The organism is Candidatus Kaelpia imicola (genome assembly GCA_030765505.1).
Taxonomy (GTDB): domain Bacteria; phylum Omnitrophota; class Gorgyraeia; order Kaelpiales; family Kaelpiaceae; genus Kaelpia; species Kaelpia imicola.
In genome coordinates this window covers 1-57,671 of the sequence record JAVCCL010000001.1, presented here as the reverse complement: position 1 = coordinate 57,671, position 57,671 = coordinate 1, and the positions used below count along the sequence as shown (strand labels likewise).

General features: G+C 35.5%; 57 protein-coding genes (1 of these 57 running past the window's edge). 8 read left to right on the top strand and 49 right to left on the bottom strand.

Translation table 11 applies throughout. From position 1 onward, the window contains the following. The 5 genes in view from amrS to P9L98_00265 are tightly spaced (at most 44 nt apart) and all read left to right on the top strand, a layout consistent with a single transcriptional unit that may run on beyond the window. Nucleotides 1–643 carry the 3' portion of an AmmeMemoRadiSam system radical SAM enzyme gene (gene amrS, locus P9L98_00285; GenBank protein MDP8215752.1) on the top strand. It extends 341 nt beyond the left edge of the window, so 643 of the gene's 984 nt are visible here — the last part of the coding sequence; the start codon falls outside the window, past its left edge; it ends in the stop codon at nt 641–643. After that, nucleotides 636–860, top strand: coding sequence for a hypothetical protein (locus tag P9L98_00280; protein ID MDP8215751.1), 225 nt, complete (start codon nt 636–638; stop codon nt 858–860). Before amrS ends, P9L98_00280 begins: the two co-directional genes overlap by 8 nt. A gap of 44 nt (nt 861–904) precedes the next feature. Further along, nucleotides 905–2,341: an AmmeMemoRadiSam system protein B gene (amrB, locus tag P9L98_00275; GenBank protein ID MDP8215750.1), complete on the top strand. Its 1,437-nt coding sequence runs from the start codon at nt 905–907 to the stop codon at nt 2,339–2,341. Then, nucleotides 2,338–5,823 (top strand): 4Fe-4S binding protein, encoded by a 3,486-nt coding sequence (locus P9L98_00270; GenBank protein ID MDP8215749.1) that lies wholly within the window; start codon nt 2,338–2,340, stop codon nt 5,821–5,823. Before amrB ends, P9L98_00270 begins: the two co-directional genes overlap by 4 nt. Beyond that, complete coding sequence (locus P9L98_00265) at nt 5,810–6,010, top strand: hypothetical protein (protein MDP8215748.1); 201 nt, start codon at nt 5,810–5,812, stop codon at nt 6,008–6,010. Before P9L98_00270 ends, P9L98_00265 begins: the two co-directional genes overlap by 14 nt. A gap of 3 nt (nt 6,011–6,013) precedes the next feature. On the opposite strand, the gene P9L98_00260 is transcribed toward P9L98_00265, so the two are convergent. From P9L98_00260 to P9L98_00235, 6 genes are read right to left on the bottom strand one after another with little or no spacing between them, the layout of a single operon-like run. After that, nucleotides 6,014–6,775 (bottom strand): response regulator, encoded by a 762-nt coding sequence (locus P9L98_00260; GenBank protein ID MDP8215747.1) that lies wholly within the window; start codon nt 6,773–6,775, stop codon nt 6,014–6,016. A gap of 15 nt (nt 6,776–6,790) precedes the next feature. Next, entirely contained in the window at nt 6,791–7,159 is a 369-nt protein-coding gene (locus P9L98_00255; GenBank protein ID MDP8215746.1) for a response regulator, read from the bottom strand. A 3-nt stretch (nt 7,160–7,162) separates the two neighbouring features. Then, nucleotides 7,163–7,528 (bottom strand): response regulator, encoded by a 366-nt coding sequence (locus P9L98_00250; protein MDP8215745.1) that lies wholly within the window; start codon nt 7,526–7,528, stop codon nt 7,163–7,165. Between the two features lie 11 nt (nt 7,529–7,539). Beyond that, complete coding sequence (locus P9L98_00245; GenBank protein ID MDP8215744.1) at nt 7,540–8,676, bottom strand: PAS domain-containing sensor histidine kinase; 1,137 nt, start codon at nt 8,674–8,676, stop codon at nt 7,540–7,542. Then, on the bottom strand, nt 8,673–9,053 hold the full coding sequence (locus P9L98_00240) for a hypothetical protein (GenBank protein MDP8215743.1): 381 nt from the start codon (nt 9,051–9,053) through the stop codon (nt 8,673–8,675). The genes P9L98_00245 and P9L98_00240 overlap by 4 nt, the downstream gene beginning before the upstream one ends. Further along, nucleotides 9,050–10,756 carry an ATP-binding protein gene (locus tag P9L98_00235; GenBank protein ID MDP8215742.1) on the bottom strand — a complete coding sequence of 569 codons (1,707 nt, stop codon included), beginning with the start codon at nt 10,754–10,756 and terminating at the stop codon, nt 9,050–9,052. The genes P9L98_00240 and P9L98_00235 overlap by 4 nt, the downstream gene beginning before the upstream one ends. A 108-nt stretch (nt 10,757–10,864) precedes the next feature. On the opposite strand from P9L98_00235, the gene P9L98_00230 reads away from it, so the two are divergent. Continuing rightward, complete coding sequence (locus tag P9L98_00230; protein MDP8215741.1) at nt 10,865–11,218, top strand: PilZ domain-containing protein; 354 nt, start codon at nt 10,865–10,867, stop codon at nt 11,216–11,218. 1 nt (nt 11,219) lies between these two features. On the opposite strand, the gene P9L98_00225 is transcribed toward P9L98_00230, so the two are convergent. Genes P9L98_00225 through P9L98_00125 form a run of 21 tightly spaced genes read right to left on the bottom strand, consistent with a single transcriptional unit; the run spans nt 11,220 to nt 29,254 of the window. After that, nucleotides 11,220–12,617: a mannose-1-phosphate guanylyltransferase/mannose-6-phosphate isomerase gene (locus P9L98_00225; GenBank protein ID MDP8215740.1), complete on the bottom strand. Its 1,398-nt coding sequence runs from the start codon at nt 12,615–12,617 to the stop codon at nt 11,220–11,222. Next, entirely contained in the window at nt 12,614–13,102 is a 489-nt protein-coding gene (locus tag P9L98_00220) for a hypothetical protein (GenBank protein ID MDP8215739.1), read from the bottom strand. Before P9L98_00220 ends, P9L98_00225 begins: the two co-directional genes overlap by 4 nt. Then, entirely contained in the window at nt 13,099–13,710 is a 612-nt protein-coding gene (locus P9L98_00215) for a PHP domain-containing protein (protein ID MDP8215738.1), read from the bottom strand. The genes P9L98_00220 and P9L98_00215 overlap by 4 nt, the downstream gene beginning before the upstream one ends. Next, nucleotides 13,703–14,236 carry an HAD-IIIA family hydrolase gene (locus P9L98_00210; GenBank protein MDP8215737.1) on the bottom strand — a complete coding sequence of 178 codons (534 nt, stop codon included), beginning with the start codon at nt 14,234–14,236 and terminating at the stop codon, nt 13,703–13,705. Before P9L98_00210 ends, P9L98_00215 begins: the two co-directional genes overlap by 8 nt. 3 nt (nt 14,237–14,239) lie before the next feature. Beyond that, the gene (locus P9L98_00205; GenBank protein ID MDP8215736.1) at nt 14,240–15,205 is read right to left on the bottom strand and encodes a KpsF/GutQ family sugar-phosphate isomerase; all 966 of its coding nucleotides are present in this window, start codon (nt 15,203–15,205) and stop codon (nt 14,240–14,242) included. After that, a complete protein-coding gene (gene kdsA / locus P9L98_00200; protein ID MDP8215735.1) occupies nt 15,198–16,019 on the bottom strand; it encodes a 3-deoxy-8-phosphooctulonate synthase in 822 nt (273 codons plus the stop codon). The genes P9L98_00205 and kdsA overlap by 8 nt, the downstream gene beginning before the upstream one ends. Before the next feature lie 3 nt (nt 16,020–16,022). Then, nucleotides 16,023–17,537, bottom strand: a complete 1,515-nt coding sequence (locus tag P9L98_00195) for a DUF1846 domain-containing protein (GenBank protein ID MDP8215734.1) — start codon at nt 17,535–17,537, stop codon at nt 16,023–16,025. Next, the gene (gene kdsB / locus P9L98_00190; GenBank protein MDP8215733.1) at nt 17,534–18,241 is read right to left on the bottom strand and encodes a 3-deoxy-manno-octulosonate cytidylyltransferase; all 708 of its coding nucleotides are present in this window, start codon (nt 18,239–18,241) and stop codon (nt 17,534–17,536) included. The genes P9L98_00195 and kdsB overlap by 4 nt, the downstream gene beginning before the upstream one ends. Beyond that, nucleotides 18,232–19,248, bottom strand: coding sequence for a D-glycero-beta-D-manno-heptose-7-phosphate kinase (gene rfaE1 / locus P9L98_00185; GenBank protein ID MDP8215732.1), 1,017 nt, complete (start codon nt 19,246–19,248; stop codon nt 18,232–18,234). Before rfaE1 ends, kdsB begins: the two co-directional genes overlap by 10 nt. A 57-nt stretch (nt 19,249–19,305) precedes the next feature. Then, entirely contained in the window at nt 19,306–20,103 is a 798-nt protein-coding gene (locus P9L98_00180; GenBank protein ID MDP8215731.1) for a DUF3108 domain-containing protein, read from the bottom strand. Next, a complete protein-coding gene (locus P9L98_00175; protein MDP8215730.1) occupies nt 20,100–22,067 on the bottom strand; it encodes a glycosyltransferase family 9 protein in 1,968 nt (655 codons plus the stop codon). Before P9L98_00175 ends, P9L98_00180 begins: the two co-directional genes overlap by 4 nt. Before the next feature lie 29 nt (nt 22,068–22,096). Further along, nucleotides 22,097–22,888 (bottom strand): tRNA (adenine-N1)-methyltransferase, encoded by a 792-nt coding sequence (locus tag P9L98_00170; GenBank protein MDP8215729.1) that lies wholly within the window; start codon nt 22,886–22,888, stop codon nt 22,097–22,099. After that, the gene (locus tag P9L98_00165) at nt 22,869–23,780 is read right to left on the bottom strand and encodes an ATP-binding protein (GenBank protein ID MDP8215728.1); all 912 of its coding nucleotides are present in this window, start codon (nt 23,778–23,780) and stop codon (nt 22,869–22,871) included. The genes P9L98_00170 and P9L98_00165 overlap by 20 nt, the downstream gene beginning before the upstream one ends. Nucleotides 23,781–23,784: 4 nt before the next feature. Further along, nucleotides 23,785–24,888, bottom strand: a complete 1,104-nt coding sequence (locus P9L98_00160; protein MDP8215727.1) for an ATP-binding protein — start codon at nt 24,886–24,888, stop codon at nt 23,785–23,787. A gap of 36 nt (nt 24,889–24,924) precedes the next feature. Next, nucleotides 24,925–26,412 carry a glycosyltransferase family 39 protein gene (locus tag P9L98_00155; GenBank protein ID MDP8215726.1) on the bottom strand — a complete coding sequence of 496 codons (1,488 nt, stop codon included), beginning with the start codon at nt 26,410–26,412 and terminating at the stop codon, nt 24,925–24,927. Continuing rightward, nucleotides 26,413–26,679, bottom strand: a complete 267-nt coding sequence (locus P9L98_00150; GenBank protein MDP8215725.1) for a lipid-A-disaccharide synthase N-terminal domain-containing protein — start codon at nt 26,677–26,679, stop codon at nt 26,413–26,415. After that, on the bottom strand, nt 26,676–27,386 hold the full coding sequence (locus P9L98_00145) for a glycosyltransferase family 2 protein (protein MDP8215724.1): 711 nt from the start codon (nt 27,384–27,386) through the stop codon (nt 26,676–26,678). Before P9L98_00145 ends, P9L98_00150 begins: the two co-directional genes overlap by 4 nt. A gap of 51 nt (nt 27,387–27,437) precedes the next feature. Next, entirely contained in the window at nt 27,438–27,770 is a 333-nt protein-coding gene (locus tag P9L98_00140; protein MDP8215723.1) for a hypothetical protein, read from the bottom strand. Further along, nucleotides 27,767–28,297, bottom strand: a complete 531-nt coding sequence (locus P9L98_00135; GenBank protein ID MDP8215722.1) for a hypothetical protein — start codon at nt 28,295–28,297, stop codon at nt 27,767–27,769. The genes P9L98_00140 and P9L98_00135 overlap by 4 nt, the downstream gene beginning before the upstream one ends. Continuing rightward, on the bottom strand, nt 28,275–28,760 hold the full coding sequence (locus P9L98_00130) for a hypothetical protein (protein ID MDP8215721.1): 486 nt from the start codon (nt 28,758–28,760) through the stop codon (nt 28,275–28,277). Before P9L98_00130 ends, P9L98_00135 begins: the two co-directional genes overlap by 23 nt. Continuing rightward, on the bottom strand, nt 28,757–29,254 hold the full coding sequence (locus P9L98_00125) for a prepilin-type N-terminal cleavage/methylation domain-containing protein (GenBank protein MDP8215720.1): 498 nt from the start codon (nt 29,252–29,254) through the stop codon (nt 28,757–28,759). Before P9L98_00125 ends, P9L98_00130 begins: the two co-directional genes overlap by 4 nt. Nucleotides 29,255–29,867: 613 nt before the next feature. Here P9L98_00125 and P9L98_00120 point away from each other — a divergent pair. Beyond that, nucleotides 29,868–31,022 carry a radical SAM protein gene (locus P9L98_00120; GenBank protein MDP8215719.1) on the top strand — a complete coding sequence of 385 codons (1,155 nt, stop codon included), beginning with the start codon at nt 29,868–29,870 and terminating at the stop codon, nt 31,020–31,022. Nucleotides 31,023–31,479: 457 nt separating this feature from the next. Here P9L98_00120 and P9L98_00115 read toward each other — a convergent pair whose 3' ends face one another. From P9L98_00115 to P9L98_00065, 11 genes are all read right to left on the bottom strand, one after another. Then, nucleotides 31,480–32,613 (bottom strand): radical SAM protein, encoded by a 1,134-nt coding sequence (locus P9L98_00115; GenBank protein MDP8215718.1) that lies wholly within the window; start codon nt 32,611–32,613, stop codon nt 31,480–31,482. A 4-nt stretch (nt 32,614–32,617) separates the two neighbouring features. Continuing rightward, a complete protein-coding gene (locus P9L98_00110; GenBank protein ID MDP8215717.1) occupies nt 32,618–33,430 on the bottom strand; it encodes a hypothetical protein in 813 nt (270 codons plus the stop codon). 7 nt (nt 33,431–33,437) lie between these two features. Next, nucleotides 33,438–34,076 carry a class I SAM-dependent methyltransferase gene (locus tag P9L98_00105; protein MDP8215716.1) on the bottom strand — a complete coding sequence of 213 codons (639 nt, stop codon included), beginning with the start codon at nt 34,074–34,076 and terminating at the stop codon, nt 33,438–33,440. 1 nt (nt 34,077) lies between these two features. Next, nucleotides 34,078–35,151, bottom strand: coding sequence for a glycosyltransferase family 9 protein (locus tag P9L98_00100; protein ID MDP8215715.1), 1,074 nt, complete (start codon nt 35,149–35,151; stop codon nt 34,078–34,080). A gap of 49 nt (nt 35,152–35,200) precedes the next feature. Beyond that, complete coding sequence (locus P9L98_00095) at nt 35,201–36,625, bottom strand: glycosyltransferase family 39 protein (protein MDP8215714.1); 1,425 nt, start codon at nt 36,623–36,625, stop codon at nt 35,201–35,203. Further along, nucleotides 36,625–38,136 (bottom strand): glycosyltransferase family 39 protein, encoded by a 1,512-nt coding sequence (locus P9L98_00090; protein MDP8215713.1) that lies wholly within the window; start codon nt 38,134–38,136, stop codon nt 36,625–36,627. The genes P9L98_00095 and P9L98_00090 overlap by 1 nt, the downstream gene beginning before the upstream one ends. Nucleotides 38,137–38,227: 91 nt before the next feature. Then, nucleotides 38,228–40,168 (bottom strand): tetratricopeptide repeat protein, encoded by a 1,941-nt coding sequence (locus tag P9L98_00085; GenBank protein MDP8215712.1) that lies wholly within the window; start codon nt 40,166–40,168, stop codon nt 38,228–38,230. After that, complete coding sequence (locus P9L98_00080) at nt 40,155–41,615, bottom strand: tetratricopeptide repeat protein (protein MDP8215711.1); 1,461 nt, start codon at nt 41,613–41,615, stop codon at nt 40,155–40,157. The genes P9L98_00085 and P9L98_00080 overlap by 14 nt, the downstream gene beginning before the upstream one ends. Beyond that, the gene (locus tag P9L98_00075) at nt 41,605–43,083 is read right to left on the bottom strand and encodes a tetratricopeptide repeat protein (protein MDP8215710.1); all 1,479 of its coding nucleotides are present in this window, start codon (nt 43,081–43,083) and stop codon (nt 41,605–41,607) included. Before P9L98_00075 ends, P9L98_00080 begins: the two co-directional genes overlap by 11 nt. Nucleotides 43,084–43,103: 20 nt before the next feature. After that, nucleotides 43,104–43,964, bottom strand: coding sequence for a glycosyltransferase family 2 protein (locus P9L98_00070; GenBank protein MDP8215709.1), 861 nt, complete (start codon nt 43,962–43,964; stop codon nt 43,104–43,106). 63 nt (nt 43,965–44,027) lie between these two features. Beyond that, the gene (locus P9L98_00065) at nt 44,028–44,354 is read right to left on the bottom strand and encodes a type II secretion system protein (GenBank protein ID MDP8215708.1); all 327 of its coding nucleotides are present in this window, start codon (nt 44,352–44,354) and stop codon (nt 44,028–44,030) included. Between the two features lie 655 nt (nt 44,355–45,009). Between P9L98_00065 and P9L98_00060 the strand changes: the two genes are divergently transcribed. Further along, nucleotides 45,010–46,410 carry a glycosyltransferase family 39 protein gene (locus P9L98_00060; GenBank protein MDP8215707.1) on the top strand — a complete coding sequence of 467 codons (1,401 nt, stop codon included), beginning with the start codon at nt 45,010–45,012 and terminating at the stop codon, nt 46,408–46,410. Here P9L98_00060 and P9L98_00055 read toward each other — a convergent pair. Genes P9L98_00055 through P9L98_00005 form a run of 11 tightly spaced genes read right to left on the bottom strand, consistent with a single transcriptional unit; the run spans nt 46,388 to nt 57,390 of the window. Further along, complete coding sequence (locus P9L98_00055) at nt 46,388–47,062, bottom strand: glycosyltransferase family 2 protein (GenBank protein ID MDP8215706.1); 675 nt, start codon at nt 47,060–47,062, stop codon at nt 46,388–46,390. The two genes, P9L98_00060 and P9L98_00055, sit on opposite strands and share 23 nt — an antisense overlap. A 16-nt stretch (nt 47,063–47,078) precedes the next feature. Then, nucleotides 47,079–47,744 (bottom strand): PilZ domain-containing protein, encoded by a 666-nt coding sequence (locus P9L98_00050; protein ID MDP8215705.1) that lies wholly within the window; start codon nt 47,742–47,744, stop codon nt 47,079–47,081. Then, complete coding sequence (locus P9L98_00045; protein ID MDP8215704.1) at nt 47,741–48,967, bottom strand: type II secretion system F family protein; 1,227 nt, start codon at nt 48,965–48,967, stop codon at nt 47,741–47,743. Before P9L98_00045 ends, P9L98_00050 begins: the two co-directional genes overlap by 4 nt. A 6-nt stretch (nt 48,968–48,973) precedes the next feature. Then, a complete protein-coding gene (locus P9L98_00040; protein MDP8215703.1) occupies nt 48,974–50,764 on the bottom strand; it encodes a GspE/PulE family protein in 1,791 nt (596 codons plus the stop codon). 3 nt (nt 50,765–50,767) lie between these two features. After that, a complete protein-coding gene (locus P9L98_00035) occupies nt 50,768–51,145 on the bottom strand; it encodes a hypothetical protein (protein ID MDP8215702.1) in 378 nt (125 codons plus the stop codon). Then, on the bottom strand, nt 51,142–52,674 hold the full coding sequence (locus P9L98_00030) for a tetratricopeptide repeat protein (GenBank protein ID MDP8215701.1): 1,533 nt from the start codon (nt 52,672–52,674) through the stop codon (nt 51,142–51,144). The genes P9L98_00035 and P9L98_00030 overlap by 4 nt, the downstream gene beginning before the upstream one ends. Nucleotides 52,675–52,678: 4 nt before the next feature. After that, a complete protein-coding gene (locus tag P9L98_00025) occupies nt 52,679–54,061 on the bottom strand; it encodes a secretin N-terminal domain-containing protein (GenBank protein ID MDP8215700.1) in 1,383 nt (460 codons plus the stop codon). Between the two features lies 1 nt (nt 54,062). Next, the gene (locus P9L98_00020) at nt 54,063–54,479 is read right to left on the bottom strand and encodes a hypothetical protein (GenBank protein ID MDP8215699.1); all 417 of its coding nucleotides are present in this window, start codon (nt 54,477–54,479) and stop codon (nt 54,063–54,065) included. Further along, on the bottom strand, nt 54,476–55,084 hold the full coding sequence (locus P9L98_00015; protein MDP8215698.1) for a hypothetical protein: 609 nt from the start codon (nt 55,082–55,084) through the stop codon (nt 54,476–54,478). The genes P9L98_00020 and P9L98_00015 overlap by 4 nt, the downstream gene beginning before the upstream one ends. After that, nucleotides 55,069–56,763, bottom strand: coding sequence for a hypothetical protein (locus P9L98_00010; protein MDP8215697.1), 1,695 nt, complete (start codon nt 56,761–56,763; stop codon nt 55,069–55,071). The genes P9L98_00015 and P9L98_00010 overlap by 16 nt, the downstream gene beginning before the upstream one ends. Nucleotides 56,764–56,775: 12 nt before the next feature. Then, nucleotides 56,776–57,390 (bottom strand): class II aldolase/adducin family protein, encoded by a 615-nt coding sequence (locus P9L98_00005; GenBank protein MDP8215696.1) that lies wholly within the window; start codon nt 57,388–57,390, stop codon nt 56,776–56,778. Between the last annotated feature and the right edge of the window lie 281 nt (nt 57,391–57,671).

Here is a 57,671-nt window from a genome sequence, read left to right as displayed (position 1 = left end):
TTATACTTATACCGAACCACTATCCTACTATGAGTATACCTTGGACACCTCTATAATAGCTAACTCTTACGGCTTACAGAATGTACTTGTAACTGCAGGATATTGTAATGAGAAACCACTGCGTAAACTATACCGCTATATAGATGCAGCCAACATAGACTTAAAATTCTTTAATGATGAAATGTATCGAAAGATAACAACCGGTACTCTAAAGCCGGTTTTAAATGCACTCTTAATAGCAAAAGAGATCGGCCTCTGGCTTGAGATAACAAATCTGATAATACCCACATTGAATGATGATCCAAAAGAGATAGAGAGAATGGCTCTCTGGATAAAAGAGAACCTCGGAGCAGATACCCCTTTACATTTCTCTAGATTTCAACCTCACTATCTGATGAAAAATATCCCTGTCACACAGTATGAGATGCTCAAAAAAGCCCACTCAATAGCCCGGAATATCGGACTCAAGTATGTATATATAGGCAATGTATATGGAGTAAAAGAAGAGAACACTTATTGTCCAAATTGTAACAATCTATTGGTTGAAAGAGCAGGTTACAAAATAATAAATTATAAGATAGAAGATAATAAATGCCCTAATTGCTTAGAAATAATTGCAGGAGAGTGGAGAGATAATGTATAGAAGCATAGAAACACTGACATCTAAATTAGAAAATTTATTACATTCAGAGATAACGAGAAAGAGATTCTTGGCCTTAAGCACTAAATTTCTTTTTTTGACTATTATTTTAAGCTTTATTCCGATTAAATGGAGTAGAGAGAACTCTTCTATATCTAAAATGAGAAGAAGGGTATTGTCTAAAAAAGATATATATTTAAAACATAATCTGGCAGGATGAAGAAGATATTTATAATCCTAATATTATTACTGGGGGTAAATACCATGTCAAAAGAAACAGATGCAAAGACATTAAATGCCAGCTGTCACGGCTGGTATCCTGAGGAACCAAATGAACTCAAAGATATGGTTTACTCTTTCTTAGATAAAGTAGAGACCACGCCTTGCGAGAGGCCTATTGCATTAATAGAACCTCATGCAGGTCTAGCTTGGTCTGGACAGACAGCTGCTTATGGATACAAAGAACTGTTATCTAGAGAAATTAAATATGTATTTATACTTGGCCCATCTCATAGATTACATACAGATAAACTTATACTGCCTCAAAGCGATTATTTTAAAACACCTCTGGGCAAAATAGAGATAGATAAAAAAATTAAAGAAGAGCTACTTGAAACAGAAATATTCCAAGCAACTGATGAGGCTTTTTATAATGAGAACAGTATAGAGTTACAAATTCCTTTTCTACAGGTCATTCTCTCAGACTTTAAAATAATCCCTATAGTAGTAGGACAGTTAAACATAGAAAGAGTAGAGAAGGCAGCAGAGATATTAAAAAATTATGTCTCTGGAGATTCAATATTTATAATAAGTTCTGATTTCACTCATTACGGCTATCGCTACGATTATGTTCCGTTTAATGACAATATAAAAGAGAATATAAGAAGGTTGGACTATGGAGCTATAGAGAAAATAGAAAACTTAGATCATAATGGCTTTCTAAAATATATCCAGAAGACCCAGGCAACTATATGCGGACGTATCCCGATAGCAATATTACTCTCAATGTTACCTAAAGATACTAAAGCAAGAGTTATACGCTATGACACTTTGGGTGAGATGACCGGTGATTTCTCAACCTCTATAAGCTATGTAACTATAGGGTTTTACAATAACAATTCTGATCTAAATGAAGGCATACCAGAAAACAGATTGACAGAAGAGGAGAAGAAATCTTTACTTAAACTATCCCGCGCAGTCTTGGAGAGTTATATCAGAGAGAAAAAGATTCCAAAGATAGAGGATCTAGGAATTAAACTGACAGAGAACCTCAAAAAGAACCGCGGGGCATTTGTAACCTTGCACAAAAAAGGGCAGCTCAGAGGTTGTATTGGCGAGATACTTCCAAGAAAACATCTATATCAAGTCGTAATTGAAAGAACAATTGATGCAGCAGTCAATGACTTTAGATTTACTCAAGTTACAGCAGGGGAATTGGATAAAATCGAGATAGAGATATCTGCCCTAACACCGCCCCGGAAAATAGATGATTACAAAGATATAGTAATAGGTAGAGATGGGATATTATTAAAGAAAGGTTCAAGAGGCGCAGTCTTCTTGCCTCAAGTTGCACCAGAACAAGGCTGGGACTTAGATACCACCCTCTCTCATCTCTCCTATAAAGCTGGGCTCTCACCCCACGCCTATAAAGAAGGTACAAGCTTTGAAGTATTTCAAGCTGAGGTCTTCTCCGAAGAATGAAAAAAAGTATCTATAAAATCATCTTTTTTGCACTCGGAGCATTCACAATCCTTTTGCAGACAATACTCTTAAGAGAATACCTGGTATCATTTAACGGAAATGAGCTCTCAATAGGAATATTTTACGCTTCCTGGTTTCTATGGATTGCGATTGGAGCAACTTTAACAAGAAAATATCAAAAAATATCAAAACTGTTTCCTAAACTACTGAAGCTCTACCCTTTTCTTGCAATCTTTCAATTCCTGCTCTTTCGTTTCTTTAAACCCCTTGCATCTATAGAAGCTTGGGAGTTATTTCCACTCCAGAAAGCCATACCCTTAAGCATCCTATTTAATGGACCTCTAGCTTTATTCACAGGTATCTTATTTACATCCGGCTGCCAACTATTAAAAAACCATAAAAAATCATCTAAAAACATAATCTCAGATGCCTATATATTTGAATCTCTGGGCAGTGTAATAGCCGGAATCTTAATAACGTTACTTCTGATAAATCTATTCCCCGCAACAATAATTTTAATAACTTGCTGTCTTCTTTTTGCTATTATAACGAGCTTTGAAAGTATCTATAGAAAAACTAAAACAAATAAAATTCTATCTTCTCTATCTTTGATATTATTCTCTCTACTATTTATCTATCAAAAACCTCTTGAAAAGTATCTTAACGATATACGCTTTAAACAGATTATTCCAGATGCAGAATTAATCGAAACAATCGATACTCCCTATCAACAGATAAGCATCGGTAGATACAAAGAGAAAATAATACTCCTGTCAAACGGAGAGGCAATCCAAACCTTACCTGATAAGATATCATCCCAAGAGAGTGTAAGCCTCTTTATTGCAATGTTAGATATGCCTGAAGATATTCTGATACTGGGCGAAGGTTTTGAAAATCAGATAGAGTCTCTCTTAGATTTTAATATTAAAAAGATAGTCAATGTATATAAAGATAGCGACTATTTTGACTTTATAAAAAGACACGCTCCACCTGAGATAGAGAGAATATTTAAAGAAGAAAAAGTTAAGTTTATCTTCAAAGACCCCAGAAACTACATCAAAGAACATAAAGAGAGATATGACCTTATAATAATCAACGAACCTGAACCATCAAGCGCCTATGCAAATAAACTCTATACAGAAGAGTTTTACAGATTGCTTAAAGATAACCTTAAAAATAACGGTGGCGTTGCAGTAAAGATAACTTCTGCTGAGAACTTTCTATCAAAGGAGCTAAAGAATTATGGCTCTTCAATCTACCATACCCTGCAAACGGAATTTAAAAAGATTGTGCTCATCCCAGGAGATAATTTATGGTTTTTTGCAGGCTCAAGAAATTCTAATATCACTCAATCAGCCGATGAACTCTACAGGAGAGGGCTGATATATATTCCAGATGACTATACCTTCTCTCCTGAGAGCTTCTATAGCCTTATAGATAAAGACCGGGTACAATTTATAAAAGATAGCTATCAAAATAGTACTTATAATCTTTTAATCAATTCGGACAAAAAACCTTTATCTTATTTTCTAAATCTATTGGTCTTTACAGAATATAGCGGTTTAAAAATTACTCAAACAATGAAATTACTGTTTATATACGGATTCCCTTTATTCTTTATAGCAATTTTAATATTTTTTATCTTAAGAGTACACTACCTTAAATTTATAGCTAACGAACCTCAAGTAGAAGCCGTATTTAATGCTAAACTCTACCAGCTTTTTTCTGGGTCTTCTGCTTTTATCTATCATATAGTATTGCTATTTCTATTCCAGAACATCTTCGGAACCATATATATCTATATAGGGTTATTAAGCAGCCTCTTTATGTTGGGGCTGGCGATAGGCAGTCTCTCTATTAAAAAAATTGTTGATAAGACAGAGCCATTTAAAATTATAATATTGATACTATCAATACAACTGCTGATATATCTATTTAGTTTTTATCTATTCAAAGAGGTAATAAATAACCTCTCCTATCAACTATCTATACCGATATTTTCATCTCTCTTTCTATTCTCAGGCATACTAACTGGGGCATCCTACCCATTGACAGCCAGGGTTTTAGAAAACAAGCAACTGAGTTTACTTAGTTTAGCAGGTATACTTCAATCGCTAGATCACTGGGGTGCGGCAATCGGTTCAACTATAACAGGAATAATATTGATACCTCTTCTGGGCATATCTAAAACACTGCTCTTCTTAAGCATTTTAACCTTTGTTATCTTATTGCTGATTAAACTGGGAACAAACGCTAGAATATTAAAAAAACGTATATTCAGTTTAGGTAGATTATCTTTCCCTTATATAAAGACATCCTATTTCCTATTTGGAATATCTCTATTAGTGTTAATAGGGTCAAGCTACATCAAAAGCAGACCTTACATTGCAGAAGACAATAGAGTAGCAACCTCTATTAGAATCCAAGAAAAAAGAGAAGAGAAGAGATACCACATATTTAATTCCAGAGAATTAGGTGTATCATCTAAAGGTTTTGCTGGATTGGTTGATATAGAGATCAGAACAGATAGTAATTACAGGATAATAGATTTAAAAATAATTGATCCTAAAGAGACGCCCAGTTATTTAAAAAGAGTAGAACCCTGGCTTAATAGCTTTAAAGGTAGATTATTAACAGAGCTTTATAGAATAAACGATATAGATGCTGTGACCTCTGCAACCTATACATCAAAAGCTATAATTGAAACGGTCAAGAAAACCGCTCAAAAGATATCAAAAGATTTTATTGAAAAAGAGCCTCAAATAGATTTAACACCACCTTTAACTGAAATACTTAAAAGTATTATATTTATACTTTTTATACTGACTGGTCTCTATATCTTCCATAGAAGTCTAAACTCAAAGATAGAGATATTATACCAGTTGCTGGTTGTAATAATATTGGGATTAATATTACAGTTACAGCTATCTCTATTTCATATATTTAATATATTAAATCTAAATTTACCCTCTATCAAAAACCTCTCTCTTTGGACCATAACTTTTATGCCTTTTATATTAGCATTAATATACGGAAGGATATATTGTGGATTTCTTTGCCCTTTTGGAGCTTTGCAGAAGTTGTTAAACATAAAAAAAATAGAAGTCAAACCTTCTAAAGAGCTAGATAATAAGATCAGGTATATAAAATATATTCTACTCTCAATAGTAATAATATTATTCTCTATAACAAAGAATAATTATATTTTTCAACAAGAGCCACTATCTCGATTAACTTCAATATTCTCAAAACCTGGATTTAATAGTTTATTATTATATATAGCGTTGCTCTTCTCGCTATTTATACCGAGATTCTGGTGCAGATATTTCTGTGTTGTTGGAGCATTACTATCAATGTTTAATAAAATCTCGTTATTTAATAAAATATTTAAAAAAAGATTCAGCTATTGTGAATTACAAAATAATAACTCTAAAGACCCAGAATGCATACAGTGTAAGATTGAGTGTTATGAAAAAAGATAGTTTTTTAAAAATATCGGTCTTAATAACATCTCTGTTAATATTTTTATCCATACTCTCTAATTTAAAAACAGCTACGAGAAGCTATTATGAAAATGAAAAAGATACTGTTAGACAAACTTTAATAGATGAGCTAATAGAAAAAGGCAGACTATCCGACAGGGAGACTCTATTCTACGATAATAAATAACTTTTATTTAAAATGGGCTTTAATAACAGCTATAAGCTCTAAGATATCATAAGGGTTTTCAACTATATCTATAATCTGAACAATATTTTTATAATCTTCTAACCTGCCCTTATCTCCAGGCGCTGCAAGCAAGACAAAAGGTGCCTTCTTAATACTTTCTTCATCTTTCATTTCTTCTAAAAACCTTAGAGCATCTATGCTCTTTGCATAAACATCAAATACTATCAGCTGGGGATCAAAAAGATTTAATTTACTTAAAATATCTTCTCTCTTTTGAGCAATCTGATATTGAAAATTCTCCTCTTTTAGTTTTGGCTCAAGCAATTGTAATACATCTATATTATCTGTAATTAAAAATAGTTTCCAGACTTTTGAGTGCTTAATCTCTTCTCTAAGCTGCTGGGGTTTCTTTAAAACTTTATTTATAGTCTCAATCAAATCTTCCGCCTCAAAAGGCTTTTTAAAATAATACTCTGCACCTATACTTAAACCTTTTCTCTCATCTTTATCAAGGGTCTTTGCTGTAAGAAATATAACCGGAATAGATGATGTATCTTCTTCCGACTTAAGCTTCTCACATATCCTAAAACCGTCCCCTGCAGGCATCATAATATCCAATATGATTAAATCCGGACTCTCGCTGTGAGCTTTCTGCAGTGCTTCAATACCATCATAAGCTGTTGCTATCTCAAATCCTACCGATTCAAGGCGCATCTTAAGCAGAAATACTAAATCCTTCTCATCATCAGCTATAAGTATCTTCATCTTAACCTCCTGAGTTTAATCTGGTATTAACTCTTTTATTTTATTTAAAATATTCTCTGTATCAAAAGGCTTGGATATATACCCGTCTGCGTCTAACTCCTGGACTCTCTTTTCGACTTCTTCAGGCGGAAGAGCTGTTAAAAATATTATCGGTATCAGATTAGTACTGACAGCCATCCTCAAATTCTCATAGACAGCATAACCATCCTGAGCAGGCATCTTTATATCAAGAATTATTAGATCCGGTTTCTCTCTATGTGCTATAGAGACAGCCTGAATTCCGTCTTGAGCCGATATAACTTCATAATTGTTTGCCTTAAGCCTCATCCCAAGCACCTTTATTACATCAGGCTCATCATCTACTATCAATATCTTCTTAGCCATATTCTATGCCTCCAATTGTTTTTTAATTTTATCTATTAAATCTTGAGATTCATAAGGCTTACGCAAAAAACCAGATATTCCAGCCTCCTTGCATTGCTCTTCAATATCAAGAGTACCAACTGCAGTAATAGCTATTATAGGGATATCTTTTGTTGTAATATCTGATTTTAGACTCTCTGCAACTTCTAAACCGCTCATATCCGGGAGAAGAATATCTAAAAGTATTAAATCTGGCTTCTCTTCTTCTGCAATTCTCAATCCTTCTTGAGCTGTAGATGCGGATATAATATCATAACCATTAGCTTTAAGCCTTATAGATATTAATTTAATTTGCTCGGGTTCATCTTCAATAATAAGAATCTTGTTCATAAAACCACCTCCTATTTAACGGCTATTTTCGGTAAAGTAAAAATGAATTTAGTACCTTTACCCAGCTTACTCTCAACCCAGACCCGGCCTCCATGTATCTCAACTATACCTTTAGATATAGAGAGCCCAAGACCTGTTCCTTTAGCACCAGGACCAGGGGTTCTACCGAACTGTTGAAATTTATCAAATAATTTTGGAAGGTCTTCTTTTGATATACCTCTACCTGTATCGGAAACACTACACTCAACATCTTTACCGATATCATAAATAGCTATCTCTACCTTACCTTTCTCCGTAAATTTTAAAGCATTATCTATAAGATTTGTAAATACCTGAATTATCTTATCTTCATCTATATAAAGTTTGACATCTTCTTGAAAACTCTTTACTTCTAAATTAATTTCACGTTCACGCGCAGAGTTTTTAAATATACTGGATATTTTACTTAATAATACTGAAATCTCTACCTCTTTTTTTTCTAATTCGACTTTTTTAGCCTCTATCTTTGATATATCCAAAAGACCATTTATAATCTTTGCAAGTCTATTAATATTCTCTTTTGCAGTTTTAAGAATGTCGTCCTGCTCTTTATTTATTTTACCCGGAATCTGATCCAGCACAAGACTTACCCCTTCCTTGATTATTGAAAGCGGAGTGCGCAGCTCATGAGAGACTGTACTGATAAATTCGTCTTTGATTCGTTCTGCCTGCTTACATTCTGAAATATCTCTCGCAATATGGACGCTGGCTATCACATTACCGCTCTCATCAAAGACCGGGGAAATGGTCACTGAAAGAGGAATACCTGTTATGAAGTCATCCACTTCTTCAGTATGGACGGCTTTACTCTCTTGAGTCTTTTTGAAAAGACATCCCGACCAAGGCGTATCTCTATGATGAAATATCTGATAACATTTTTTACCTATAATATCTTCAGGCTTCATCTTAAGCACATCGACAAAAGCTTTGTTAACTTTCGTAATAATAAAATCTTTATCTTGAATAAAAACTAAATCTGAAATAGCATTAAAAGTCCTTTCCCATTCTTCTGTTGCCTGCTGTAGGTTTACTTCCATCTTCTTACGTTCGGCAATCTCTTCATTTAATCTCTTCGCTGATATAGTTGTTTTCTTTAAATCCTCTGTCATCTTATTAAACGCTCTTGAAAGATAGAAGGGCTGATCATATATTTATCTTTGTTTACCAGGTATATCTCTCCTGTCTCACCTAAGCCTGTCCTGTCTAATGTAATTTTAAATAATTCTTCTGCTTTAAGATACACAGCAATAGCTCCTGAAAATTCTTTAAAAATATTTTCTTCTGCTGTTAGCCTAACAGCCTGTTCACGTTCTTCAAGAAATGTCTCTATATGGTGCGCTCTTGAGATGGCAGTTGTTTTTAAATGTTCAAATATTGCTCTCTTTAGATTCTCTTTGGCAGTGTTATAGAAAATAGAGGATGCAATAATCACAAATACTGAAACTATTGCCAAAAAGTATAAACTTATTTTATCTCTTATTTTCATAAGATTTTTTTCAGCTTATTCAAAATTTCATCCACGCTATTTGCTTCACCAGGATAGATAACAACGGCATCTTTTATATTAAAATTTTTACCGGAAACAAGCTTGTTTAAGTTTTCTTTTATTCTGGCTAAAACCGTAAAAGCATTACGTTTATCAGTATCTGGTAATATTACTATAATTTTATTATTAAGTTCATAAACAATATCATTCTTTCTGCGTAATGTATCATCAATTGCTTCTTTTAATTTTTGTATCAAAGACCTGTCTTGATCATTATCGTCAAAACTAATAGATAAAACAGAGAAACAACTCTTCCTGGTTTTTGTAACAGATATCTCTTTACTTAAAATATCCTTAAGAATAGCCTCCTTTGTTAACCTAGGCAGGGTAAAACAGAATCTACTACCCTCACCCGGCTTACTCTCAACCCATACCTTACCCCCATGCATCTGGACTATCCCTTTAACTATTGAGAGGCCTAAACCTGTACCTTTGATATCCTTATCTTTCTTCTTCCCGAACTGGCTATATTTATCAAATAGTTTCGATATATCCTCTTGGGCTATCCCGCAGCCTGTATCTGAGACAGATATTCTTACCTCCTCACTGTTCTTGCTGCATTCAACCTTAATACTACCCCCTGAGTCGGTAAACTTAAGAGCGTTAGATACCAGGTTGGTAAGCACTCTTCTTATCTTTTCTTTATCGCAGAAAGCATAGAGATCTTCTTGAGGCAATTTTTCGATAATAGCAATACCTCTTTTATCTGTAAGATACCCCATCTCAACTACAACATCCAAAATAATCTCTTTTATATTTATTTCTTCTTTATCTATCTCGAGTTTACCCGCCTCTATCTTAGATGCATCCAGCAAAGAGTTTACCATCTTGGCAAGCCTATCTATATTAACTTTGGTCATAGATAATATACTCTTCTGTTCCTCAGCTAAGTCTTTCGACATGTGATCAAGAAATAGACTTACAGACTCTTTGATAATAGCAAGCGGCGCTCTTATCTCATGAGACGCGTTAGCAACAAATCCAGATTTCAATTCACTTAACTCATCCAGTTTTTTATTCTCTTCTTCTAACTCTTTGTAAAGATGCTCTGCGCGGCTATAAGTAGACTTGAGTTCTTTTTCTGCTTTTTTGCGCTCGGTAATATCTCTTATTATTCCAATGCTGCCCACGAATTTACTCTCTCCCTTCTCATTTGCGCCCCACTTCCCGGCTGCATGCAATTCAACTATTCTATAATTTTTGTCGCCTTGGGCATCTTTAGGAGTAATTCTGATTTCTAAATATTTAGTCATCCTATCTCCTGTCCTACGCTCATCAAATAGCTTAGGAGACTTATCATCACCTGTAACTTTGCCTAAATAATGAGGTAGAACTACCTCTCGGCTTACTTTTTCTATATCTTGAGGATGGATTAAAGATTTAAAATGTTTTCCTACTAAATTGTTGGGTTTATAACCGTATCTTTCAATAGAATTACTAATGAAGGTAAAGATACCGCCTAAATCTATCTCATAGACAACATCATATATAGATTGAGTACGCTTTTTGTAGTTCTCTTCACTCGTTTTTAAATTCTCTTCAGCTCTCTTCCACTCTCTCTGCAGCTTTTTAAATTCATCAATCTGCCTCTTAAGGCTCTTAATTTCATTCACTATCTGGTCTGAAGTATTATTATCCTGCATAATATAAAGTAATTATACTATTTTAAAACTGCTGCGTAAACTGAGTTTTATATATTAATCCGGGCAATAATTTTTGGAAAAGAGAACATATTGTGTTATAATTTAACTATGATGAAAGTAAAGAACAATAGAAGAAAATACGGCAGAATGCCTATAGAGTACTCAGTAGAAGTAACAGACCCTAGAAAGATAAAGAATGTCCGGACAAGGGATATATCGATAAGAGGCATCTGTCTTATAACTCCGATGCCGCTTAAAGAGAATTCTATTATCAAAATGAAACTCGCCATAGATGACGAAGAGCCTATCTTGATTCCTATTCAGGGCAAAGTTGTCTGGAAGATGAAAAAGAAAGAGAAAGAGTACCATCATGGTATTCTTATAACTAGCATCAAGGGAGACAAGAAAGATACCTTCAGGAAGTTTCTGGCAACAAAGTTAATCGAGTTTCTTCTTAAATAGACTACCTTAAATCCTTATACTTATCATCAAACCTTACAATATCATCTTCTCCAAGATAAGTTCCGTTTTGAACCTCTATTATCTCTAAAATTTCGTTTTCCGGGTTTTTCAGCCTATGCTTTGTCTTTTTGGGAACGTATATAGATTCATTCTTCTCTATAACCTTCTCTTTATCTCCTATTACCACCCTTGCCCTGCCTTTGACTACAACCCAGTGTTCGCTTCTATTGTCATGGAGTTGCAGACTTAGGCTCTCTTTGGGATTTACAGTCACATGCTTTATCTTATAACTCTCTCCTTCCTCTAATATACTAAAGCTGCCCCAAGGCCTATAGTGAGTCTTATGCTCAGAAGCCTCACTCCTTTTCTTCTCTTTTAATCTCTGGACAATATTTTTAACCTTCTGAGACTCTGATTTTGGAGCAATCAGAACAGCATCTTCAGTTTCAATTACAAGCATATCTTTAAGGCCTATAGCAGATATAAGCCTCTTTTCACTTATCAAAAAGGAGCCTTCGGTATCTTCGGCCACTACATCTCCTAATAATACATTTCTAGACTCATCCTTATCCATAACATCATAAAGGGCTCCGAAAGAGCCGATATCGCTCCAGCTTATACCATTAAGCGGGATCAAAGCTGCACTACCTGTCTTCTCCATTATCGCATTATCTATCGATATATTAGGGAGCTCACTAAACTTATTTATAAAATTGCTCCAACTGAGCTCTAAAAACCTGGCTACATCAGGCATATGTTTTTTGATCTCTGCGACAATCGTAGCTATCTTAAAGCAGAACATACCAGAGTTCCAGAAACAGCTCCCCTCCGCTATCAAAGCCTTAACCTTATCGCTGTCAGGCTTTTCAATAAAACTCTTAACTGCCAAGATATCTTCATTCTCACCTTCAGTCTTTATATAACCATAACCGCTGCTATTGTTGCTGGGTTTTATACCAAATATCACTATCTTATCATCCTGAGCATGTTTTTGAGCAAGTTCTAAAAAACCATAGAACTTATCAGCTGGCGAGATAAGATGGTCTGATGGCAATATTGCAATAACTTCATCTTCCCTAAGCTTCAACTCATTTAAAGAGTAGTTTAAAATACCAAGAAGCGCCGAAAAAGTATTTCTGCTTTGGGGTTCAAATATTAAGTGCGGTAACCCTTGACCTTTAGATGAAATCTTCATGATATCAGATAAAACATGAAACTTATAATTCCTGTGGGCTGAAATTATTAAATCTTGAATTTTTACGTTATTCAAACACCTTAGGATTGTATTTTGAAAAAATGAATATTCTGAGTTTATTCTGAGAAACTGCTTAGGATAACTCGGACGTGACAGAGGCCAGAGCCTGGTTCCGCTACCGCCTGCAAGTATTGCTACCTTCATAATTTAATATTACTAGATAGAACATCCAGCAGATACTCATTATTATCCACTTTTTTATCAGAGATCGTAAATCTCATTACAATAGATTTGGCTTTTTTAGATAATAGACTCTCCATTTTATCCAGACACTTTTTCTTACCCAATCCACTTCCATAAGTTGCAAAAAGGCAGATCTTTTTACCTCTCAATGTCTCACAATCTTGGATAAAACTCCTTAGAGCAGGAGCAGGAGCAAAAGCCCAGACCGGAGTACCTAAAAAGATATAGTCGTAGATAGATAGATCCGGCATATCTTCCCCAGACAGTTTAACTTTCATAGCAAATAAAGACTGGGAAGCCTGCTTGATAAAACTCTTGCTCTCTACTTCTGGCTTAAGTTCTAAAGACTCGACTTCTATGCTCTGTTGAATTAAAAAATCTTTTATAGCAAAAGCAACCTTTCTCGTATTCCCTGTAAAAGAATAGAAAATTATTACAGCTTTCATTTTCTTTTTAATCTTTTTCTATTTGCAAAGATCACATTGAAAAATCCCGTTGTAAAAAACCCTACTATTCCTTTATAAATTGACCTTATGCTAAGATTGCCTATCTCAAATGCAAAATGGGCATCACTTCCACGAATAGGTATTATATCGAATCTCTTTGCAAAACCTAAAATTCTCTTCTGATAAAAATTAAAGAAACTCCTTCCATTAAAAACCTCTATATAGTCTGCAAAGGGCCCAACCTCTTCCAAGCTATAATCTCTCTTTGTGTACCTTATGCCTCCATAGGGATGGGGTATTAAGATCTTAGCACCCTGAGATTTTATCTCTTTAATCACAGAGAAAAGCTCCCTGGACTCTATCTCTCTCTCAAGCCCTACACCTGCAATCTCTCCTTTGTCTGTTTTAATCTCAGCTCCAACTAAAATCTCTATATCTTTACCCCGAGCATGCTCCCTAGCTTCTAGACCGCCTCTTATTGTATTATGATCAAGCACACATATCTTCTTCAAGCCTCTCTTTATAGAAGTATCTACAATCTTAATAGGAGAAGTCTTTGAATCACCGGAATAGATGCTATGGATATGCCAATCTTCTCTGTTAATCACTGATCAAATCTTGAACCAGGTTATCCCATAAGCCTTGCTCTTTAAGAACGAGCTCTACAATCTCTCTTACAGCTCCAGAACCTCCGGGATTCTCTGTAATATAGTTTGAAGCTTCTTTAACCTCAGAGGGCGCACTTGGAACAGTTGCCGCAAATCCAGCCTTCTTTAAAACTCTTATATCTATAAGATCATCTCCAATATAACAGATATTTGAATCGGTTAATTTAAACTTCTTTTTTAACTTCTTATAAATATCTATTTTTCTATACACATTCTGATAGACTTTAAAAATCTTAACATCTTTCGCTCTTCTCTTTAAGAGCGGTGACTTTTTTGCAGTCAATATACAGGATATCTTTCCAGCCCTCTTCCAGAGGCTTAAACCCAGACCATCTTTAACATCAAAAGCCTTAATCTCATCACCATAACTGCCATAATAAATCTTTCCATCTGTTAAAACACCATCTGCATCTAATATTAAAAGTTTAACATCTTTTAATTTTTGTTTTACGTTTTCATCAATCATAATTTAGACTAACCCCGCCTTTAATAAATCTTGAATATCGATAAGCCCGACCGGGCGATTATCTCTGTCTATAACAACAAGTTCATCTATTCTAAACTCTTGCATAATCTTACCTGCTTCAACAGCTAAATTTCCCAGTTTAATCCTTTTTGGGTTCTCGCTCATAATAGAACCAACCTCTCTGTTTAAAATATCACCCTTTTTACCTAACCAACGCCTTAGGTCTCCGTCAGTAAATATACCTTTCAATTTACCCCCCAAATCTACAATCGTGGCTGAACCGGCATGGGACTTAGTAATCTCAATTAAAACATCTTTTACAGAAGCGTCAATTTTAACAATAGGGTGGTTATTACCTTTTCTCATAATATCTTCGACTTTAAGCAACAGTTTTTTACCTAAGATACCTGCCGGGTGGTAGAGCGCATAATCGTCCTGATCAAAACCTTTCAATTCCAGAAGTGTAATAGCTAAAACATCTCCGATAGCAAGCATAGCTGTCGTACTGGCAGTAGGAGCAAGATTAAAAGGGCAAGCCTCTCTATCTACTTTAGCACCTATAACTACATCGCTCATCTGGGCTAAAGTAGATTTAAGATTACCTGTTATTGCAATAAGTTTTGCGCCAATGCGTTTAATAACAGGTAAAAGATTCTTTATCTCATCCGTCTCTCCGCTATTTGAAAGGGCTATTACAACATCTTCGGCTGTAACCCTGCCTAAATCCCCATGGACTGCCTCTGCAGGGTGAAGGCAGAGACTCGGCGTACCTGTCGAAGACATAGTTGCAGAAATCTTTTGAGCAATAATACCGGGCTTACCCATGCCTGTGACTACAACCCTTCCTTTACAATCTAATAACATCTGGGCTGCTTCTATATATTCATTTCCTACGTTTAAATTTTGAATTGCTTCAGTCTCAATCTTTAAAATATCTTTTACTCTTTTTAAGACTCTATCTCTATCCATCTGCCGCACCCTTTATCTTTTTAACCACTCTTATTATCTCCTGGAGCTGTTTAAAATCTATCATAGAAGAAGCATCCGATAGGGCTTCTTCGGGATTCTCATGTACTTCCAAAAAGAATCCGTCTACTCCAACCGCTGCTGCTGCCCGGCTGAGATAGGAAACATATTCCTGCTCTCCGCCGCTCCTGACTCCCTTTGAAGGAAGCTGAACGCTATGGGTTGCATCAAAGATAACTATGAGATCATCTTTCTGCATTCGGGGAATTGCTTTAAAATCATTTATGAGATAGTTGTAACCAAAACAACTTCCCCGCTCTGTTACAATAACATTCTTATTACCTTGCTGATAAACCTTATCAACCGCCTTTAAAACATCCCAGGGGGCCATGAACTGACCTTTCTTTATATTTACAGGTTTTCCTGTCTTTGCGGCTTCGACTATAATATCGGTCTGACGACAGAGCAATGCAGGAATCTGAATCAAGTCCAGCACTGAGGCTGCCTCTTCAGCTTCATAAGGTGAATGGATATCAGAGGTTATGAGAATACCAAGAGTTTTTTTAATCTCAGAGAGTATTGAGAGACCCTCCTTTAAACCCACTCCGCGAAAAGAGTCTAATGATGTTCTGTTAGCTTTGTCATAACTTGCCTTAAATATGAAGCTTATCTGTTCACTCTCAGCTATAGATTTTATCTGTTTTGCATTCTCAAATAGCGAAGCATAGTCTTTAATAACGCAGGGCCCAAGAATAAATAATAAATCAGATCCTTCGCCTACGTTAAAATCAGTTATCTTTATAGTTCTCTTTTTCATATCTTAAGCCAGATAGACATTGTGGGGTGAAAAATTAGGGTCGCTTGTTAAATTCAAAGAGAGAGTCCTCAACCCTGACTCATCTCCGGCTGTAGGCATATACGTCATATGAATCTCAGCACCTTTTAATTTATTCAAGCTCTCCATAGCAGACTGTGCTGCAGGATTAGTTGCCGTAGAAATACTTAAGGCGATTAAAGTCTCTTCAAGATTAAGATTGGCAGACTTTACATCCATAACATCCTTTTTGAAGCTCTTGATAGAATCTATTATATTAGGAGATAGAAGGTGAATATTATCAGGCATAGAGGTAAGTGTCTTCGCTGCATTTAAAACAACGCTGGAAGCTGCATGCATAAGCGGTGAGTTCTTACCTGTAACTATATCACCACTCGGCAATTGAATTGCCGCACCGCAGAAAACACCTTTATGTCCCTTGCCTGTCTCTTCAGCTCCAGCTGCCGCAGCTCTTGCAGCAGAGACCACACTCCTGTCCTCCTCTTTGACTCCGACCTTCTCCATAAGCTTCTCTACTCTAATTACAGTATCTCTGTCGACTAAGCCGAGCATATACTCACATCTATATCTAAAATACCTTCTAATTATCTCCTGTGATGCTGCTTTACTCGCAACCTCATTATCCGTAATCCCAAAACCGCATCTATTAACACCCATATCAGTTGGTGATCTATATATTGAACTCTTCCCGGTTATCTTCTCTAAAATTCTCTCTACAATAGGAAAAGTCTCAACATCTCTATTGTAATTGACAACCTCTTTCCCGTAAACTTTAAGGTGAAAAGGGTCTATTAAATTATAATCCCCTATATCTGCTGTTGCGGCCTCATAAGCAACATTTACAGGATGTTCAAGCGGTATATTCCAAATAGGAAAAGTCTCAAACTTTGCATAACCCGCCTGAATACCTCTTTTATATTCATGGTAAAGCTGAGATAGACAAGTCGCTAACTTACCGCTACCTGGACCGGGAGCCGTAACAATAACAAGTGGTTTTTTAGTCTCAATATAAGGATTCACACCGTAACCTTTATCGCTTACGATAAGATTAATATTATTAGGATAACCCTCTGTATAACTATGCGTGTAGACGGAAACACCTCTTCTCTGAAGCTTATTCTTAAAGATCTTTGCCGCAGGCTGCTCTTTATAGCGCGTAATAACAACACCCGACACATTAAGACCCCATCCTTTTAAATCATCTATTATCTTTAAGACATCAACATCATAGGTAAAACCAAAATCTGCCCTTATCTTTCTCTGCTCAATATGACCCGCATATATACAGAGTATGATCTCTGCTTTCTCTTTCAGTTTCTGGAGTAACCTTATCTTAACATTAGGGTCATAACCGGGCAGAACTCTGGCAGCATGATAGTCGTAGAGTAATTTCCCTCCAAACTCTAAATAGAGCTTATTACCGTAATTCTCTATCCGGCTTAAAATCTCTTTGCTCTGCTGATCCAGATATTTATCATTATCAAAACCTATTTTTTTCAACCCAATATCTCCTCTACTCTTCTTAAATCTTCTTCTGTATCAACACCAATAGTCTCATGCTCTGTAACAAATACAGCTATTCTATAACCATTATACAAAAATCTCAACTGTTCTAATTTCTCAGCTTTATCAATACTGCTCTCTTCTAGCTCAGAATAAGAGAGCAGAAAACTCTTCCTAAAACAGTAGCTGCCTATATGCTTATAATACTCCTCTCCGCCATGAGGTATAGGTAAACGAGAGAAGTACAATGCTTTATTATCTTTATTAAACACAACCTTAACAACGTTCTTATTATCAATCTCATCAAACTCTGTAATCTTTCTAACCGGAGTCAATATCTCTATATCTCTGTTATCCGTCATATATCTTGCCATCTCATCAAGCAACTCATGAGATATTAAAGGTTCATCGGCCTGAACATTTATAATAACAGCTGCATCCAGAGAGGAAGACGCCTCTGAGACCCTCGAAGTTCCGCAGTTGTGAATTTTGGTTGTCTTTATAAATTCTCCCCCAAAAGAGACTACCTCATCTATTATCTCTCTATCCGATGAGGCAACATAGACCTTCTCAATATATTTGGATTCTTTAACACGATAATATACATGCTCAATTAAACTCTTACCTTTTATCTTTCTTAAGACTTTCCTATAGAGCCGCTTTGAATCAAGATGTGCGGGTATAACAGCTGCTACTTCCACTTCCTTATCTCTCCCCAGAGCTCTCTCTTGCTCACCGTTGCTGTTCCTATCTTGCCTACAACTATCCCTGCTGCTTGATTAGCGATATATGCCGCCTGAGCCAAACTTGCACCAGAGGCAACTGTAAGAGTAAAGACTGCAATCACAGTATCTCCTGCACCAGAGACATCATAGACCTGGCGAGCCATAGTAGGAATATGCAGCGGTCTTTTTCTACTCTCAAAGAGATAGATTCCTTTATCTCCCAATGTAATCAGGGCTGACTTAGCATTCAATTTTTTTATCAATTTACCGCCTGCTCTCTTAAGACTCTCCTCGTCTTCTATCTTAAAACCAACAGCCTCTTCTGCTTCTGCTCTGTTGGGAGTGATCGCAGTGATACCTTTATAGTATTTAAAATGCTCTTTCTTGGGATCAACTGTTATAACTTTTTTAAACTTCTTGCCTAACTCAACTACTCTTTTTACAAGCTGAGAGGTTATTAGTCCCTTACCATAATCTTCTATAATGACTGCGTCTGCCTCCTTAACCTCTTCCTCTAGCATATCCAAAATAGAGTTGATTGATTTTCTGCTCACAGCCTCAGGGTTCTCTCTATCTATCCTGACAACCTGCTGAGAGTGAGCAATAACCCTCACCTTATGTGTTGTGGGACGTGAGGAATCTCTGATAATTTTAGCTGTATCTATTCCTATATTATTGAGCTCCGACAAAAGTATACCTCCATTGGCATCATCACCAACTATACCCACAACAGATACCTTAGAACCCAGCTCAGATAGATTATGGGCAACATTACAAGCTCCTCCGGGCATATAAGACTCTCTCTTTACCCAGACAACAGGCACCGGAGCCTCAGGCGAGATACGCGAGACATCACCCCAGATAAACTGATCTAAAATCAAATCACCGATAATAAGAATTCTCTTTTTCCTAAACCGCTCAAGAATAGATTTAACCGAATCCCCGTTCTTTAAAACCCAGTCTGGGATAGCTTTATTAGCCATGCCTAAGATAATAGCATTGTAGAACTCATTATTCAAGAAAAGAGGTCTAAATAAGCGTCAGGGCTCAAGTGCCGCTCTTACAGTCCCTACAACAGGTATATCAATATTAAACTGGCCCAGTAAAGGAACCTTATTTTTATCCCCGGAGAACCAGATCCAGGCCTCTCCTCTTGCCTTCTCCTGTCCACTTGATGCTTTAATATTGACTAAGATAACATCCGGAGTACCATGCCCGCGCAACTCAAGAAGACCTTTCTTCACGACGTTAATATCTACCTGCCATATTTTTGCCCTTTGAACCACTTTAAAACTATAGAGATCTTCATTGAAATCAGAGGTTCTAAATTTATAGAAGCAGCTGAAAAAATCATAATAGTCAGGTTCTAGATCTATCTCTTTTTCAGAATCATCAAGAAGAGAACGGTATATTAACTTATTATTTTCATAATCAAATATTGTCTCTGATTCAGAGCGATACCCACCCTCTCTTCTTTTGACTATATAGGCCAAGGGTTTTAAGCTCTCGCTGTCAATATAAGAATGGAACTCATCTCTAACCTTAAATATAAAACTTAAAACCTTATGTGTCCGTACTTTTATAACTATATGGTAGCATTCAACTTCGTTATACTCTTCTAATCCTAAATTTTTAAATTCAGCCTCGGCAACAGTCAATCCAAACCAGCGAATCTTATAGAAAAACTTCTCATGAATAAAATCGGCCATCTCGCTTTTTGGTATAACAATATCTTTCTCTTGCCACTCTCTATTGTAGATAGCTGGAGGTCTCATAGCCATTCTTCTGGCACAAGAGATATTTAGAATTAAGATAAAAACCAATAGCAATCTTTTCATAGATGAATCTCGCTTACCATCTTTACAAATTGATCATAGACTCTATCGACTCTAATATTCTTAAGACAGATAAAACCTTTTTTACAGTTATGAGCAAGGCACTCTACGCACCCTGAATCTTCATATATTACTTTAGCATTCTCTCCTAAAGGACCCCAGCGTCTATACGAAAGTCCGGCCTGATTCCTCCCGAATATCACAATCAAAGGCTTGCATAGACTATCGGCTATATGCATGGGGCCTGAATCATTGGATATCATAAAAGAGGCCCTTGATATTAAAGCTACCAGTCTCTCTAAAGTAATATCGCAATAAAGATACAAGCCTGAATCTAAACATTGATTCAATCTATCTTTCAACTCTTCATCATCAGGGCCTAATATAAATACAACCTCTAAGTTATTTTCAAGTTTTATTCTTTTTGAAAGTTCTACAAAATTTTCTAAATCCCAGAGTTTTGATTTACAAGACGCTCCGGGATGGATAACAATAAAGCGGGCTATATTTTTACTTTGAAGCTCATTATCTACCCACTCTAAAGCATCTCTATCAGGAGTTACAAATTGATTTAAAGACACCTTATCAATTCCTATTTTTTCAAGAAGATCAAAATTATACTCTGCTTCTGACTCTTTACCTTCCTGCTTCTTGTGTTCAACTCTTATGTTATTAAATAAACCTAATTTACAATCATAGCCCGCTCTTTTCGGAATACCCCCAAAAAAAGAGAGCAGATGATTTCTATTTGTAGGATGAAAATGAATAACCAGATCAAACTTCTTTTTTTTGATCTCTCTAAGCAGCCTTAAAAATCCTAAGATACCTTTATGATTTTTATCTTTATCTAAACCGATTATTTCATCAATATAAGGATTATCTTTTAAAAGCGCCTTCGTCTTAGAGCTAGAGAGAAAACAGATATATGTATTGGGGAATTTATCTCGCACCGCTTCAATAGCCGGAGTAGTAAGCAGGAGATCGCCGATCCTATCTGTGCGGCTAAGAAGAATCCTGTTGTATTCGTCGTTCTTATTTCTTTCTTTTCCTTTTAATATCTTCTCGACAACATTTAAAATATAACCTGGCTTAATAGACTCCAGACATCTCTTATCGGAAAAGATACATTGAGCTCTCTCGCAAGGCGAGCAGGGATAACCTCTTTTGATAAGAGCTGAGTTATCTGCTAACGGCCCGTATTTGACTGCAGACGTAGGGCCGAAGATTGCAGCCGTAGGTGTATTTGAGCTCGAAGCCAGGTGCAAAGATGCACTATCGTTTGTTATAACTACCCCTGCCCCCGCTATTAAACAGGCTAACTGAGGTATCGTAGTCTTAGCTCCAAAGTTCTTAACTCTATCATCTATAACCAACTCTTCTAAAATACTTCTCTCCTCATCGCTGCCTGTTAAAACAATATCTAAGTCGGGATACTTCTTTAAAAGAAGTGTTATCAGAACTTTAAAATGCTCTAAAGGCCAAGACTTAGTGGAGCTCTTTGCAATAGCAGATATTATTAAATACTTATTCAATCCAAACGAATCTATATACTCTCTCTCTTTCTCGCTCCATAAAACCTTAGGCTTAAAGTTACTAAGTTCCTCTCTGTTAAAAAACCTTCTTAAAACCATATTATGTTTAAAATAAGTATGGGCCTTGATTTTTTTGCTTTTTAAAGGTCGGAATGTTATCAAAAAAGATGCGAAGATATTCTTTAAATCCACTACTAAATTATATTTCTCCTCTCTTAAATCTATAAAAAATCTAAACTTATCTAAGAAAGAGAAGCCCTTCTTATATAGATGAATCCGGTTGACCCTCTCATCGCAAGAGAATACACTCTGAGCTCTTTCATCAACCGCAATATCTAAAATAAGGTTAGGAAATTTAGTCTTTAAAGCTTCTAATACTCCTGTCGTTAGGACAGCATCGCCTATATTGCTTAAAGTTATAATAAGTATCTTCACGTCAAAGATTAAAAATTAAATAATCAATCTTATTTTTTAGTATTCAAAGAGCCTTTAAATCTGGCAAAGACCATAAAACCTGTATGGCCTACCATCCTATGCTGCGGCCTAACGCTATAACCCTTTATCTGCCAAGGCCTAATTAATACCTCAACTATCTCTATGTCCAGGAAAGATTCAGTTACTTCTATCTCTTTAACAAACCTCTCAGCCTGAATAATGGTCGGTACATAAGAGGAGAAGCTCCCTCCTCTTCGTAAGGAGTTAACTGCTTCAGGTATAACCTCCCAGGGTTGAGAGAAATCCAGTACTATAGCATCCAAACTATCCTCGTCTATCCCATTGGCAATATCCTGCTGTTTTAAGGTCACATTGCCGGGGAATTTATTATAGAACTTCTCTAAATTTTTCCGTGCAACATCCTGCAACTCAGAACGGTTGTCATATGAATATATATGACCTTCCCTGCCTACATAACGACTCAACGCTAAAAGCAGCGCTCCGGAACCTGTGCCTGCTTCAACTATTCTGTCTCCCGGCTTAATATCCGCCCAGAAAAGTATCACCCCTATATCCTTAGGATGTATTATGGCTGTCTTCCTGCTCATCTTCTGTATAAAATCATTTAAGGTGGGGTAGAATACCGTAACCTCTCTATTTGTAGACGTTAAAAACGCCTCCCCCTCTTCCTTCCCGATTATATCCTTATGATAGACTATGCCCACGTGAGACTGAAACCTGCCCTTAATATCCAGTCTCTGGAGATAGGTTTTATTTTTATCATCCCTCACTATAACAAGTTCATTTTTCTTGAAGCTCATATCTAGCTTTCTCCTTTCCTATCAATTTACAATATGAACAGGTCTCTTGAGTTGTCAACATACCACACTTAGAACATTCATTTAATTGAACACTCTCCTCTTTCTCAAATATATCTTCCTTTTTATCCAAAAACTGAAATAGGAAATTGTTTCTTGTACCTGGAGAATATTCTTCTATTAAAGAGAGGGCTTCTTTATATATATCCTGAGTATTACCTTTTTTGAACGGGCAACTATCACTAAGGTAATCTATGCCTTCTAATCTAGCGTAAGTCCTTATCTCATATTCGCTCATCTTATAGAGCGGCTTTACCCGCCTGATAAGCTTAGAACCAACTGCATCAAGCCTGGGAGACTGCCTTCTGATATAGCCCAACTGCCAGTGCAGTATATTGCCAAGAAGAACTGCACTCTCATCTTCCAAATTATGTCCTGTAGCTATAACACTAAAGCCATTCTCATAAGCATATCTATTCAACCAATATCTTTTAACCATCCCGCATACTGCACAGAACCTTTTCTTTTTCAGCATCATTCTTATATCAAGTCCTGTCAACTCTTCAACTTTTAATACTTTAAACTTAAGCTCTCTCTCTTTTGCAAACTTAAATATTTTATCTTTGCTGGCACTGGAAAAGCCTTCTATGCCTAAGTCTAAAAAAACACCCTCACTCCTGTAGGCCAGCTTGTTAATGAGATGCCAGCAGAGAAGCGAATCTTTACCTCCTGAGACAGCAACAAGAATAGACTCCTGCCTGTTAAACATCTTCATATCTGTTATTGCACGCCTAAACTGTCTGTCCAGAAAAACTTTAAAATCCTCTTCACAGAGTTTTAAATTATGACTCTTTAATTTAAAAGAAGCTTTGTTACCGCAGATTTTACAATTCATCTTCTTATCTAAACCTTAAAATATATTCTGCAAACATCCTATCTAAGATTCTATATTTTTTATCATTCCGCCGTAGAATAAGATCCTTATCTACTAACCTATAGACAAAGTTCTTAATATTGGAGACAGGGTAGTTTTTTATCTTCTTCTCAAATATAATTACATCTCTTAGCTGAGAGAGGCTAAGGTAATCTCTTTTCTCTGCAAATATATAAAGCAGTTCTTTCTCTCTCTCGCTGGCCTTATCATATAGTGAAGAGAAGTATTCAATCCCAAGGTCTTTTAATGTATTGAGCAACGAAACCTCCCAGCACTCTTCACTCACAACCCCTTTTATCTGATTATCATAAAGATGATTCGCCAGAAGCTGCAGCTCATATGGATGGCCTTCAGAGTAATCCCAGCAATTAGCTATAATGCTGCCTTCAAAGATAACCCCTGTACCACTAAGAGTATTCTTTACTGTAGTTGTAAGGCTATCTTTTGAGAGTTTATTTAGTATCTGTTTTTTTCGAAAAAATCTACCTATAGGATCATATCTCTTTAAAAAATTAGCCCAGCCCGAAGGGGTTGAGGCAAGCACAAAAAGAATATTAGTCTCTTTTATCAAATCTTCATTTGAGAGGGCAAGCCTCAAGAGATCTAAAACTTTAGGCATATCAGAGATATTCTGAATATCGTCGACTAGAACTACCAACATCTGGGAGTTTGAACCTTTAAAAATATTCTTCAACACTTCAACAAGCAAGATGGCTATATTTTTTGATCTATTCTGAAAAAGAGAGAGGTCGATATTTAAACCGAGCCCAAAAGATATCTCCTCAACAATTGACGACAGAACATCTCTATAAGAATCTCTAGGACCGCTTTTAGCTAAAGAGGTATACACTGCTTTAGAAGCTTCATTCTGAGAGACTCTCTTGTAACATTTAAGAAGAGAAGTCTTACCTCTTCCCCACTCTCCTAAAAGTAGTAGATGAAAATACTCTCTCTCTCTCCTCCTTTGCAAGAGGCTAGAGAAATCTTTAACCAGCTGCTCTCTCCCGCCTAAGATTTTTGGTTCAAGACCTGATTGCGGAGTAAAAGGATTGGTCAGTATTTCAGCCATAGAGGGATTTTATATCTTTTGGGTTACAGAATCAAACTATTTTTGTAACTTTTGTACCTTAACCAAATAATATTTATCTGTCTCGGATATTATCTCAAAAGAGGGCAATCTCTCCTTCAAAAAAGAGAGCTCTTTCTTAGGGGTTATAATATAGTTACCTTTAAAATCCTCTATTCCTTCTATCTCCTTCACTTTAGACTTGGAATAAAAGAGAATGCTGGGTTTAAAGAATTTCCAAGTATATATAGTCTCAGCATTTAAATCTCTCTCTCTAAAGAGACTCTCAGTCGAGCGGTAATTAGAGAATGCATCTCCGTAAGATAGCAAGAGATAAAAGTATATCAGAACAGGGGATAGAAAAAGGTATAGAAACTGGATCTTAAGCTTTTTTTTATACAGCATCAATAGAGGGACGGCTATGAGAAAGATTATCAAAGCTATGCTGTAGAAAGACAGACTTACCCCGACATCTATAAAATTCGGGGGGATGAATCTAAGAGCCAAGCTAACAGCTGTCAACGTGAAAAAGAAAAACAATCCCGCTTTTGTCCTTTTCTCCCAAGCCCTCTCTATACTATCGCCAAGCACTATGGCTAATAGCGGGAAGATAGATAGAATATAGGTTGGAAGTTTACTTTTGCAGAGACTGAAAAACAGAACTGCTACAAAAACATAACAGATTAAAAATCTATTCAATCTTGTTGATAAATCAGATTTTCTTAACCTGAAAAAAAAGAAAGACCAAGGTATAAAACCTGCAAATATCAAAGGAATATAATAGTAGAAAGGCTCTCTATGCACAAAACCCTCTTGAAACCTCCCTAATGTCTCTTCTCTTATAAGCTCAAAAAAATCGGCTTGGCCTATTTTAAAGAAAAGCATCAAATACCATCCTCCCCCTATCAAAAGCATAATCATAATTCCCCAGGGATTGAAGAGCCTTTTGAAATAAGACCTATCTCTTTCAATAATAGAGAATAGTAAGATAGAGAGAAAAATTAACAGCACCCCTGCCGGACCTTTAGTAGCCAAGGATAGCCCGGCAAAGATAAAAGACAAAAATATAAACTTCTTATTACCCAAGCCAAGCCAAAAAGTGAAGATAGAAAAAATAATAAAAGTCGTAAAAAGCATATCTGTTATAGCGATACGCGAACTTATTAAGAAAGCAGGCGAGCTTAATAATACCAACATCGGGATAAAAGACCTCTTCTCTTTTTTCTCTTCTTTTACAAACAAGTATAGTCCCAAAATGAGACCCAAACCTGACAAAGCCGAGGGAAAACGAGCTGCAAACTCATTAACACCGAATATTTTATAAGATGCTACAATCGTCCAGTAGAAAAGTATCGGCTTATTAATCCGCGGAGCTGAGTTAAGAAGAGGAATAAGATATTGATTGGAATTCATCATCTCTCGGGCAGACTCTGCATAACGGCCCTCGTCGGGATCTATCAAAGAGAGATGACCCAGGAAAAAAAAGAGGATAGATGCAGAGATTAAAACAAGGCCTATTGTTTTCACTTAATCGACTTGATATTTCTTATGTATTAGATACAGGTTACGCGAATATATGATTACACCCATTGACTGTCCTAATATAAAAACAGGGTCTTTGCGGAATATAGCATAACTTAGAAGTAATATTCCTCCTGCTATGCTAAAATACCAGAAAGATATCGGAACTATACTCTTCTTCTTTTTCTCAGATGCAAGCCACTGAATTAAAAAACGCATAGAGAACATTATCTGCCCCAAGAAACCCACCAGAAGCCAGAACTTTATATTCATAACTCCTCCTTAATATGAGGTTCAATGTAATTCTTCTTCATCCAGAGAACAATAAATGTATCTACTAGAGATTTAAATATCCTATTCTTTATTCCATATTTGCTCTTACCGAACTTTCTCTTCCTATGATTGACCTCAACCTCTACAACAGATGCCCCGTGGAGCTTAAGCAAGATAGGAAGAAATCTGTGAAAACCGCGAAACATCTCTATTCTAGTCAAAACATCCCTTCTGTATACTTTAAGCATGCAGCCTGTATCTTTGATACCATCTTTTATAATTTTGTTTCTTATATTGTTTGCTATTTTTGACGCAAATCTCTTTTTAAAAGAGTCCGCTCTATTTTTCCTCCACCCTGAAACAACATCATAACCTTTCTCAAGATAAGAGATCAACTTTAGAATTTCAGCAGGATCATTCTGCAAATCTGAATCCATAGTCGCTATAATATCACCGCTTGCTCTGTCGAAACCTACTTTTAAAGCGCTGGATTGTCCATAATTCTTTTTAAAAGATATGACCTTAACGGTTTGGTCTTCTCTCTTTATACTTTTGATAATATCCAAGCTCTTATCAGTAGAACCATCATCTATGAAGATAATCTCAGGCTCAACGCCAGCAGAATTTATAACATCTTTAAGCTCTCCATAGAGAATCGGTATATTCTCTTCTTCATTATATACCGGGATTACAAATGAGATTTTCATAAGGTTATTGGATTTTAGTGTTTAACCGTAATAAAATCAAGCCTAAATAGACTAATCCAATATTTCACTTTCAACGCTTATCTCAACCGGATCTCCAGAAGCTCCAGCAATTATGATTGTATAACTGCTATTAAGTCCCGCTATATCTACGCTTTCATTTAAGCCTGCCGTCCTATAGCTCCAATCATCATAGAGTTTCTGCTTTGCCCTCTCAATTCCCATATCATTTACAAACATAGTCTGAGCCATGCGGTAAAACCCTTTTGCTACTTCAGTTCTATTAGCAAAAATAGAGGCAAGCATCATTCCAAAAATAGAAAATAGCATCATTACAAAGATTACCAAGAGAAGAGCCAACCCATCTTTTTTAATTAAATTATTCATCTGGATAAAAAGTTTCTCGGAAAAATATAAGAGTTATAAAGACTGCTCTGATCACCCTTGGAAGCGCTGAATCTTAAGTATAGATACCAGATATCTTTAATCTGTGCAGCAGATAGGACCCCAGCAGCAGGAACAAGTTCAACATTGCTCTGATTATAATACTTTATCTCGAAACTACTTATATTCTTCGTTAAGGGTTGAGAGTTTTTATAGATAACGTTACTGCTATATGTATAGACAATGCTTTCTGCACCAGTATTTGTAAAGGTTACAGCATCATCTTTTGCAGAACTTATGGTAGGATTGGATGATGAGTCTATATCTATCTCTTTTAAATCCCGGCTCATAAAATCAAGTGCTAATTTAGAATCCTGCTCCAGTTCATATCTCTGAGTTAAAAATTTCCAAGAATCAACTACTCTAAGTACATAGAGTGAGACACCGTAAGAGAAGACTCCTACAAGAACGATGACCATTACTATCTCTATTATTGTAAATGACTTTTTATTTCGTATTATGCCCTGCATAACTAACTCCGTTAGATAGAGTTACAGTACCAAGTTGAGCATGAGCAGCCGATATATCTATCCTCTTATAATCTGTTGCAGCTGCAGCTGTATTATCCCAATCAGCTGAGGAATCAGGATTATCCACATAATAAACAGATACAGTGGTTGTAATGCCGGGATAGTCTGAATCTGTAAAAGAGTAGTCGTCAAAATCATCCACATCATCATAATCAGTCAATGTAATCTCACCGCTATCTGGCCCGAGGTCAACAGGATTTGTAAATGGAGAGGAAGACTCTTCGTCAAAGGATCTACTTAAGATCAACTCCATACAAGATGCAGCCATGCTAGAAGCGCGATTAATATAGATACCAACATCGGTATCCCGAGAAACAGTAGCAAATATATTCATAAGAGGAATTGCAATAAGGACAAAGACCACTATTGAGATTATTATCTCTATAAGAGTTAGACCTTTCACTGAACCTCCACCCACCCTGTTACAGGATATATCATAATTGTTTTAGACCTGCCCCTATAATTTAAAGCTATCGTGCCTACTGCCGATAAATCATTACCGGATGAATCCAAAGGCTCACCCAAAGATGAAAACCTTAACTCATTTGAAGCATCTATATTTACAGAACTAATGCTAACCCCTTTATACTCCCCTGTTGTATCCAAATCTAATTCCATATTAGCCCGGCTATAAGGATCTGTAGCCGGATTGCCTGTATCAACCTCATAGACTCGATAATAATTAGCCGCAGCATTGAACTCCAAGCCATAGCTCTCATGCTCTGCGATAGAGAGATACTGAGTATATCTTATGTCAGAACTTATCTTCTGAGCACAGGAATATATCCTGGCATCCAAATAAGAATCAATATTAGGCACAGATATCAGTACTACAAAACCTAAGATTGTGATAAGAATTATAAGCTCAATCAAAGTAAAGGCCTTGTTTTGCCGCATATAAAAATATTAGTTAAACTGGTTGTTTTTTACAAGTTTTATATTAAAGTTTTATATTAAAGAATTTTTGCTGCTTCTGGGGCATCCGGTATACAGCCGGTTAATCAAACAGACAGAATACCTCAAAGTGGAAAACCAGATCCTGCACAAGAAAATCAAAGGTCGCATCATTGTTGCTCCAAGTGAAAAACGGAGGTTTATTAAATACGGCCTTTCCCCTTTATAATATTGAAGATACAATTATTAACTTGCATACATTACATCCATAAAGCAAAATACTTTTAGATATGAAAAAACCTGAATTAAAAGTTGTGCTACTAAGTTTATATTCATACAAGTATACTTCAATAGCAATAAGGCAATTTCAACAGATACTTAAAAAACAAAATGTAGACACTACTACCATATTTTTTAAAACATACAGTTATCTTAAAAACAGATTGCCCTCTAAAAAAGAATACGAATTACTTTATAGTTCGATAAGTAAAATACAACCTGATTTACTTTGTATAAGCGTATTTTCAACCATCGCTGATATTGCAAAACAAATTACTATAACAATTAAACAAAAGATGGATATAAAAATTGTTTGGGGGGGGGGATACATCCTACCATGAACCCAGAGGACTGCATAAAATATGCTGATATAATAAACATAGGAGAGGGCTATATTTCATTGCCAAAATTGGTCAAGTCAATAACTGAAGATTGGCATGATGTCACAATACCTAATATTTGGATCAAAGACAAAACGCACATCATCAAAAATAAAACAAATTTTCTAATAAAAGATTTAGATACAATACCTTTTGCTGACTATAGTGATGACAATAAATTATTTATAGACAACAATAAAATCTACTATACAAATTATAATAATCATATAAACAAAAAATATCACATCATGTCATCTTTAGACTGCCCATTTTCTTGCTCTTTCTGTTGTAACAATCAACTTAAATATAAAAATGCCTCTATCAGACGCAGAACCGTAGAAAATATCATTCAAGAATTAGAAATAGCAAAAAAAATATACCAGTTCCAATATGTCGAATTTTGGGATGATGTTTTTACAATAGATCTTAATTGGTTGCAAGCATTTACAGATGAATACAAAAAAAGGGTAAACCTTCCAGCTTTTTGCTACTCTCAAGCATCAACCGTTAATGAGGATATTGTAAATAAACTACATGAAGCAGGAATAAAGAAAGTTACTTTGGGCATACAGAGTGGCTCAGAGAGAATTCGTAAAGAAAGTTACAATAGATATGGAACAAATAAACAAATAATAGAAGCCGCTAATTTATTTAATAAACATAAAATATTTGTAAACTACGATTTCATCATAGGAAATCCCGAAGAAACCAATAATGACATGAAAAAGTCATTTGAGCTTATTTTAAAACTGCCTCATCCGTTAGCGTTGTCTGTTTCATCTTTATTATATTTTCCTAACTGTGAAATAACAGTTAGGCATTTAAAAAATAATCTAATTACCCGAAAAGATGTTGAAGATATTTCAAAAAAAGCCTTAAAAAAATTCGGATTATTAATTAAGTTAAACAGCAATAAAAACTATTGTTATTGGAGTTTTATGTATTTCTTAGCCGGATATATTAAATTAACAAAAACTTTTAAAGAAATACTTATTAGCAAAAGATTTTACAAATTTTCAATACTAATTATTGTCCCTATTTATTACATATTGCAGACAATGGTCTATTTACAAAGAAAATATCCTATATTTAAAAGAAAAGTACATCTATAAATTGTATTTAGAAGAAAACTTTAAGACAAAAAGAATGCCCCCCCCCAAAAATAACTCGAACTATAATCTTAACTCTCGTTAACCCTGCTTGACCTTAATTCCTTGTTTTGAACATCTTCGAAAAAGGCTCATACTTTTCCTCTCTGGTTACAAGAAATTCCTTTTATAAATTATCGCTATTAATCTATTGATTTATTGCTCGTCATTTCCGAGCAAAATAGATGGCTTCCCATGCAAATATCAGATATAATATCCTTTCTGAATCATAGATCTATAAACAGGCGTTATGTAGATAGCCAAAAACCTGGAAAAATATACCAATTCGAGAGGTTGTTTTAGTAGACTTAGCACAGCGCCCTGAAAGGAACGATTATAGCACCTTTACAAGGTGCCATTTCTAATTTGACTAGATGACATTATCATATTGGTGTTACATTTTTATATTAAATACCTACATTCAGATGTAAGCTAACGAACAACACTTTTTGCATATAGGTAATAGATTATTATTTAATATATCTTTACGTAAACTCTGCATGAGTTTGCTATTCCAAAATTCAAATGGGCTATTTTCAGTTACATTGCCAATCTTTTTGTATATAAAAGGGCATACCAGCACATCTCCATTCTCTATAACTGTCAAGGAGCAGAGATTCTTACATATCAAACTCTTCTCTTTCTGCACTCGACCTTGAAAGAATTCAAGTGGATATTTCGCTGCAATCCTTGGGTATATAGCTGTAAATACAGCACTTCTTTTTCTTAAATTCCTTATCTCATAAATAGCAGCGGTATTTTTTTGCAAATATGTTTTTTTATCGCTAAGCTCTTTTTGCTGTATAAAGAACCTGTCACTCTGATTAAAATGCAAAATATCAGACGCCTCTTCAATATCATTTTTTGAATAAAACATTTCAGGCATAAATGTAAGCCTATCGACTTTTAATTTAGAGGCCAAATCAATGAGGTAGCCAATAGAATCAACGCTCTCAGAGACAATAATGGCATATAGTCCAACTATAAACGGAGCATCACATAATAACTCTAATGCTCGACAAGCTCTTTGAAAAGAATCTCCTGATTTTCTTAAGCTATTATGACGCTCTCTATCCGCATCTATTGAGATTGCTATGCTCTCTATAGATTTGTAAGTTTTCAGCCTCTCTACCCTCTCTTGATCCAGAAGATAGCCATTAGTACCTAATTTTACCTTCATACTCCGAATCTCTATAAGATCTAATATTTCAAAGATATCCTCTCTCATAAATATCTCTCCCCCTACCATCTCTATCAAATCTATACCCCAATCTTTTACACAATCTAAAAATTTTTCTATCTCCTGCATATTTAGTTCTTTAAAATTTAAGCTCCTTCTTGAATTCTGATGGCAAAAATCACAACGAAGATTACAGCGCATTGTTGGTTCAAACCAGACTGTTCTAGGTTTATCTATATACCCACTGCTCTTAATTTCTTTCCATAAGGATTTATTATCTCTACTCCAGTAAAGATCGAGAATGGCATCTGTTAGACCCCATCTTATAAATTGTTTTAATAATCCGCTTCGTAACAATTTTAATCTTAAATCCATAATTTCATTTTAACTTCTTAAATCTATAGAATAAAAAAGAATTTAAAGCATCAAATAAATTACCGTAGATAATTTTATTTATATTAATATTTTTAGGTTTTAAGGTTTGGAAGAATTTTTTTACCTTAAAAGATACAAATAGTAAATCAATATCCTTAGCCATAGCAGCTGAAGAATGCATATAGACAGAATCTATTACTATATTAACTTTACTTATCTTCTGAGCAGCAAAGTTCAAATTAATATTATCTCCTATAGTAGGTATAAAAAGAGGAGTATCTTTTAAGCCTGTCATTTTCTTCAATTTTTTAGGTAATATTGATTTAAATCCAGATTCAGAATAGCTATGAAAAAATACTCCTGAACTAATATTGCTCTGCGCCCATCTTATATCTTTATCTTCTACATAGATCTTACCATGAACTCTATCATCAAAAGGTATATCCATACCGATATATTTGCTTAAGCCTTTATTTATTTGTAACCTTCTATCGATATTTTTATTAAATTTAAGATAGAAAACATCTATACCGATAATTTTAATATCTTCTACCATTTTATCTATATTTTTAAAGCTTTTGACGATTTGAAGTCTATCCCATATGCAAGAACATCCAGAGAAAATTCTCTCTTTATAAGGATAGCTTTTAAAGAATCCAGAATCATATATAGCATCTTTTACAATCAAGCCGAAATTAGAATCTCTCCCCATAATATATTCCAAACTAGGCATAGAGAGTATTAAATCTCCCAAACCATGGGGATGCAAATAGACTATTTTCAGATTTTTATCTTTTAAAAAACCTTTACTTATCATGGCAAAGCTATTTTTCACCAACCCAGTATATAGCACGCGATACAGCCGGATGAGCAAAATTTTTGTTTAATAGCGAAAAATAATTGTAAAACACAGGGAATCTTCTTGTGATGCTCATACCTGGAAACTCTCCTTTAAAAACCTGCTCTTTAAAATAATTCTTCATAAACCTTCTCAGTTCTAGCCAATTCATCTCTGATACGTGAGTCGACTCTCTCTTTTCCAGCTTTAAATTGCATATCATGCGATATATATACCTATTAGGAGATGAGACTATTATGATACCTCCTTTAACAAGCAGCCCTCTTATCCTCCTGATATAACCATCAAGCAAAGCAAGAGGTATGTGTTCTATAACTTCAAACATCATGACTAAATCAAACTGCCCAATCTGTCTAGGCATATGTTTTAAATCTGTATTTATAAGCTTTACTCTAGCATCTTTTTTAAATAATTTTTTTGCAGAATCAATTTTTGAAGAATCTGGCTCTAAGGCTACGGCTTTTTTAAATTTAGAACCTTCCAACAGATGGTAAAGCTTAGAGCCGTCTCCAGTTCCTACATCTAAAATGTAACCTTTAATGCGGTCTTTTATAATAGCTGCCAGATCCGAGCTTATTTTATAATCAACTTCAATCCTTATCACTTTATACTAACCCCTTGGTTCTTAACTTATTATAAACATCATCAACGCTTATACTCTTTAAGCAAGCTAAACCCCTAGAGCAGTCTATGCTGCTCCTGCTTGAATAGAAGGGGTATCTTAGGCAAGGTGAACAATCAACTACATTATTCATTATATAAAAGCTCTTCTTGCCACGTGGAGCTGTTCTTGCATGGTTACTAGGTCCAAAAATGCCTAAAGTTGGAATTGATAAAGCAGAACTTAAGTGCATAAGCCCAGTATCATTGGATATAAATAACTTACAACACTCTATGAAGAGTGCTGTTAATTCCAAAGACTGACTATCCATAACGAATACTCTAGCTTTATCTTTTATATAATCTGCTAATCTATTTTTTAAAGAACTTTCCTCATTACCTCCAAAAATAAGAATATATGCATCTTTATCGTCAATTAATCTTTGAGATAGTTCTGCAAATCTTTCTATAGGCCACCTTTTTTTATGACCCTGCCAGCTCTTATTCCAAGAACCTCCTCCTCCAGGATGAATCCCTACTAAAAATTTATTATTTAAACCTCTATTTTCTATATATCGTTTTACAATTTCAAAATTATCATAATTAAGTTTAAGGTTTAAATCATAACTTATTCCCCCATCTCTACCATCTAAGACTTTGAGGAGATTTAAATTCTGTTCTAAATCATGAATCTTCACATCTGACTCTACCTTCTTATTGATTAAAAAATCAAACCTAAATAATCCACCCTTATATCTATGCGAAATTCTATTCTGTGCTGCAATTAAAAACACCAGAATATTTAGCGCTGTTTTATTCGAAGGAAAAACAGTAAACGAATAATCAAACCTCTGCTTGTGTAATTTAAATAACAGGACTAAATTGGCTAATATACTTCTTGTAAAAACAGAATAGCCATCTATTAACCCTGCATCTTTAAGCATCTTTCCAAGACCTGCATTTAATAGGACCAACCTTATATCCGTATCAATAATATGCCGGAGGTTTTTCAAAAAAGGTATTGCTAATATAGTATTGCCTATACCGGAAAGAGAGATAATAACCGTTTTCTTCTTCATAATAAAATTCTATGCCTTTAGATAAAACTTATAAACCTAATACACTCTTTCAAAATTGTAACAAAGTCGATTTAAAATCCAAATAACTATAGAGATTCGCATCTTTAAATGACGTTATATATTTGCTGTTATTTAAAAAACTAGGGAGATTATTTTTCTCCAATAAAGAGCTTAAATCCTGCCCTTTTTTTAAAACAATAAAGACTCTCTCTGTTGTCTTCAAATCTGCCCCCAGATAACTCCAAGAGATACTATAATGGTTAAAATAATAGGCAAGAATAAAGTCTACAGGCATAAAACATAACACATTGTCACCCTCTTTAAGTCGTCCTTTTAAAAATAAAACCAGATCTTCTGCTCCGCTCAAAGTCCCTGTCTCTTCGCTCTTAATAACAGCACCCTCCTTAATAACCGCAAAAGAGAGAAATAAGGTAATCGATATAACTATTATTCTGAACAATACTTTTTTAAAATCACATTTAAAAATATAGACTAAAGCCGAAGAGACAGCTCCAAAATATAACGGAATTAGAAACATAAAGACTCTCTGAGGAGGAATCTTTCTGCTTAAAAATAATATGCTCATTATAGCTAAAACGGACGGTATTAGAATAGAGATATATTTTTTCCTTAACTCTTTTGACCCTACAGTTCCCACAAATAACGCTAGAACTAATGCCAATCTATCCCAGCCAGGAAAATCCCTCATCCAGCTTGACCAAAGATTAGATAAATATCGGGGCAAATCCTCTATAAAACCAAAAGAGCATCCGAGACTAACAAATCTATTTGCAAAAATAGAAGCCAGTCCAGATTGCAGAATAACCGGAAGATATAACCCTAAACTTAGCAACGATACAATTATCATTGAAATAATCAACATTTTAATTTTATGTTTTTTAAATCTATCTTGAATAATCCTGGTCAAAAACCAAAATAATCCTACTATAATAGGGTAAACCATAACCGGAATAGTATATAGACCCAAGGTTGCCGAGAGTATAAAATATACCCAACCCCCTTTCTGCTTTTTAAATATAAGCTCTATAGAATAGAAAAAAACAATAGCCAGCAACAGATAGAGAGTATAGCCTCTGGCATTAGTAGAATACTCTATAAGGAGAGATGAAGTTGCAAGGAGTACGGCAGAGAGCAAGCCAGACTCTTTATTAAACAAAGATGATATCAAATAATAACCTGCAGGAATTAATAGAAGTCCAAAGAGAAAAGAAGGTATACGCATAACCCATTCAGAATCCCCTAGTAAAACATATAGAGGGTGAGCAAAGAGATTATAGAGAAGGTGATTGTTGGGTGCAATATAATGTGACAACGAAAACGACAGCGGCTGAGAGAAAAAGAATAAAAATCCAAATGCCTCATCGTAACGCATAGGCTGACAGATATAATACAACCTCAATCCGAGAGCTATTAATACAACGAGAGCAAGATATCCCCTCTCTCTTCTATCCATCAACGCAGCACCTCAAAGACTCCAGATTCACCTTTCATATAAATAAGTTTTATTTTATCTTTAAACTGATATAGAAACGGCCCTAGATATATACGGGTCTGCGGTGAGAAATTATCTACTACTATATAGCCTATCTCTTCTTCAACAACCCTATTCCAGATATCGTTTGAATCTTTACTATAGGGAAATATTAACGACTTGTGCTTTGTAAGTAAATAACTCACGGTCGGCTTACGTGATAGTATTATCTTATCGTTTACTATATTATCATTTATCCAATCATGAAGAGCTATGAACTCCTTTTTTGCTTCCGATATTTTAGTCAGATCTGGAATTATAAAAAAATCGCTGGTTATATTTATCAGTAAAACCACAACCAATATAAGGCAAAGGATGGAAGAGGTATATTTAATTTTAATAAAAAACAAGGCCTTAGTTACACCTTTTATGAAATAATAATAGAGAAAAGGAATTATCGGCATAAGAAACCTATAAGTCTCTCTATAGGGCCAGACAACTAAAATAACCATATAGATAATAAAATAGTAGTTAAATATAGGCTTTTTCTTATCCTTAAAACTTGAACATAATCCAAATAGAATAAACAATACTACAGATAACCATATAAAATTGAAAATGGAATAATTTTTTAAACCTATGAGAGGAATAATAATAACTGCTATATCCCTACAATATATATTAACTCCTTCTATAATTCTTAAAATAAATGTGCCCGGATCCGTAAATATGCTGCCCAAGAAAGGTTTGTAGGGGTCTATTAGCCAAAACTGCCCTGTAATATAGCTGCTGTTAATATCCAAGCTCGAAGGGATAAATCTCCAGATAAGAAAAAATATAAAAAATAAAACCGAGAGGTTTAATGCTGCTTTATAATCACGTTCTGTTTTAATAAGAAATAGAATGACAGCTAAAAAAAGACTGATACCTATATAGCGTGTAAAATAACTAAGAATAATTGAAATAAAAGATAGTATTAAAACAATATATCTCTTTTTATCGTAAAAACTAAAGTACTTCAAAATTAATAAAAAACTTAAAAGAGATAAAAAAAGATATAGCGCTTCGGTCAATATATGCATAGTTATATAAATAAAAAAGAAGAGGTTTGAAGCTGTTAAAAGGCATATTAGAAGAGAACCTCTCCTGTCTAAATAATTCCTCATCAAATAGTATGTTAAAATGAGGCTAATATACCCCACAATCGCAATAAAAATATAGATAACCTGATAATTAAGACCAAAAATAGCTATAATAAAAGAAAGAAAAGTCGGGAAGACCGGCGGATAGTGATCAAAAAGGGGTTCACCAGGCAGGTTTAAAGCACGATACCCGCAACCGCTCAAAATGCTTTTGGCAAGAATAAGATACTGCGCACTATCGCCACCTGTTTCCGAAAAATCAATACTTATATTACTCAATGCAAAACACCAAAAGAGAATACTGAGAAGAATGATAAGATGATATGTTCTTATTTTTTTAAATTTAAACATAGAGATTCTTTTCGGAATTCAGACCTTATATAATATCTTTCGTATTTAGAGCCGAGCCTCTCTCTGAGAAGCGGATTTAAGAGCAAGGTTTTCATAATATCCCTTTAGCTATAACTGCCTCTACTTCAGGAGGTATACCATACCCCAGAGATTCTGCTCTCTTTATCAACCTAACCGCCCCATCTCTATTACCCCGACTCAGATAATATAACCCTAAATTGTAATAAGAAGCAGCAAATGAAGAGTCAATCTTTAAAGCTCTCTTCAGGTAAATATCGGCTTCTTCTGAATCTTTCTGAGCCAAAAGAGAGCCTAAATAGAAACACCCTTCTCTATGAAAAGGGTAGACTGAAAAAAGCTTCTTATAGTAATCTATAGCCTCATCTCTCTCACCCTCAAACTCGCTTATTCTACCAAAAAGAAAATAATACCCCGGACAATCTAAACCTAAATTATAAGATCTGTTCAAATAGTTGCGGGCCTCATCCAGATTACCCTTCCTAAACATATAGTCTCCGGCATAGAACAGAAGCTTCGCATTGTAAGGGTAGATTTTAATCAACCTCTCAAAGCCAGATTTACCGCTCTTTAAATATAAAAATCCAAGCAAGCTGTAAACGTCATTAATATAAGGAAACTCCTTAAAAGTCTTTATGGCAATCTCCTCTGCTTCTTCGTATCGAGCTTCATCAATTCTTATCTGGGCTAAGCTAAGAAGCGCTTTTGCTTTAAGCTGGGGATTTCTAGCATTTAATATTAATCGATTAAATCGCTCTTCTGCAGCAGAATATCTTTTTTCCGTTTTAAAATATGTTCCGATTTGAAAATTAGCAATCTCAGAATCCGGATAACACTCCATAATATCACAGGATATGATAAGCTCATCTTTATAAAGCGGGTTTCTCAAATATGTAATTAGTCCAAGTCCAATTAAAAACATAACTAGAAGCAGATTTAAAATATATCTTCTAATCTTCACTCTGCTTAAAAATATATAGAGAAGAAATATAATGCCTATCTGGGTTAAATAGAAATGGCGCTCTCTGGCTATTGATTCCAGTTGAATACAAAATCTCCAAAAATAAAAAGATACTCCCCACAGAATTCCAAATTTTATTCTGTTATCGGTTCTTAAAAAGACTATCAAAGAAGCGGTAAGAATAGAGACCGTAATCCAGCCTGCCGCATCGAAGTACGATAGAACCTCTATGTTCTGATGATCAAAAGAAAATCCTGCCGGGACAAAGAAAAGCTTTATAAAGAGAAGCAGAGCTTTAAGTTGGGTCAGAAGATTTAGCCCCCAGGTTCTAAACTGAATATCTACTGCAGCTTCTGCAAAAACAGCCAGTCTCATTATTTTCCAATAGATAAAGACAGAGATTGAGATTAAAAGATAAGAAATCAAACAGGTAAACTTTTTTAACCCTCTCTTATCAAACAACAGAATGTATGAGAATAAAATTGGAATATACAAAACAAAATGCTCTTTGGTTAAAGCAGCAAATAGATAAAATACGATGGAAAGATAGAATAGATGTTTAGCTTTAGACAGACTATACTTTAGATAAGAATGGAAAGAGAGAAGTATAAAGAGACTGAAAAGCAAAGTAGACCTTGCCATAATATGCACTACCGCGTCAAGATTAATGGGATGAACCAAAAAAAAGATAGATAGTAAGAGCGCTATTTTTGAATTAGACTCTCTAAAGAATAGACATAATATTCTATACAGAAAAAACGCAGAGAGAACATGGAGCAGAATATTAAAAGCTCTATACCCTGAAGCATTATAATTCGATAAGCTATAACTCAAATTATAGCTAAGCATAAATAAAGGCCTGAATGCTTTTTTAACATCTTGAGATATATAGCCCAGAAAGTAATAGGGGGTAAAAGAGAAACTTTTTATCAAACAATTCTCTCCTATTAAATAATGATCGCTAAATATAAATCCATTATTCAACGAAGTTGAATAGAGACCAAAACCTAAAATCAAAAAAAGCAAAAGAATGCACCATCTATTTTTTAACATCACCAAGATAGCTCCCTTTTAAAATTTTGAGTCTCTCTCTTCCCAGATCAAATTCCGGAGCTATATCCAAGCTCTTACAATAGCAGCTGATGGCCTCATCCATATCTCCTCTCTCTTCAGCAGTTAAAGCAAGGCCATAATAGGCCAGGTGAAGTTCAGGAAATATCGTAATAGTTTTTTTGAACTCTTCTTCGGCATCCAGATATCTTCCTTCATTAAAATATATTATGCCCAGATTATAATGAGCTTTGTAATTAGACGGGGTATGTTCAATCTCGTTCTTATAAAAATCTTCAGGAGTCCCCCACTCTTTATTGCGCTCTAGAGTTGAAAATCCATAGTATATAAGCATACCTGTTATAAAGATATAACCGGCATACCTATATACTGCTCCCCTGTAAAAGAGACTATATATTAACGATACCATTAAAGCAAATATTGCAGGCAATCCCAGATAGAGCCAATGCTCGGCACAAGGAGCATTCAATGCAACTACTACCCCGGATATAAGCAGAAAGTTCAGGATATACCATATAGAGAAAAATACCATTCTCTTGCTCTTTCTAATTGAATAGAGTCCAAGGCAGACGACTAAAGAGAGCAATATAAAGTATAGAATAAATGCAGGGTCTTTGGGTGAATCTATATAACTGATAGCATAGGACAGCCTAAGGTTGTGAGGAAAAAATATTATTTTTAAATATCTAAAAAATAGATAGGGTGCAGTTAAAAATCTTCCGCTTAACGTAGGCTTAAAAAAAGTAGCGGCTAGAAAACCCGGCAATCTCAACAGCATGTAAATAGCAGCAATAACCAGATGGCAAATAAGATAACGCAAAGAAGGGCGATAGAAGATAACTACATAGGTCAAAAGTAATAGAGGTACTATCAAAGCTATCTCTTTAGATAAGATTGCAGCTACAAAAGACAGCATGCTTAAAATAAGAGCAATATTCTTATGACTATCCAAGAACCTGAAAAATAAGATCAGAGATAGAAAAGAGAAATATCCTGCTAATAGATCGGCTCTACCAGATATATAGCTTACCGCACCAGTATTGAGAGGATGAATTACAAACAGAAGTGCTATTAAGAAAGCCTCTTTTCTTCTTTTGAAGAATCGTAGACTTAAACCGTATAATAGCAAGCTATTAAATACGTGAAGTAAGACGTTGATAAGATGGTAGCCTCTAGGGTCAAAAGTCCAGAGCTTATAGTCAAACATATAGGAGATAATCTGCAAGGGCCTAAAAGGTAATCTCAAGATATCAGAATTGAATATAGTCTTAAAAAGCTCGGGGATATACTTAAAAGAGGTTATCAGCTCATTGTTTAATACAAGGTGGATATCATCATAGATAAAGGGGGCATCTAAAATACCTATATAGACAATCAGTCCTGCAGCTACAATTATTAGTAAAGGCAGGATATCATCTCTATTTAACATCAGCACTCTCAATGAAATCCAATATTTTTAAATTTAAAACAGCCTTACTGTCATCTCCATCTAATGCTACTGCAGACTGGAACCATTTTCTAGCCTCTTTATACTGTTTCAATCTCAAGAATACTACACCTAAATTGTTACAGGTCTCATCCAGAGAAGAGTAAGTATAATAACCGCTGAAATCCTGTGTTGCCAAATGATAATAATATATTGTCCGGAAATAGTCATTATTTAAAAGATGATGATAGCCCAGCATATTATATGCCTCTTCACTCTTTGTAGAGATATCAATCGCCCTCCTAAAGAGCAGCTCGTTATTTTTAAAATACTCCTGATATTTAAGATTAAAAAGACCGTAAAATAGAACAACCGCTACCAATGGTATTTTAAGACTTTTTCTCTTTGAGATAAGATACCCAACGACCCCAATCAATCCAATGCCAGGGAGATAGAAAAACCTCTCGGCCCAAAAATGTAAAGCCGGGACAATATTCGATATAGGAATATAGAAGAACAGCAACCATCCTAAAAACAGAGAGAGGGTTAAGTTTTCTCTTCTTACAGAACGGATAAAGAATAGGGCTATCATGAAGAATAAGATTAATCCAAAAATAACCTCAAAGTTAAAGATAGAACTATATTTTGGAAAAGCATCGCTTAAAGAAAGGTTGAAAGGCATAAAGAACTTAAACAGATACCTAAAAAACCCTGCAAAAGAAGATAGAATAGTTATAAACGGTTCGCCGCGCAAAAGAGATAGACTACTGCCGATATAACCAAAGATTTTAAACCTGATAAACAGATACCCCGAAGCAAGTAAGAGATACCAGATATTACAGATCTTGAACTGATTTTTAGCTTTTGCAATGATAAAGATCACCAAAAAAAATGGAAAGGCAATCTCCTTGCTCATTAAGGCTAAGATATACCCTAAAAGAGAGCAGATAAAATAGACCGCCTTACCCTTTTCCTGGAATGTCAGATATGACAGAAACGCAAATAGAACAAAGAAGGCAGCCAGCAGGTCAGCCCTTGCCCCTAGACAGACCACTGCTGAGGTATTGAGTGGCAAAAAACCATAAAGAAGCGTGGATAGTAAAGATATCTCTTTAGCTATTTTAAATTTCAATAAAATAACATAGAGCAATATTAAATTAAATATATGCAGCAGGATATTGGTTATACGAAAACCCAGCGGGTTTTTCCCGTAGAGTAAAAAATCCAATGTGTACGAAATTTTAAATAGAGGCCGATAATAATTACCCTGGCCTTTAGGATTAAGCAGCGGCTGAAATAACAGGTCTTCAAGCTCCTGCTGACTTTGAATAATACAGCTTTCTTCCTCAATCTGAGCATTGTCCAGCCAGCTAAATTCAAAGCTCAAGCTTTTGAAAAATACAATCAAGACGAGAATAAAGATTATAGAGAATTGAATCCAGATTTTATCTTTGATAAACAGACTTCCCAAAATTCATATCATAGCCCTGTTCAACTATCCTCTTTTATGTAAAGCTGTGCAACCTGTTCAGCGATAAGCGAAAGCATAAATATGATGACAGAGGTAGAGAAGAGCAGCAGGCTCATATTGGTAAAACTGTGCCTGTCAATATAAGTGTAGATATAATAAAGCAATCCTGTAATGAAAAACAGAGATGAGATAGGTAAAAACACCTTGAATGGAGAATAGATAGTGGCTATCTTTATAATAATAAGCATGAATTTCATTCCATCTTTTAAAGGATTTATCTTGCTTAGTCCTTTCTCTCTTTTTAACATGTCAACCTTTTGAAATTTTATACTTCTACCTGTTTTAAGCAGAGCCAGCGTTAAGGTAGTTGGATAAGAGAACCCGTTGGGTAAAAGATATAGAAACCGCCTACATAGATCTGCCCTGATAAGCCTAAAGCCTGAGGTCAAATCGACTATCTTTGTAGCTGTAACATAACTTGATAGACGATTAAATATATGGTTTGCAACCTTTCTATACCAAGGACCTTTATATCCAACTCTTGAACCGACAATCATATCATAAGAACCTAACCCTTGAAGCAGCTTGGTAATCTCTTTTGGGGGATGCTGCAAATCTGCGTCCATCAATAATATCCAGTCACCGCTCGAGGCTCTAATACCACTCTTTACCGCAGCACCATTGCCTATATTATAAGGGTGCTGAATCAATTTAACACAATCTAAACCGTGATCCAGCCGATGGGATATTTCATCTTCAGAGCCATCATCAACCACTATAATCTCTTTATCATATCCAGAGAGCTCTCTATCTATCTCTTCCAAAAGCTTGAGGAGATTCTCTGATTCATTATAGACAGGTATTACAATGGAAAGCTTCATTTAATGAAATACGGCTTATAGGGAAACCATAGTCTCTCTACAAGCCGTATATAAATTTATATACTAATGGCTATGAGATGTTGCAACACCTGTGGTTGCATTATAGGTATAACTACAAGCGTAAGGACAGGCCGGCGCCGCTTGAGCAGCAAAATAGTTATGCACAAAAGTAGTTAAAGCCAAGGTTGTAGGAAATTCCGCGCTGCCATCAACCGCCGTCTTTGCATAGTATGCAGCAATTGCCGATCTTACGGTAGCAATATTTCCATCACAAGCAGCCTGTTTTGCATTTGCCTGTAAGTCAATAAACTTAGGCACTGCTATTGCCGCCAAAATAGATATAACAACTATAACCATAACCAACTCAATTAGTGTAAAACCATGTTTCATACTAACACCTCCTTTAACTGATTTCTTACATTTAAACAAAAAACCTCCTTCATGTCAAGTACGAAGGAACACCCCGATGTTAAGCATTGGGGCTTGTCGCAAAGCTGTCAAGATATTATATAATATAATCTTAAAATTTTTTATAATAAGTTTAACTCAATAAACAATGCAGATCTGCTAATATATTCATATAACATAATTCACTTTTCAATATTTAAAAGAGATGGATACACTTAAAATACTGCTAATCTATGTTTACCTGATCTTTCTTTTAAGCAATTTGGGTAAGTGTATTATTCCCGTTTATATATCTAACAAATTATATTGTAAAACACCGGTTGCTATTATACTTATAACTCTCACAACCACTCTGTTGGGATTTACAGGTCTGCTAAAAGCACAGTATATCTTGACCTTAATAATCATACTGTCGCTATCACTGCTTCGGACTATGATTAGAGACTGCAGATCATGCCTATTGAAGCTCAGCTACTTAAAAACCATTAAAACTGAATTGGTCTTACCTTTATTATTAATAGTATCTTATCTTTTCATAATACAGCTTAATGCCCTAACTCCCCCAATCTCACGCGATGCATTAAACTACCACCTCTACCTACCCAAATTATATCTAGAAAATGGGCAAATTATTACAATGACGGAGAACATCTATAGCTACTTCCCCGCTTACTGGGAGCTCTTCTATTCATTTCTGCTCTCTCTATCTAGCGATATCATGCCTAAATTAATGCACTCTCTATTCCTTATAATGAGTATCTTTTTAATCATGGACTTTGTTAAAATCTTAAACAGAGAAGCCAAGCCTGTATATGGTATAATCGCAGGGATAATATTCCTCTCAGCTCCTACAATAACAAAGATTGCCGGCTGGTCCTACCTCGACATAAGCTTCTCTCTCTATCTTCTACTTGGAATTTACCTGATGATACAATCCCATCAGTCTGGGAATAAAACTTACCTCTACCTTGCCGCAATCTCTATCGGATTTGCAGCAGGAATGAAATATCTAGGCCTCATCTGGCTCGCACTATCAGGGCTGCTTATATTTGAGATAGAGAGAAGCGTCTATAAATCTTTTAAAACCTATGTCAGATTTATTCTGGTTGCTATTCTTGTTGCTTCCCCTTTTTATATTAGAAACTATATTCAAACAGGCAATCCATTCTTTCCGTTCTTATCAAATATGTTTGGATATAAAAATATTGAGGTAGAAAAATTCGAATTAATTATGGCTTATTTTCGAAGCTACGGACAAGGTATCTGCTTTAAAAACCTCCTACTTTTGCCCTACAGGCTGCTATTTGAATCTGAATTCGGGATTCCGAGTAAATTTGATGGAAAGATAAGCTTGCTATTCATACCAAGCATCATTGCGATTATTAAAATCAGGAAAACCATACCATACAAAAGCCTATTATACATACCATTAATATACTCGCTTATCTGGTTCTTGCTCAGCCAGCAGATAAGATTCTTGATACCGCTACTCGCAATCCTATCTATTGTAACAGGGCTCTACTTAAGCCATCTAAGATTAAAATATTTGAATTATATTCTCATATTTGCAGGCCTGCTATATCTCTATTATCCTCTGAAAGAGTATTGCGAAATCAAGCCTTATAATTATATTTTTGGCAGAGAATCAAAATCTGAATTTATAGCACGCCATATCAGGGCTTACCCTATAATAGAATATGTAAACAATAGTCTCCCTCAGGAGGCTAAAATAATGCTCCTGGAGATGGGGGCGGTAGCCTACCTCCTGGAAAGAGAGCTTTACCAGGAGAGCATCTTTGAGGAGTATTCTTTCAGAAGAAGGCTAAAAAGTTCAAGAATCAGCACAAACCTGTTCTTCAAAGAGAATAGTATCGACTTTATACTAATAGATAAGCAGTTTATGAAAAGATATATAACTCCTCTTATGGATAAAAAAGAGCTGAACATATTAGAAGAGATCTACTTAAAAGATCTGACTCTTCAATATCGCTGGAATAATTTCGCCTTGTATAGAGTCAATATTGAAAACGGTACTTAAAAAGAGCATAGATAGATCTTAACCCGTCTTTATAAGATATCTTCTTACCCTCTCTATAATTTCTGAATCTATAGCTTATGGAATGTTGATAGAACTTAAACTTATTCCTTAAAACTTTAGCTGTAATCTCTGCTTCTACTTCAAACCCCTCTGATTTTAATTCCAGGCTGAGCCAATTTTCGCGATACATCAACTTATAACAAGTCTCCATATCTTTAACCCAGCAAAAGTAAAACAGGCTGCTAAAGATACTTAAACATTTATTTCCCATCTTATGCCAGATAGGAGTCTCATAATCAAAAGAGAATCTATCACCATAGATAACATCTACATCTTTACTTTTTAAGATATTAAAAAGCATGACCATATCATCCGGATTATACTCAAGATCCGCATCCTGAATAGCAACAATCTCTCCCTGCACAACTTTCAACCCTTCTCTTACAGCATTACCCTTGCCTCTGTTTAGATCTAAAGAGATGGACTTTATGCCTGACTCTCTTGCCATCTCATCTACTCTCCGCTGAGTATTATCGGTTGAACCGTCATTGACCACTATTATCTCTTTATTAACATCGAGATCCAGAATCTTATTTAAAACTCTTATTATCGTCTTTTCTTCGTTATAAACCGGAACGATTATTGATAACATTCAGACCCCCGATATCCTATTCTAAAAGAGAGAAACCCTGCTTTAAGGCAAGCTTACCTCTATCTCTATCGCTCATCTTTGTAAAGACCATGCCATATTCATAACCTTTATCTACGCTCTTCTTCCATACAACTTCGGCTTCGCCGGTCAATGGCCAATTTTCCTGAGGCAGGTAGAGCCTGAAGCAGCACTCATCGCCTTTATCAAAAGAGTCTTGGGAGAAGACTTTCATACCGGTTGTACTTAAATCCTTAGTCAGCCCTTTAAGATTAAACTCTTTCTCTGCTAATCTACGCATCTCAAGGTCGAAACACATCCCGGTCCTTAAGGCCAGCCTCTCCCTCTCTACGTTTTTCTTGGATAAAGTTTTATTTTTAGCTGTTCTCAATACAAAATAAAGATAGAACAGACAGACCGTAATTGCCGGATATACTAAAAAACTGTTCTTTTTTAATAATAGGAACACTACAGAATAAACGAAGAAAACAGCTGCAATAATGCTAAAAATATCAATGAATTTAAATTCGGAAAATTCGGGCTTCTTATATAGTAATAATACTGTTAACAAAAATGTAGCCAATATTAAGGCTATATAAATATTAACTGTAACTGAAAGCTTAAAAAATGATGCAAATAATAACACTGATACAGATAGAACACATATTTTTATCTCTTTCATCATGTTTTAAATAATTGAGTCATATTCCACATAGGCAAGAATACACCCATGGCTAAGATTAACACACCGACAGCAAGAATAGCGGTAAGCACTGGCTCTATTGTAACAGTTAGAGCCTCTATTTTGTTTTTTAATTCCGCATGGTAATAAGAACTCATAGAGTCTAGCACTATATCCATAGCTCCTGTCTGCTCTCCTACTCCAATCATATTACCAATCAATTTAGGAAAAGCCTTGCTCCCTTTTATTAAAGCAGAGAGAGCTTTACCTTCTGAGACACCTCTACCGAAACCTTCAATCTGATTTTGTAAGAAATCATTCCCTAAAGTCTTAGAGACAATGTCGAGAGATTTAAGAATCGGGATACCTACATTGTTTAAAGCGTTGAAGATAAAGCAAAATCTCAATAGACTCACTTTGAGAAATATCTCTCCGAATATGGGAATTTTGAGTTTTATCTTGCCCCAGATAAAACTACCCTTACTTGTCTTCCTCCAATAATTAAAACCTATGCTACCCGTTAATGCAAAAATTACCAAAAAAACTATATTATTTATCAAAAAACCGCTGGTCCCTAAAAGCACTCTTGTCGGCAAAGGTAGATCCATATCAAATTGCCCATAGACCCTTGCAAATCTGGGTATTACAAAGAAAGATATGCAGAATATAGCAGATATAATTCCTACAAAAACAAGGGTCGGATAACGCAAAGCATTCTTTACCTCTAGAGAAATATTATAATCCCTCTCCATGGTCTGAGCAAGATTGCTTAATATCTCGTCCAGCATACCTGCAATCTCACCTGAAGCAATCATCTCTGTATAGATCTTAGGAAAGATATCGGGAAAGCTTGCCATAGCCTGAGACAACAATATTCCCTGTTCAACCTTAACAATGACTTCAGAAAGAACTGCTTTAAAGAATTTATCCTGGGTCTCTTCAACTAAGAATCTTAATGCATTCACAACAGGAATCCCGGCTTTAATAGTAGTGGCAAACTGTAAAGTGAAGGCTATTAAATCTCTCTTACTTACACGGTCTTTAAAAATAGAGAACCGCTGTTCTCTTTTAACCGAAGTAGCGGCAGCCTCGACTTTATCAAAACTTATCGGAAGCAGGTCCCTCTCTTTAAAAAATTGCATCAATTCGCTCTCGCTTGCAGCGGTTACTTTATCCTTAACCGCCTCTCCATTTTTATTTCTTGCAAGATAGTTATAGATAGTCATCTTAAATTATTTTCTTTTGGTCTTTTTTTCTTTTTTAGCAATCCATTCTTTTATCTCTTTATTGTAACTCTCTACATCCTCAATTGCTGCTTTACTCTCCCCTTTAACCTCTTCGGCCTCAGCCTCTTCATTCAGCTTAACGCTCTCTCCGGATTTAATTTCAACTACCTCTTCACATACTCTAGAGACTTCATCTAAAGTAACGGCGCCCCGTAATACTTTTGTTATGCCGTCTTCAAACAATGATCTCATTCCTTTAGATTGAGCCTTACCCCGTAACTCTACAACCGATGCGCCGGAGACAATCATCTCTTTCATCTCATCATCCAAAAGCATGATCTCAAAAAGACCTACCCTGCCTTGATAACCTGTCCCCTTGCAGTAATCGCAACCCTCCCCTTTATACAGCGTGACTTTCTTGCTGTAGTTACGTAAATTAAAACGTTCAATAACCGACTCAGAAGCTTTATAGCTAATTTTGCATTGGGGGCAAATCTGTCTTGCTAGCCGCTGAGCCATAACCGCAACAAGACTGGCAGAGATAAGATAAGGCTCTACTCCCATATTATATAATCTTGTAACAGCAGAAGGAGCATCATTTGTATGTAATGTAGAGAATACCAGATGTCCGGTTAAAGCCGCTTGAATAGCTATAGTTGCCGTATCCATGTCTCTAATCTCTCCAACCATTATAATGTCAGGATCATGCCGCAAAATAGAACGTAAACCGCTTATAAAGTTCAACCCTGCTTTAGAATTGACCTGCACCTGTCTTATCAGAGGAAGCCTATACTCTACAGGATCCTCAATAGTTACAATATGTTTATCTATAGTATTGAGCTCCATAAGAGCCGAATAGAGCGTTGTTGTTTTTCCACTTCCAGTAGGACCTGTAGTGAGAATCATACCGTAAGGATGTGCTATTGCTTTTCTAAACAGTTTCAGAGAACTACCACCAAAACCGAGCTTCTCGAGGCCCAACAGTACATTGGCTGTGTCGAGAATCCTTAAGACTACATTTTCTCCGTTAATCGTCGGTAAAGTTGAAACCCTAACGTCAATCTCTTTAGCATCTACATTGACTTTAAAATGGCCATCCTGAGGCAATCTAGACTCTGCTATATCCATATTAGCCATGACTTTTATTCGAGATACCATGGCCATCTCAAGCGACTTAGGCGGAGATGGAACTTCCTGCAATACACCATCAATCCTAAATCTTATCCTGAGCTTATCCGTTTCAGGTTCAATATGGATATCAGAAGTTCTATCCCTAACAGCTTGAGCTATTACAAGATTGATGATCTGAATGACGGAATCTCCGATATCATCTCCTATCTCTCCAATCTTCTGAACTATCTTCTCTGCGCTAGATACCGATCTATAGACTTTATCAATACCGCTACTTATCTCAGACCCGGATATTAAAACAGGCCTTACATTGAGTCCTGTAAAATTACGGATTTCAGTCATGACCACCTGGGCTACTGGAAATAGCGTACCCACAAAAAACCAATCGTTAATTTTAAACAGAGGTAATACGTTATTTTTACGGGCAAAATCCTCTGGTAATATATATATTGCTTCTTTGCTAAAATCAATATACTCTAACTCCAAGTAAGGAATTTTATAAAAGAGGGACAACTCTCTGAAGATTCTTTTTTCATTCTCCGAGTCCATCTCAATGAGAACTTCCAAAATATCTCTATTCTTTTGAACAGATAGAGTTTTGGCTTTCTCTATCTGCCTTTGATCTATTAATCCCTTCTCAAGTAATATAACAACAATCTCTTGCATCTTTTAAATAAATTTTTTTATCTCTTCAAATATATAATCCATGTTATATATCTTAAATAAGACTTTATCAATATCCTTATCCTTCGCAATCTCTTGAGCTTTTTTATCCAGAGTATCTGTTATAAGTATCGTTTTCATATCTTTAAATCTTTTATCTTTCTTAAGAAACCTAAAAATCAGATGGCCATCCCAATCCCATTGAGGAAATATCATCTCTAATACTGCAACTTTAGGCTGTTTTGACTGTATTTTGCAGAATGCATCGAAAGCTTCATTTGCAATATAGACCTCCTTAGCTATAAAGTCCTTCTGTATCTTATCTGAGAGAAGATTTAAAAATTGCAGATCCCCGCCGCCGAGTAGAATATATTCATCATTCATCGCGATATCTCCCTAAGCATATTTTCTACATCTTTTCTATCTTTTGATTTAGGTTTAAGCTTTAAATATTGAGTAAAATAATGCCTAGCTTTATCATAATCATAGATATAATATCTATATACCAAACCGATATTATACACTGTGTCAGCATCATCTGGGATTATCTCATAGCTTTTCAAAAATTCATCTAAGGCCTCTTTAAAACGGTCATTCTTTAGATAGTATACCCCTAGATTATAATGGACAGCAGCTTCTTTCTCAAGGTATAGCCTCTGTTCTCCCTTGGATGCACTCTCGCGGCTTCTCTTAAGCTGATATATCAAACTGGTCAAAACAACCTCTGGTTCTATCTTATCTATCTTCATACTGCCTAAATCTACTACTGATTTCTCGTTTTTAATATCACCCTTACCTGATTCATCAAAAACGCTGCTTAAAGCACTTATCTTGTGCTGTAATTGAGCGTTCATATCCGAAACATCTCCTAAAACTACGCTGAGATTTTTATAATTGACCTGAAACTCTTTAAGTTCAGTTTTGAGCTTCTTATTCTCACTGTTGAGACTTAAAACCTTCTCTCTCTGTTTCTGAAACTGCTTTTGAATCTCTGCCAGCTTGCTTTTTAAAGCCTGCACTGCACCAGCCTTTTCCGTAATTTTACTCTCTTTATCAACAAGGATTTTTAGGATATCCTCTCTCTCTTTCGCTAAATTATCGACATTATCCCGCAACTCTAAAATCTCTTCCGCCCTTAGCCCGGTCTTAACCTTAGATTCTTCAAGAAGGGTTTTCAGAGCCTCTAAGTCCTTCCCTCTTTTACGCAGTCCTTTTTTTAGCTCAGAAACAGTAAGCCTTAAAATCTTAATCTCCCGGGTCAGAATATTTTTATCTTCTTCGATATTGCTCAATCTATATTTTAGACTTAAGTTTTCGGTATCTAATTTCTCTATCTTACTCTCTATGCTTTTAAATCTCTTGGCCTCCCGAAAAAGATCTTCTTTTTCAGCAGATAGAATCTTATAGTCTTTTTCTATGTTCTGCAGCTGAGCTTTAAATTTTTCATTCTCTTGCTTAAGAGACTCTGAATCTTTTTTCTTTTTTGACAGAAAATCGATCTCTTTATTAAGTCTCTTTATCTTCAGTTTTAGCTCCCGTCTCTCTCTGGTCAAATTATCAGCGCTCTGATTCAAAGAGTTTATCCTCTCTTTAAGACGAGGGTATACACTATCGAGTTTTAACCGTGTATCTTCAAGGCTTCTTTTTAAAATTTCACGCTCCGTTTTTAGAGAGAGCACTTCCCCTCTAAGGATTATTATCTTACCGGCCATACTCTTTCTCGCTTTGACTTCTTCATTAAACTGCACTGTTTTAAGCAATAACCCCTTATTGATATCTCCAATCTTTCTCTCTAAAAGAACAACTTGGGCTCTCTGCTGGACAAAAATATAAATAAAGACCAGAAAAATAAAAGATAGTATTACTGAGATACTACGAATGGATAAATTTTTTATGCCTTTTTTTCCAATCACGATATTATTCTATTTCTTTCTCCGGTTTAAAAAGCTTCTTAATCTCAATTAGTTGTTCTTGGCGTTCTGACTTATTCCGCACAATAGTGGCTGTAACAAATATTAAAAGATCTGTTGTCTCCAGCTCCTTGCGTTTATGCCTGAAGATAAGGCCCAGAAGAGGTATATCTCCCAGAAGCGGCACCTTATCCACCGTATCTACTTCTCTCTGCTTTATTAACCCTCCGATAACCACTGTCTCTCCGTCTGCAAGCTGAACCTGGGTAGTGGCTTCTCTTGTATCAATATAAGGCCGTTCATCATTGGGTCCCACATAGACCCCTGAGAAATCACTTACTACAGGATGGAGAGTCATCCTTATTTTATTATTAGGAGATATATGAGGAGTAACCTTTAAAGATATACCGACTTGTTCTTCTTCATAACCAGAGATCTCATAAGTACCGGTATCATCGTTAAAAGTATAGACAGGGATCGGAACTTTTGTCCCGACTAATATACTCGCCTCTTCATTATTCAGCGTAACAATTCTGGGATGAGATAATATCTTGCTATCTACATCCTGTTGTATAGCTTGAAATACTGCTTGGAACTCGCTAAAGTTCAAAGTCCCAAATGTAAAATCATCTGCATCTGTATAAGGAAATCCGCTGGAACTCGGAAAGAGGCCAGTATCAATTGTGCCAGCAGTTGTAGAAGTATCAGTGGTGTTTTTAGGATAGAGCTTGCCACCGCTATCATGGCTAAAGGGAAAAGTAACAGGCCTGCTGGCTCCTGAAGCTGCAGCCTTCATAGTCCACTTTATGCCCAGCTTGGTATCGTCGTCCACGCTGGTCTCAACAATCTTAGCCTCTATTAAAACCTGCAGAGTCTCTCTATCTAGCTCTTCTATCAACTTTGCAACTGTTTCCATTGTATTAGAAACATCAGTCACAATAAGCGCATTAGACCTTTTATTAATTTCTATCGAGCCTACAGCTGTAAGAACTTTTTCAAGACTAACCTTCATATCTTCGGCATAAGCATTATTTAAAACAAAGACCCTTGTGAAAGGAGCCTCTTTTTCAATTTCACTAATAGTCGTAACTTTTATAACCGAACCTTTTTTTGTGTAAGCATATCCGCTTGCAGTAACTATTGCATCTATTGCTTCTGAAACTGTAATATTGGAAAACTTAACGCTGATTCTGCCTATAACCTTATCCGAAACAACTATATTAAGATCGAACTGTTCTGCCAGCATCCTGAGTATATCTCTTACCTCCGCATCTTTAATCTCCAGAGCCTGGATAACACCTTCCGATGTTTTAAAACTTAGATTCTCTGCAAAGGAAGAGAGATTCAAAATAATTATTGTAAGCATTGTTACGATTATTGCTCTTTTCATTTCAATCTCCTTTTTTCAACTTAATAACTAAATCCTTTGTGCCTTCAGTTATTATAATGTACTCATCAAATATCTTTTTAATCCTGTAAGCTCCAAGAATATCATTTTCGCGATAAATCTCACCTGCTATCATGACCCGGCTCTCATCCTGAGATATCAATATTGCCTCAATCACAATATCTCCTAAAAAACCAGCTTCTCTATGTAAAGTAAAGGGATTTCTTAGCCACTCTTTAGACCTCTTCTCAAAACGCATCTCATCTGCACTGGGAGGAAGAGTTACCTCTGCTTTATTATCAAACCGTTTTTTAAGATCGATGACATCGGGAACCCTCAATACAGGAGTACCTATAAAATATATGCCTACAACAAAACCGAATGCAAGAAATGCAATTAAAATAATCAATCTTTTTCTCATCTCTCTTGATTAAGTATAAAGTCTATTCTCATATTAATATTTATGCTCCAATCATCTATTTTGACTATATCCATATCGTGAATTCCAGATTTAAAACCTTTGCGCTCTAAATTCTCAAGAAACATCCCAAAGCTCAAAAAGTCCGCTATACATTGTAATTGTAGGCCATATCTCGTTAAACCATCCACAGGAGAAGCTGGAATATCATATATATATTTGAAATCTTCTATTTTGATTCCATGCTCTTCCATCTCCGTTATTACCTGATTTGCCAAAGTAAGAAATTCCCGCTCTTCTGAGAGGCTATTCTCAAGCATACTCTTCCGCCTCTTTAGAAGCTCTATCTCCCGATCTATATTAGGGTGCTCAGAAAGTAAAATATCTAAATCTTTCGTCTCTTTGTTTATATCATTCAATCTTTTTTGATAGCCCCTGGCTTCTGAAATTTCAGAAAATATAAATATTCGCAACATTAAATAGCCTAAGATAGAGGCAGAGAGCGCAACAATGAAAGTAATCTTCTTCTCTTTCACAAAGCGAATTAAATATTTTAAATCCGCCAATTTAGTTTTTTCAAAAAAATCTTTTTTTAATTTAAATAGCATCTCAACTCAAAATATAACTGATTTCTATAACCCTTATGTATAGTATCTAATATCTTAGCCTCTTTAAAGTAAGCAAAATCTTCTAATCTCTTAACAAAACTATTTAGTATTGTATTCAAAGAACCCCATCCAGCACTGATATTACCCTTTATTGATACAATCCGTTCACCGCCTTCTGCTCCTCCCTGAATCTCTTTCAAGATAATCTGATCCGGAATTACACTGCTTATCTGCTTTAAAATTCCCACCCAATCGAAATAGTCTGCATATACCTTAGATATTTTTACCTCCAGAGATCTTATATCACTATATAGTTTATCAACCTCTTTTACCTTTTGGAAGAAAGGCGATAGCTCCTGATATGAATTCTCTGCTTTAACGGTTATTTTTTCCAGATAAAACATATTTAAGTTTAATCCCAAATAAAAAAAGAACAGGAAACCTATCAGGCCGGCCAGATAGATATAGATTATATTCTTAGCTTTGTGCGTCTCTTTTATAATTTTGTAATAAGGCGAGATAAGATTGTATTTTTTGGAAGGCTTGTTCAGAGCCGCAGGTATAAGGCCCATTTCAATTTTATCCTTATCGGAGATATCTGCCTCCACTTCTATCTTGTCGGTCATATTTAAAGGATCTAGATAGAGATAAGGAATAGAAAATCTGCTCTCTAAAAATAATCCCAATCCGTCAACTTTTGCTCCTCTCCCTATAGTATAGATACCTGTAATCTTCTCTTCCCCGGGGAAAAATTTAAGATATTCAGATATGAAAGCTCCCGCTTCTTGAGAGAAAGAATCAAGGGCTGGGGCAAGCAGCATTCTTAACTGTTGATAAGCAACGCTTGAGTCTCTCTCTTTTGCTTCTGGATGGCCCGCTTTTTCTAAAATACTTAATCTCCTATCACTCTTAACAACATAGCTACCTTCTTTTAAAGGATAACCGATATCTTCTACTATTTTGGCTGCCTCCTCTAAGCTTATCTCTGTTGGACCGGAACTGGTATAGACTGTCCGGGCTAAAGATTTTTTTAAATCCTGAAGACCAAAATTTAAAACTTTATAAAAGCTAACGGCTCTATCCTTTATAAAAAAGAGTTCGGTGTAACTTTCCTCTAACCTTAATACCAAAATAGAACTTCCTTTTGGTATTAACCCCAAACCGCAAAAGATGCTTTCCAGCGATACAATAGAGGTCTCAATCCTCTCTACATCTATACCTGATTTACTCAACATACCAACAACCCTATCCGAGACAGCTGTTTTTACTCCGGTAACCATGCCAATAACAACATTGTCTTTCTCTAATTTGACAATATTGTGATCAAGATAGTAATCGCCGAGAGTAATACGCATATCATGTGTAAGCATATACATGCAGTGACTCATTACTTCAGCTTTTGGAATCACAGGCAGCACTTTAGCGCAAGCCAAAAGATAGTTGGGTGAGAATATAAGATGAGCTCCTCTTACCTCCGGAACAGAGAACGCCTCTAAATGCTTTTTAAAAAGCACCCAAAAGAGGTCATCTTCTTTAATTCCCTTGGTATAGAAAAAATCGAACTTCTTAACTTTAAGACTATCTCTGTTTTTCTCAAGAAGGGCTAGGCGGATATAGTTTGAACCTACCTCTATTAGATATTGCTTTTCTGCTTTGGCTAAATTATTTAAAAAATCCATTCGCTTCCTATTTTAACACAGGTTTTTAAGTAATCTCAAATAAATCAATCTCTGAGCCAATCTCTCTGCAGTCAAGGCATAGTTATAAACGGTCTCTAAATCTTCTGCTGCAGAGACAATACCATGTTTATTTAATACTAAAAAGGGGTATTTATCTATATTGGAAGCTACTCTAACGGCCAATTTTTCAGAGCCCGGTTCATAAAATGGGACTCTTTTGATCTTGCCTTTTAAAAGATAATTGAACTCTAAATCATCTGAATCCAAATCAACATCTAAATCATCTAAAAGAGATATATAGATGGGGTGTAAATGCAATATTGCTCCCAGAGAAGGGTTTTTAAGGTAACTTAAATGGTGCATCTTCCACTCGCTGCTTATAAGAGCATGCTTTTTAAGCTTACTGGGCGAATCTTCCAATGAGATAACTGAAAAGTCGGACTCTGAGGCTAGCTCTAAGTTAACTCCTCTGTTTTTTATTATTATCTGACCATCTAATTTTAAACTGATATTTCCAAAAGAGGAATAGGTTAGCTTGTTTCTGGAAATAAGCTTTGAAAACAGCAGCAACTTCTCTTTTGCTTTGATTATTTGAACATTGTTAAATACCCTATCTCTTCTATCCATTTTATATCTCTTTAATAGGACATTTTAACTTAAATCCAGCTAAAAAACATTAAAAACCAGCCTTTAAAACAGACCGGGCTCATGCTGCAGCAGTTTTATCATAAATATTATCTTCTTGGCATGGATATTGAATATTATATAATAGATAAAGTAAAAGAATAACTATGAAGAGAAAAAGTTTCACTCTAATAGAGGTAATAGTAGCTGCAGTCTTATTGGCTATAGGTGTAGGCGGCGGTATAACAGGATATAAGATAGCAGATAAGCAGATTGAAAGAAGC

What these genes read in the sequence shown, in the direction of transcription:
- P9L98_00280 (MDP8215751.1), top strand. Translation starts at nt 636, where the DNA reads ATGTATAGAAGCATAGAAACACTGACATCTAAATTAGAAAATTTATTA.
- amrB (MDP8215750.1), top strand. Translation starts at nt 905, where the DNA reads ATGTCAAAAGAAACAGATGCAAAGACATTAAATGCCAGCTGTCACGGC.
- P9L98_00270 (MDP8215749.1), top strand. Translation starts at nt 2,338, where the DNA reads ATGAAAAAAAGTATCTATAAAATCATCTTTTTTGCACTCGGAGCATTC.
- P9L98_00265 (MDP8215748.1), top strand. Translation starts at nt 5,810, where the DNA reads ATGAAAAAAGATAGTTTTTTAAAAATATCGGTCTTAATAACATCTCTG.
- P9L98_00260 (MDP8215747.1), bottom strand. Translation starts at nt 6,775, where the DNA reads ATGAAGATACTTATAGCTGATGATGAGAAGGATTTAGTATTTCTGCTT.
- P9L98_00255 (MDP8215746.1), bottom strand. Translation starts at nt 7,159, where the DNA reads ATGGCTAAGAAGATATTGATAGTAGATGATGAGCCTGATGTAATAAAG.
- P9L98_00250 (MDP8215745.1), bottom strand. Translation starts at nt 7,528, where the DNA reads ATGAACAAGATTCTTATTATTGAAGATGAACCCGAGCAAATTAAATTA.
- P9L98_00245 (MDP8215744.1), bottom strand. Translation starts at nt 8,676, where the DNA reads ATGACAGAGGATTTAAAGAAAACAACTATATCAGCGAAGAGATTAAAT.
- P9L98_00240 (MDP8215743.1), bottom strand. Translation starts at nt 9,053, where the DNA reads ATGAAAATAAGAGATAAAATAAGTTTATACTTTTTGGCAATAGTTTCA.
- P9L98_00235 (MDP8215742.1), bottom strand. Translation starts at nt 10,756, where the DNA reads ATGCAGGATAATAATACTTCAGACCAGATAGTGAATGAAATTAAGAGC.
- P9L98_00230 (MDP8215741.1), top strand. Translation starts at nt 10,865, where the DNA reads ATGATGAAAGTAAAGAACAATAGAAGAAAATACGGCAGAATGCCTATA.
- P9L98_00225 (MDP8215740.1), bottom strand. Translation starts at nt 12,617, where the DNA reads ATGAAGGTAGCAATACTTGCAGGCGGTAGCGGAACCAGGCTCTGGCCT.
- P9L98_00220 (MDP8215739.1), bottom strand. Translation starts at nt 13,102, where the DNA reads ATGAAAGCTGTAATAATTTTCTATTCTTTTACAGGGAATACGAGAAAG.
- P9L98_00210 (MDP8215737.1), bottom strand. Translation starts at nt 14,236, where the DNA reads ATGATTGATGAAAACGTAAAACAAAAATTAAAAGATGTTAAACTTTTA.
- P9L98_00205 (MDP8215736.1), bottom strand. Translation starts at nt 15,205, where the DNA reads ATGGATAGAGATAGAGTCTTAAAAAGAGTAAAAGATATTTTAAAGATT.
- kdsA (MDP8215735.1), bottom strand. Translation starts at nt 16,019, where the DNA reads ATGAAAAAGAGAACTATAAAGATAACTGATTTTAACGTAGGCGAAGGA.
- rfaE1 (MDP8215732.1), bottom strand. Translation starts at nt 19,248, where the DNA reads ATGGCTAATAAAGCTATCCCAGACTGGGTTTTAAAGAACGGGGATTCG.
- P9L98_00180 (MDP8215731.1), bottom strand. Translation starts at nt 20,103, where the DNA reads ATGAAAAGATTGCTATTGGTTTTTATCTTAATTCTAAATATCTCTTGT.
- P9L98_00170 (MDP8215729.1), bottom strand. Translation starts at nt 22,888, where the DNA reads ATGAGCTTCAAGAAAAATGAACTTGTTATAGTGAGGGATGATAAAAAT.
- P9L98_00165 (MDP8215728.1), bottom strand. Translation starts at nt 23,780, where the DNA reads ATGAATTGTAAAATCTGCGGTAACAAAGCTTCTTTTAAATTAAAGAGT.
- P9L98_00160 (MDP8215727.1), bottom strand. Translation starts at nt 24,888, where the DNA reads ATGGCTGAAATACTGACCAATCCTTTTACTCCGCAATCAGGTCTTGAA.
- P9L98_00150 (MDP8215725.1), bottom strand. Translation starts at nt 26,679, where the DNA reads ATGAATATAAAGTTCTGGCTTCTGGTGGGTTTCTTGGGGCAGATAATG.
- P9L98_00145 (MDP8215724.1), bottom strand. Translation starts at nt 27,386, where the DNA reads ATGAAAATCTCATTTGTAATCCCGGTATATAATGAAGAAGAGAATATA.
- P9L98_00140 (MDP8215723.1), bottom strand. Translation starts at nt 27,770, where the DNA reads ATGAATAATTTAATTAAAAAAGATGGGTTGGCTCTTCTCTTGGTAATC.
- P9L98_00135 (MDP8215722.1), bottom strand. Translation starts at nt 28,297, where the DNA reads ATGCAGGGCATAATACGAAATAAAAAGTCATTTACAATAATAGAGATA.
- P9L98_00125 (MDP8215720.1), bottom strand. Translation starts at nt 29,254, where the DNA reads ATGCGGCAAAACAAGGCCTTTACTTTGATTGAGCTTATAATTCTTATC.
- P9L98_00120 (MDP8215719.1), top strand. Translation starts at nt 29,868, where the DNA reads ATGAACCCAGAGGACTGCATAAAATATGCTGATATAATAAACATAGGA.
- P9L98_00115 (MDP8215718.1), bottom strand. Translation starts at nt 32,613, where the DNA reads ATGGATTTAAGATTAAAATTGTTACGAAGCGGATTATTAAAACAATTT.
- P9L98_00110 (MDP8215717.1), bottom strand. Translation starts at nt 33,430, where the DNA reads ATGATAAGTAAAGGTTTTTTAAAAGATAAAAATCTGAAAATAGTCTAT.
- P9L98_00100 (MDP8215715.1), bottom strand. Translation starts at nt 35,151, where the DNA reads ATGAAGAAGAAAACGGTTATTATCTCTCTTTCCGGTATAGGCAATACT.
- P9L98_00095 (MDP8215714.1), bottom strand. Translation starts at nt 36,625, where the DNA reads ATGGATAGAAGAGAGAGGGGATATCTTGCTCTCGTTGTATTAATAGCT.
- P9L98_00090 (MDP8215713.1), bottom strand. Translation starts at nt 38,136, where the DNA reads ATGTTTAAATTTAAAAAAATAAGAACATATCATCTTATCATTCTTCTC.
- P9L98_00085 (MDP8215712.1), bottom strand. Translation starts at nt 40,168, where the DNA reads ATGTTAAAAAATAGATGGTGCATTCTTTTGCTTTTTTTGATTTTAGGT.
- P9L98_00080 (MDP8215711.1), bottom strand. Translation starts at nt 41,615, where the DNA reads ATGTTAAATAGAGATGATATCCTGCCTTTACTAATAATTGTAGCTGCA.
- P9L98_00070 (MDP8215709.1), bottom strand. Translation starts at nt 43,964, where the DNA reads ATGAAGCTTTCCATTGTAATACCTGTCTATAATGAATCAGAGAATCTC.
- P9L98_00065 (MDP8215708.1), bottom strand. Translation starts at nt 44,354, where the DNA reads ATGAAACATGGTTTTACACTAATTGAGTTGGTTATGGTTATAGTTGTT.
- P9L98_00060 (MDP8215707.1), top strand. Translation starts at nt 45,010, where the DNA reads ATGACGGAGAACATCTATAGCTACTTCCCCGCTTACTGGGAGCTCTTC.
- P9L98_00055 (MDP8215706.1), bottom strand. Translation starts at nt 47,062, where the DNA reads ATGTTATCAATAATCGTTCCGGTTTATAACGAAGAAAAGACGATAATA.
- P9L98_00050 (MDP8215705.1), bottom strand. Translation starts at nt 47,744, where the DNA reads ATGATGAAAGAGATAAAAATATGTGTTCTATCTGTATCAGTGTTATTA.
- P9L98_00045 (MDP8215704.1), bottom strand. Translation starts at nt 48,967, where the DNA reads ATGACTATCTATAACTATCTTGCAAGAAATAAAAATGGAGAGGCGGTT.
- P9L98_00040 (MDP8215703.1), bottom strand. Translation starts at nt 50,764, where the DNA reads ATGCAAGAGATTGTTGTTATATTACTTGAGAAGGGATTAATAGATCAA.
- P9L98_00035 (MDP8215702.1), bottom strand. Translation starts at nt 51,145, where the DNA reads ATGAATGATGAATATATTCTACTCGGCGGCGGGGATCTGCAATTTTTA.
- P9L98_00025 (MDP8215700.1), bottom strand. Translation starts at nt 54,061, where the DNA reads ATGAAAAGAGCAATAATCGTAACAATGCTTACAATAATTATTTTGAAT.
- P9L98_00020 (MDP8215699.1), bottom strand. Translation starts at nt 54,479, where the DNA reads ATGAGAAAAAGATTGATTATTTTAATTGCATTTCTTGCATTCGGTTTT.
- P9L98_00015 (MDP8215698.1), bottom strand. Translation starts at nt 55,084, where the DNA reads ATGCTATTTAAATTAAAAAAAGATTTTTTTGAAAAAACTAAATTGGCG.
- P9L98_00010 (MDP8215697.1), bottom strand. Translation starts at nt 56,763, where the DNA reads ATGGATTTTTTAAATAATTTAGCCAAAGCAGAAAAGCAATATCTAATA.
- P9L98_00005 (MDP8215696.1), bottom strand. Translation starts at nt 57,390, where the DNA reads ATGGATAGAAGAGATAGGGTATTTAACAATGTTCAAATAATCAAAGCA.